This is a genomic window from Nonomuraea sp. NBC_00507 (assembly GCF_036013525.1).
Lineage (GTDB): Bacteria > Actinomycetota > Actinomycetes > Streptosporangiales > Streptosporangiaceae > Nonomuraea.
Window position 1 is genome coordinate 1,342,036 of record NZ_CP107853.1, and the last position, 57,671, is coordinate 1,399,706.

At 68.1% G+C, this 57,671-nt stretch carries 41 protein-coding genes and 2 pseudogenes (1 of these 43 running past the window's edge); 17 read left to right on the forward strand and 26 right to left on the reverse strand.

Annotated elements, in window-relative coordinates:
• A protein-coding gene (locus OHA25_RS06970; protein ID WP_327586765.1) for a hypothetical protein crosses the window boundary here: on the reverse strand, window positions 1-204 show its 5' portion. It extends 186 nt beyond the left edge of the window; the window shows 204 of its 390 coding nt (coding positions 1-204); the start codon lies at window positions 202-204; the stop codon falls past the left edge of the window.
• A 595-nt stretch (window positions 205-799) separates the two neighbouring features.
• Window positions 800-1,348, reverse strand: a complete 549-nt coding sequence (locus OHA25_RS06975; protein WP_327586766.1) for a DUF4956 domain-containing protein — start codon at window positions 1,346-1,348, stop codon at window positions 800-802.
• 586 nt (window positions 1,349-1,934) lie between these two features.
• Here OHA25_RS06975 and OHA25_RS06980 point away from each other — a divergent pair.
• Together OHA25_RS06980 and OHA25_RS06985 are read left to right on the forward strand one after the other, a co-directional pair.
• The gene (locus tag OHA25_RS06980; RefSeq protein ID WP_327586767.1) at window positions 1,935-2,993 is read left to right on the forward strand and encodes an iron ABC transporter substrate-binding protein; all 1,059 of its coding nucleotides are present in this window, start codon (window positions 1,935-1,937) and stop codon (window positions 2,991-2,993) included.
• A 264-nt stretch (window positions 2,994-3,257) separates the two neighbouring features.
• Window positions 3,258-3,659 (forward strand): annotated as a pseudogene (locus OHA25_RS06985) (ABC transporter permease); the annotation flags it as partial.
• Here OHA25_RS06985 and OHA25_RS06990 read toward each other — a convergent pair.
• Entirely contained in the window at window positions 3,647-3,880 is a 234-nt protein-coding gene (locus tag OHA25_RS06990; RefSeq protein ID WP_327591239.1) for a hypothetical protein, read from the reverse strand. The pseudogene OHA25_RS06985 and the gene OHA25_RS06990 sit on opposite strands and share 13 nt — an antisense overlap.
• On the opposite strand from OHA25_RS06990, the gene OHA25_RS06995 reads away from it, so the two are divergent.
• Together OHA25_RS06995 and OHA25_RS07000 are read left to right on the forward strand one after the other, a co-directional pair.
• The gene (locus OHA25_RS06995; RefSeq protein WP_327590937.1) at window positions 3,880-4,536 is read left to right on the forward strand and encodes an ABC transporter permease; all 657 of its coding nucleotides are present in this window, start codon (window positions 3,880-3,882) and stop codon (window positions 4,534-4,536) included. The two genes, OHA25_RS06990 and OHA25_RS06995, sit on opposite strands and share 1 nt — an antisense overlap.
• Window positions 4,533-5,576: an ABC transporter ATP-binding protein gene (locus OHA25_RS07000; RefSeq protein ID WP_327590938.1), complete on the forward strand. Its 1,044-nt coding sequence runs from the start codon at window positions 4,533-4,535 to the stop codon at window positions 5,574-5,576. Before OHA25_RS06995 ends, OHA25_RS07000 begins: the two co-directional genes overlap by 4 nt.
• A 95-nt stretch (window positions 5,577-5,671) precedes the next feature.
• On the opposite strand, the gene OHA25_RS07005 is transcribed toward OHA25_RS07000, so the two are convergent.
• Window positions 5,672-6,052 (reverse strand): transporter associated domain-containing protein, encoded by a 381-nt coding sequence (locus OHA25_RS07005; protein WP_327586768.1) that lies wholly within the window; start codon window positions 6,050-6,052, stop codon window positions 5,672-5,674.
• Between the two features lie 44 nt (window positions 6,053-6,096).
• Between OHA25_RS07005 and OHA25_RS07010 the strand changes: the two genes are divergently transcribed.
• From OHA25_RS07010 to OHA25_RS07020, 3 genes are read left to right on the forward strand one after another with little or no spacing between them, the layout of a single operon-like run.
• Complete coding sequence (locus OHA25_RS07010) at window positions 6,097-6,447, forward strand: transporter associated domain-containing protein (RefSeq protein WP_327586769.1); 351 nt, start codon at window positions 6,097-6,099, stop codon at window positions 6,445-6,447.
• Between the two features lie 15 nt (window positions 6,448-6,462).
• Window positions 6,463-6,615, forward strand: a complete 153-nt coding sequence (locus OHA25_RS07015; protein ID WP_327586770.1) for a CNNM domain-containing protein — start codon at window positions 6,463-6,465, stop codon at window positions 6,613-6,615.
• The gene (locus OHA25_RS07020; RefSeq protein ID WP_327586771.1) at window positions 6,615-7,454 is read left to right on the forward strand and encodes a CNNM domain-containing protein; all 840 of its coding nucleotides are present in this window, start codon (window positions 6,615-6,617) and stop codon (window positions 7,452-7,454) included. Before OHA25_RS07015 ends, OHA25_RS07020 begins: the two co-directional genes overlap by 1 nt.
• A gap of 393 nt (window positions 7,455-7,847) precedes the next feature.
• Here the strand turns inward: OHA25_RS07020 and OHA25_RS07025 are convergent, their stop codons facing one another.
• The gene (locus OHA25_RS07025) at window positions 7,848-8,960 is read right to left on the reverse strand and encodes a sensor histidine kinase (RefSeq protein WP_327586772.1); all 1,113 of its coding nucleotides are present in this window, start codon (window positions 8,958-8,960) and stop codon (window positions 7,848-7,850) included.
• The gene (locus OHA25_RS07030) at window positions 8,960-9,646 is read right to left on the reverse strand and encodes a response regulator transcription factor (protein ID WP_327586773.1); all 687 of its coding nucleotides are present in this window, start codon (window positions 9,644-9,646) and stop codon (window positions 8,960-8,962) included. Before OHA25_RS07030 ends, OHA25_RS07025 begins: the two co-directional genes overlap by 1 nt.
• A gap of 112 nt (window positions 9,647-9,758) precedes the next feature.
• Between OHA25_RS07030 and OHA25_RS07035 the strand changes: the two genes are divergently transcribed.
• Entirely contained in the window at window positions 9,759-11,927 is a 2,169-nt protein-coding gene (locus OHA25_RS07035) for an MMPL family transporter (protein WP_327586774.1), read from the forward strand.
• Between the two features lie 270 nt (window positions 11,928-12,197).
• Window positions 12,198-13,013, forward strand: a complete 816-nt coding sequence (locus tag OHA25_RS07040; protein ID WP_327586775.1) for an aminoglycoside 3'-phosphotransferase — start codon at window positions 12,198-12,200, stop codon at window positions 13,011-13,013.
• A 1,065-nt stretch (window positions 13,014-14,078) separates the two neighbouring features.
• On the opposite strand, the gene OHA25_RS07045 is transcribed toward OHA25_RS07040, so the two are convergent.
• From OHA25_RS07045 to OHA25_RS07085, 9 genes are all read right to left on the reverse strand, one after another.
• Window positions 14,079-14,210, reverse strand: a complete 132-nt coding sequence (locus OHA25_RS07045; protein WP_327586776.1) for a LuxR C-terminal-related transcriptional regulator — start codon at window positions 14,208-14,210, stop codon at window positions 14,079-14,081.
• Between the two features lie 188 nt (window positions 14,211-14,398).
• Window positions 14,399-14,998, reverse strand: coding sequence for a 2OG-Fe(II) oxygenase (locus OHA25_RS07050; RefSeq protein WP_327586777.1), 600 nt, complete (start codon window positions 14,996-14,998; stop codon window positions 14,399-14,401).
• 5 nt (window positions 14,999-15,003) lie between these two features.
• Window positions 15,004-15,591 carry a lysine-specific demethylase gene (locus OHA25_RS07055; RefSeq protein WP_327586778.1) on the reverse strand — a complete coding sequence of 196 codons (588 nt, stop codon included), beginning with the start codon at window positions 15,589-15,591 and terminating at the stop codon, window positions 15,004-15,006.
• Window positions 15,592-15,766: 175 nt separating this feature from the next.
• A complete protein-coding gene (rsgA, locus tag OHA25_RS07060) occupies window positions 15,767-16,585 on the reverse strand; it encodes a ribosome small subunit-dependent GTPase A (protein ID WP_327586779.1) in 819 nt (272 codons plus the stop codon).
• Window positions 16,586-16,796: 211 nt separating this feature from the next.
• Complete coding sequence (locus OHA25_RS07065; protein ID WP_327586780.1) at window positions 16,797-18,083, reverse strand: MFS transporter; 1,287 nt, start codon at window positions 18,081-18,083, stop codon at window positions 16,797-16,799.
• A complete protein-coding gene (locus tag OHA25_RS07070) occupies window positions 18,080-19,303 on the reverse strand; it encodes an arginase family protein (RefSeq protein ID WP_327586781.1) in 1,224 nt (407 codons plus the stop codon). Before OHA25_RS07070 ends, OHA25_RS07065 begins: the two co-directional genes overlap by 4 nt.
• 8 nt (window positions 19,304-19,311) lie before the next feature.
• Window positions 19,312-20,415 (reverse strand): JmjC domain-containing protein, encoded by a 1,104-nt coding sequence (locus tag OHA25_RS07075; protein WP_327586782.1) that lies wholly within the window; start codon window positions 20,413-20,415, stop codon window positions 19,312-19,314.
• Complete coding sequence (locus tag OHA25_RS07080; protein WP_327586783.1) at window positions 20,412-21,404, reverse strand: hypothetical protein; 993 nt, start codon at window positions 21,402-21,404, stop codon at window positions 20,412-20,414. Before OHA25_RS07080 ends, OHA25_RS07075 begins: the two co-directional genes overlap by 4 nt.
• A 390-nt stretch (window positions 21,405-21,794) precedes the next feature.
• The gene (locus OHA25_RS07085) at window positions 21,795-21,929 is read right to left on the reverse strand and encodes a hypothetical protein (protein WP_327586784.1); all 135 of its coding nucleotides are present in this window, start codon (window positions 21,927-21,929) and stop codon (window positions 21,795-21,797) included.
• 397 nt (window positions 21,930-22,326) lie between these two features.
• Between OHA25_RS07085 and OHA25_RS07090 the strand changes: the two genes are divergently transcribed.
• Complete coding sequence (locus OHA25_RS07090) at window positions 22,327-25,203, forward strand: AfsR/SARP family transcriptional regulator (protein ID WP_327586785.1); 2,877 nt, start codon at window positions 22,327-22,329, stop codon at window positions 25,201-25,203.
• A gap of 5 nt (window positions 25,204-25,208) precedes the next feature.
• Here the strand turns inward: OHA25_RS07090 and OHA25_RS07095 are convergent, their stop codons facing one another.
• The 5 genes from OHA25_RS07095 to OHA25_RS07115 all read right to left on the reverse strand — a co-directional run bounded on the left by OHA25_RS07095 (window position 25,209) and on the right by OHA25_RS07115 (window position 41,254).
• Window positions 25,209-25,370 (reverse strand): hypothetical protein, encoded by a 162-nt coding sequence (locus tag OHA25_RS07095; RefSeq protein WP_327586786.1) that lies wholly within the window; start codon window positions 25,368-25,370, stop codon window positions 25,209-25,211.
• Between the two features lie 1,269 nt (window positions 25,371-26,639).
• Window positions 26,640-32,816 carry an RHS repeat-associated core domain-containing protein gene (locus OHA25_RS07100; RefSeq protein ID WP_327586787.1) on the reverse strand — a complete coding sequence of 2,059 codons (6,177 nt, stop codon included), beginning with the start codon at window positions 32,814-32,816 and terminating at the stop codon, window positions 26,640-26,642.
• An 8-nt stretch (window positions 32,817-32,824) separates the two neighbouring features.
• Window positions 32,825-35,500: a LamG domain-containing protein gene (locus OHA25_RS07105; RefSeq protein ID WP_327586788.1), complete on the reverse strand. Its 2,676-nt coding sequence runs from the start codon at window positions 35,498-35,500 to the stop codon at window positions 32,825-32,827.
• A 284-nt stretch (window positions 35,501-35,784) separates the two neighbouring features.
• Entirely contained in the window at window positions 35,785-37,461 is a 1,677-nt protein-coding gene (locus tag OHA25_RS07110) for an AfsR/SARP family transcriptional regulator (protein ID WP_327586789.1), read from the reverse strand.
• A gap of 94 nt (window positions 37,462-37,555) precedes the next feature.
• Window positions 37,556-41,254 carry an nSTAND1 domain-containing NTPase gene (locus tag OHA25_RS07115; protein WP_327586790.1) on the reverse strand — a complete coding sequence of 1,233 codons (3,699 nt, stop codon included), beginning with the start codon at window positions 41,252-41,254 and terminating at the stop codon, window positions 37,556-37,558.
• Here OHA25_RS07115 and OHA25_RS07120 point away from each other — a divergent pair.
• Window positions 41,253-41,591: a hypothetical protein gene (locus OHA25_RS07120; RefSeq protein WP_327586791.1), complete on the forward strand. Its 339-nt coding sequence runs from the start codon at window positions 41,253-41,255 to the stop codon at window positions 41,589-41,591. The genes OHA25_RS07115 and OHA25_RS07120 overlap by 2 nt on opposite strands.
• 6 nt (window positions 41,592-41,597) lie before the next feature.
• Window positions 41,598-42,350: a DUF2637 domain-containing protein gene (locus OHA25_RS07125; protein ID WP_327586792.1), complete on the forward strand. Its 753-nt coding sequence runs from the start codon at window positions 41,598-41,600 to the stop codon at window positions 42,348-42,350.
• A gap of 550 nt (window positions 42,351-42,900) precedes the next feature.
• Here OHA25_RS07125 and OHA25_RS07130 read toward each other — a convergent pair.
• The 4 genes and pseudogenes from OHA25_RS07130 to OHA25_RS07145 all read right to left on the reverse strand — a co-directional run.
• The gene (locus OHA25_RS07130) at window positions 42,901-45,474 is read right to left on the reverse strand and encodes an ATP-binding protein (RefSeq protein ID WP_327586793.1); all 2,574 of its coding nucleotides are present in this window, start codon (window positions 45,472-45,474) and stop codon (window positions 42,901-42,903) included.
• Between the two features lie 103 nt (window positions 45,475-45,577).
• Window positions 45,578-48,433, reverse strand: coding sequence for a serine/threonine-protein kinase (locus OHA25_RS07135; RefSeq protein ID WP_327586794.1), 2,856 nt, complete (start codon window positions 48,431-48,433; stop codon window positions 45,578-45,580).
• Window positions 48,434-48,860: 427 nt separating this feature from the next.
• Entirely contained in the window at window positions 48,861-49,208 is a 348-nt protein-coding gene (locus OHA25_RS07140; RefSeq protein ID WP_327586795.1) for a M48 metallopeptidase family protein, read from the reverse strand.
• A gap of 239 nt (window positions 49,209-49,447) precedes the next feature.
• Window positions 49,448-49,987, reverse strand: a pseudogene (locus OHA25_RS07145) (transposase family protein); the annotation flags it as partial.
• Between the two features lie 293 nt (window positions 49,988-50,280).
• Between OHA25_RS07145 and OHA25_RS07150 the strand changes: the two are divergent.
• The 3 genes from OHA25_RS07150 to OHA25_RS07160 all read left to right on the forward strand — a co-directional run bounded on the left by OHA25_RS07150 (window position 50,281) and on the right by OHA25_RS07160 (window position 53,178).
• A complete protein-coding gene (locus OHA25_RS07150; RefSeq protein WP_327586796.1) occupies window positions 50,281-50,751 on the forward strand; it encodes an ImmA/IrrE family metallo-endopeptidase in 471 nt (156 codons plus the stop codon).
• 306 nt (window positions 50,752-51,057) lie between these two features.
• Window positions 51,058-52,407 carry a tyrosine-type recombinase/integrase gene (locus OHA25_RS07155; RefSeq protein ID WP_327586797.1) on the forward strand — a complete coding sequence of 450 codons (1,350 nt, stop codon included), beginning with the start codon at window positions 51,058-51,060 and terminating at the stop codon, window positions 52,405-52,407.
• Window positions 52,408-52,428: 21 nt separating this feature from the next.
• Complete coding sequence (locus OHA25_RS07160) at window positions 52,429-53,178, forward strand: DUF2637 domain-containing protein (RefSeq protein WP_327586798.1); 750 nt, start codon at window positions 52,429-52,431, stop codon at window positions 53,176-53,178.
• A gap of 390 nt (window positions 53,179-53,568) precedes the next feature.
• Here the strand turns inward: OHA25_RS07160 and OHA25_RS07165 are convergent, their stop codons facing one another.
• On the reverse strand, window positions 53,569-53,715 hold the full coding sequence (locus OHA25_RS07165; protein WP_327586799.1) for a hypothetical protein: 147 nt from the start codon (window positions 53,713-53,715) through the stop codon (window positions 53,569-53,571).
• Between the two features lie 128 nt (window positions 53,716-53,843).
• Entirely contained in the window at window positions 53,844-54,032 is a 189-nt protein-coding gene (locus OHA25_RS07170) for a hypothetical protein (RefSeq protein ID WP_327586800.1), read from the reverse strand.
• A 61-nt stretch (window positions 54,033-54,093) separates the two neighbouring features.
• Here OHA25_RS07170 and OHA25_RS07175 point away from each other — a divergent pair, with 61 nt between their 5' ends.
• Window positions 54,094-54,225, forward strand: a complete 132-nt coding sequence (locus tag OHA25_RS07175) for a hypothetical protein (protein WP_327586801.1) — start codon at window positions 54,094-54,096, stop codon at window positions 54,223-54,225.
• A 417-nt stretch (window positions 54,226-54,642) separates the two neighbouring features.
• A complete protein-coding gene (locus tag OHA25_RS07180; RefSeq protein WP_327586802.1) occupies window positions 54,643-57,543 on the forward strand; it encodes an AfsR/SARP family transcriptional regulator in 2,901 nt (966 codons plus the stop codon).
• Window positions 57,544-57,671 lie beyond the last annotated feature (128 nt).

Below are 57,671 nucleotides of genomic sequence, written 5' to 3' on the forward strand. Positions count from 1 at the left end.
CGCCGGGTGCGTTCTGAACTCGATGCCGGCTCCCTCCAGGGCCGCAGCCGCGCCCGATTCGTCCGACGCGGCAAAGTAGACGATCCCGTGGTCGCCTGAGGTCGCCCCGGCCAACTCGATGTTGACCCCGGCACGACCGAGCACCTCGCACACATGGGCCAGCTCGCCGGGCTGGTTCTTGAGTTCTACGGTGTAGATGTTCATGGCAGCTCTCCCCCGATAGGTGCCTTGACACCATCACCACTTTCATGGTAGGTGCGCCATTGGCTCCGCCAAAACCCCGCCGAACGCCGATGCCATCTAAACCTGGTTAGATCTCATCTCCATGCACCGCTTCACCGTGGCTGGTGGCTATCCTCACCCCAACCTGGGCGGGGGATCCAACGGGCGAACGGACCGGCATCGGGACTGCCCGCGGCGCTGACGCGTCGTGCTCGCCCTCGCCGCCCAGACGGCACCGCTGATGGAGACCGTCTTCCGCGCGTGCGTCGCCGGGGAGCGGGCCAAAGCGCGCACGATCCCGCCTACAACCTGAGCGTGGGCACGATCGCCGCACAGCAGCGGGGCGCCGCCACAATGCTGTTCGCGGAGTCGTGTGCATGATCCGCCTTGTTCAAGGGAACGAAAATCCAAGATCAAGGCGATGACATTGGGTATCTGTTCGGACTGATCCATGTCACCTGGTCGCGGCCGTTCCCACTAACGAATGGCTAACAAACGATCAAAAGGCCGCCACCGCTCATCAGGACGGCCGTCGGATACGTCATCTGTTACAGCGCGCCGCCGAGTCCTACCAGCGTCATGAGACACCGGACGCCGTGGGAGCGCTCACCGGCGAGGTCGAGCCGTACGGGGAGATCCCCAGGGTCTTCGGGTTGATGCCGCCGAGCCTGCTGTCCGGACGGCCGCCCGCCGACGTGGACCTCCAGTCGAGCCTGTTGGATGACATCAGCACGGGGACGAACCGGAGTCGGGCGGGGTGGATCAGGGCGTTGGCCAGCACCTCGTGGACGTACGCCCGCCTGCGGAACCTGCGCGTAGCCGGCCACGTAGCGGACCTCGGCCAGGGTGGTGTCGTTGACCAGGTCGAGCTGCTTGATCGACAGGTTGACGACGCGGCCGTCTCGTCCGAGCGCAGCCTGATGATCGACGGGACCCCGAACAGGCCGAGCCCCAGGCCAAGCCCCACCGTCGAGGAGCTGAGCACCATCGACACCGCGAGCACGCCGACGTTCACGCCCAGAAAGGCGATTACCAGGTCGCGGCGGTGGTGGCGCGGGAAGTAGACGCCGAAGGTCAGCACGGCGACGGCGGCGAGGTCGGTGGCTATGATCATCAGCTGGTTCATGGGATTTCCTTCGTCCGAGGCAGACCGCCGTCTTCGCGGGCTCCGGCGCTGTGCCGGATCAGGGAGGCAGTTTGCTGGCGGTCGGGCCGGATCCCGTCCGGGCGGGCGCAGCCCGATCGTGATCGGCCGCATCCATGACCGGGGGCATCCCTTCGCGGTGGGGTTTGGGGAGGCCGGCCGACGTGGCCGTCACTGTGGTCATGGGCTCAACGATCGACATCGGGCATTGAAGCGATCTTGGGCTTTCGTTAGGCGATGGTGAGAAGCACGCCCTTGATCAGAAGCAGGGCACAAGATCGAAGACAGGCTCCGGCCGCCGACCGATCTCCTGCTGTGTGACGATCGCGCTGTCGCTGGACCACTCCATCCGGGATTCCGCACACCGCGATGGCGTTGTCGCCGCGGCCAGCGCCCGGAGCCAGCACCGCACGCGGGCCCGGCCGGGTCTCTCGGCGCCAGCCTGGGACAAGACCGGCGGCGACTATCAGGCCTGGTCAACTCCGGTCTCATGTCGGACACAGCCGTTGACACTTAGGTTAGGCACACCTAATCATGAGATGCTTGCAGAAGACGAGAGGGACATCTCATGGCCACCATCAACACCCGGCTCGCCGCCCTCGCGGCCGCCACGCTTCTCGCTCCACTCGTGGCCGCCTGCGGCGACCAAGGCAGCCAACAGGCGGACGCCGGTGCCACGGCCACGGCCGCCCCGCAGAGCTCCACGCTCGTCATCTATTCCGGACGCGACGAAGCCTTGATCTCACCACTACTGGAGAAGCTGGAACGATCTACGGGAAGCAAGGTCGAGGTCCGCTACGGCGACAGCGCCGAGCTCGCCGGGCAACTGCTGGAGGAGGGCGACAAGACGCAGGCTGACCTGTTCCTGTCGCAGGACGCGGGCGCGCTCGGCGCCCTCGGCCAGCAGGGCCGCCTGGAGCCGCTGCCACAGCAGTCCCTGGACAAGGTCGGCCAGGCCTACCGCGCCCAGGACGGCACCTGGGTCGGTCTGTCGGGCCGGGCCCGCGTCATCGCCTACAACCCGGACAAGGCCGCCAAGGCTCCCGACAGCGTACGTGACCTCACCAAGCCGGAGTGGAAGGGCAAGGTGGGCTACGCTCCGACGAACGCCTCCTTCCAGGCCTTCGTCACCGGCATGCGCGTCCTGGACGGCGACGAGGCCACCCGCACGTGGCTGCGCGACTTCAAGGCCAACGACCCCAAGGTGTACGAGAAGAACGGCGCCATCCTCGACGCCGTCGACTCCGGCGAGATCTCCCTAGGCCTGATCAACCACTACTACTGGTTCGAGAAGGCCGCCGAGGTCGGCGCCGACAAGATGACCGCCAAGCTGCACTTCCCGGCCAAGGGCGACCCCGGCGCACTCGTCAACGTGGCCGGCGTCGGCGTCATCAAGGGCTCCGACCAGGAGGCCGCGGCCGGCAAGGCGGTCGACTACCTGCTCTCGGCCGAAGCGCAGACCTACTTCGCCGACGAGACCAAGGAATACCCGCTGGCCGCCGGCGTTACCAGCACGGTCGAGGGCCTGCCGCCGCTGGAGTCCATCGACGCGCCGAAGATCGACCTCAGCAAGCTGTCCTCGCTGCAGGAGACGCTGGTGATGCTCCAGGAAGCCGGGATGGTCTGACCCGGCGTGTCCGCACACAGGTCATCCTCCGACGCCGCGCGCAGGCCGCCGCCGCTCTTGGTCGGCTGGGCCTGCGTCGCGGCGGCGCTCGGCCTGCTGCCGCTGATCTACCTGGGCGTGCGGGCGCTCGAACGCGGCCCCGCCCACGCCTGGCAGGTGATCGCCACCGGCCGTACCCTCGAGCTGCTCGCCCGCAGCATCGGGCTCGCCGCCGTGGTTGTCGCCGCCTGCCTGCTGCTGGGCGTCTCGCTGGCCTGGCTGTCCGTGCGGACCGAGCTGCCGGGCGCGCGCGTCTGGTCGGTGCTGGCCACGCTGCCGCTGGCCGTGCCCAGTTACGTCGCGGCGTTCGCGTGGATCTCCGCCGAGCCGGGCCTGGCCGGGTTCTGGGGCGCCGCGCTCGCCCTGACTCTGGTCAGCTACCCGTACGTCTACCTGCCGGTGGCGGCGACGCTCGGCGGGATCGATCCGGCGCAGGAGGAGGCGGCGCGCTCGCTCGGACATGGCCCGCTCGGTGTGTTCCGGCGGGTCACGCTGCCGCAGCTGCGCCCGGCCGCGACCGGCGGGGCCCTGCTGGTCGCGCTGTACGTGCTGTCCGACTTCGGCGCCGTCTCGATCATGAGGTACGAGACCTTCACCCGGGCGATCTTCACCTCCTACCGGGCCAGCTTCGACCGCACCCCGGCCGCCGCGCTCGGCTGCGTGCTGGTGGTGATGACCGTGCTGCTCGTCGCGACCGAGGCGCGTACCCGCGGTCGGGCGGGCCACTCGCGCACCGGCGGCGGCACCGCCCGGCCCGCTCCGCGCGCACGGCTCGGCCGGCTGCGGTGGGCCGCGCTCGGCTGGTGCTCGGCGGTGGCCGCCGCCGCTGTGGTCTTCCCGCTGGCCAATGCTCGGCTACTGGCTGACGGCCGGCCGGTCGGGCGCCTGGGAGCCGGGCAGGCTGCTGGAGGCGGCCGGGACCACGCTGACCGTGGCCGCCCTCGGCGCGGCGCTTACCACGGCCTGCGCCCTTCCCGTCGGCATCCTCGCCGCCCGCCACCGAGGCCGCCTCGTCCACCTGCTGGAGCAGGCCGCATACGCCGGGCACGCCGTGCCCGGCATCACTGTGGCGCTGGCCATGGTGTTCCTGGCGGTGCGCTACGCCTACCCGCTCTACCAGGAACTGCCGCTGCTCGTACTCTGCTATGCGGTGTTGTTCCTGCCCGTGGCGGTGGCCGCCACCCGCGCCGCCGTGCTGCAGTCGCCACCGGTTCTGGAGGACGTGGCCCGCTCGCTCGGCGACCCGCCGCTACGGGTGCTGCGCCGGGTCACCGTGCCGCTCGCCGCACCGGGCATCGCCGCGGGGGCCGCCCTGACGTTCGTGGTGTGCATGAAGGAGTTGCCTGCCACGCTGCTGCTGCGGCCCACCGGCGCGGACACGCTCGCCACCCGGCTGTGGGCCGAGACGACCACCGCCTCCTACGCCGCGGCGGCGCCGTACGCGGCCGTGCTGATCCTGATCGCGGCCATCCCCTCATACCTGCTCGGAAGGCGACGCACGTGACGGACCTGAAGATCAGCGGACTGGTGAAGAGCTACGCGCCGCCGACGCGGGTGCTCGACAACCTTGACCTCGCCGTCCCCGCTGGACTGCTGGCCGCCGTGCTCGGGCCGTCGGGCTGCGGGAAGACGACGTTGCTGCGGGTTGTGGCCGGGTTCCTGCGCGCCGACGCCGGCACCGTGGAACTGGGCGGGCGCGTGGTGTGCGGGCCGGGGACGCATCTGCCGCCAGAGCGGCGCCGTGTCGGCATCGTCCCGCAGGAGGGCGCCCTGTTCCCGCATCTGAGCGTGGCGGCCAACGTGGCGTTCGGCCTCACCGGGACGAGCCGAGCGGAGCGGCGCCGCCGCACCGGTGAGATGCTGGAGCTGGTCGGGCTGCCCGGCTACGAGGAACGCATGCCGCACGAGTTGTCCGGCGGGCAGCAGCAGCGCGTCGCGGTCGCCCGGGCACTGTCGCCCGCCCCCGACCTGGTGCTCCTGGACGAGCCGTTCAACGCGCTCGACAGCGCTCTGCGGGCGGGCGTGCGAGCCGACGTGCGCGCCGCGCTGCTGGCCACGGGCGCCACCGGAGTGCTGGTCACCCACGACCAGCAGGAGGCGCTGTCCACCGCCGATCTGGTCGCCGTACTCAGGGACGGCAGGGTCGCCCAATGCGGCACTCCCGAGGAGGTCTACCGGCGGCCGGCCGATCTGTGGGTGGCGGGGTTCGTCGGCGAGGCGGTGTTCCTGCCCGCCACGGCGGAGGACAGCGTGGCCGACACCCCTCTCGGCCACATCCCGCTGGTGGCTCCGGCGCACGGCGGCGGCGTGATCGTGCTGCGCCCCGAACAGCTCGTGCTGGACGAGACGGGCACGCCCGGCACGGTGGTGGAGGTCCGCTTCTACGGCCACGACGCCATGGTGCGCGTGGCCGTGGACGGCCTGGCCGAACCGGTAGCGGTCCGGGTGCCCGGCCCCGCCGGGGTCCGGCCAGGAGAGGAGGCGGGCGTGTCAGTCACCGGGGTCGCGACCCTGCACCCCGGGCCCTTGGCGGCTTCAGAGTGACGTGCCTTCGCACTTGCATACGACGGCGGGGACGGGAACGGGAACGGTCCCTCCCCGCTCACACCACGGGGCATGCGGCGCGGGCACGGGCGCGTTCAGGCCGGTTGTTCAGAGGCCGAAGGGTGGTCGGGTGTGGTGGCAGAAGCGGCGTGGATGCGGACCTGGGTAACGGCGTGGCGGTCAACGGCTGCGACCTGCAACTGCCAATCGCCTGCGGTGACGCTCTCGCCGGGTGCGGCGGGCACGTGGCCGAGCAGGGCGAGAACGAGACCGGCAATGGTGGTGTAGTCGCCGTCGGGGCGGGTCTCGAGGTGGACGTCGAGGTCTGTCAGGTCGTGGATGGGGAAGCTGCCGGGCAATAGTATGCTGCCGTCGGCTTCTGGCCGGATGTCGATGGTGTCGCGGTCGGTCTCGTCGTAGATCTCGCCGACAACCTCTTCGAGCAGGTCTTCCAGGGTGACGATGCCGCCGGCCACACCATGCTCGTCGATGACGAGGGCGAACTGCTGAGGCGCCGCGTGTGCTGCGGCGCGGCGACGATTGGGAGCTGGACGCTTCCTTGCGTATCGACGAGACCGCCTTGGAGACCGATCTGAACCTGCCGGACGAGGACGAGTACGACACCCTGGCCGGGCTCATCCTGCACCGGCTCGGCCGCTTCGCCGTCCCCGGCGACGTCGTCACCACCGAACTGCCCGCCACCCTCGACTCGAGCGCGGCCACACACGCCCGGATCGAGGTGCTGACGCTGAACCGGCACGTCCCCGAACGCGTCCGCCTCACCCCCTACCGGCCCGACGATCACGACGGCCACGACGGCCACGACGGCCACGACGGTCACGACGGCCGCGAAGGCGAGGAACAGCCGTGAACGTCCATCGGCCTGATGCTGACCCTGGTCCTGCTGGTCGGCAACGGCTTCTTCGTCGCCGCCGAGTTCGCCCTGGTCGCCGCCAAGCGCCACCGGCTGGAAAGGGCTGCACCAGCGGCAGCAGAGCGGCCTCCGCCGCCCTGGCCGGCATCAAGGAACTGTCACTGATGCTGGCCGGCGCCCAGCTCGCCATCACGCTGTGCTCACTCGGCCTGGGCGTGGTCTCCGAACCGCTGATCGCCAGCACGCTCACCCCGCTCTTTCACGCCGTAGGCCTGCCCGAGGCCGCCGCGCACGCGGTGGCGTTCGTCATCGCGCTCGCCGTCGTGACGTTCCTGCACATGGTGCTCGGCGAGATGGCACCGAAATCCTGGGCGATCGCTCACCCCGAACGCTCGGCCACCCTCCTCGCGCTGCCGTTCCGTGCCTTCACCCTGCTGGTACGCCCGCTGATCAGCGCCTTGAACGCGGTCAGCAATGGCCTGCTGCGCTTGGTCAAGGTGCGCCCGCGCGAGGAGGGCGCCAACCCGCGCACGCCGGAGCAGCTGCAGCACCTGGTGGCCGAATCTCGCCGGCTCGGGCTGATCGAGGCCAACGACCACGCCGTGCTCAGTCAGGCCCTGCGCGCCACCCACGCCGACATCACCCCGCTGATCATCCCGCCCGGCCAGATCATCGCGGTGCCCGCTGCCGCCACCGCCCAGCAGGTGATCGACGCCTGCCTGCGCGCGCAGCGCTCCCGCCTGCTGGTCGGCAGCCCTGCCGATCCGGCCGGCGTGGTGCACATCCGCGACGCCTACCTGGCCCGCAAACGCGGCACCGACGTCACGGCCGCCCAGCTCGCCTACCGGATCCCGGCGCTGCCGCCCGGCACCTCCGTCGCCGACGCCGTCGCCCGGCTGCGTGCCGCCCGCAGCCAGATCGCCCTCATCCGCGCCGACGACGGGGCCACTGCGGGCATCGTCAGCCTCGACGACCTGCTGACCACCCTGCTAGTGCCCGCCTGACCCCAGCTGCCTGACCTCGGTTCAGAACGCCAGGAGAAACTCATACACGTTCAGCGCCCACACCAGCAGCCATAACAGCACGGCGGGAAGGCGAATCAGCGCCCGCCCAGGCCCGCCCTCATGCACGTAACCACAACGCTTTCCTCCACGGCGATGGCAACTCCCAGTCTGCATCCCCGCGGCCCGCGCCCGAACGCCGATTCCGCGCAGGCAACAGGCGCCGCCTTTGGATCCCTAATTGGACGATGGCAGGTTCGCGACGATCCTTCGGGCCCGCTACGCGCCCCGGGCCGTTCGGAGGATAACGGTCGCAGCCCCACGCGGGCAGCGTGCTGTTCCACGGGAACGCGATGCGGCAGCGGTGGGTTCCGCTGCCGAGCCCACCCGGCGGGCCTACGGCTCGCGGAGCGGGAGGCGTACGCGGAACGTGGCGCCGGTGCCGGGGCGGGAGTGGGCTGACACCTCACCGCCGTGCGCGGTCACCACGGCCTGGACGATGGACAGGCCGAGACCGGCACCGCCGCGGCGAGTATCGTTCCCGTGCCGGTGGTCCTCCCGGTAGAAGCGCTGGAAGACCAGCGCGGCCTGCTCCTCGTCCAGCCCCGGCCCCTGGTCGGCGACCTCGATCAGCGCGTGGCCGTCCGCTGTGCCGACGCGTAGGGCCGCCGGGGTGCCCGCGGGGGTGTGGTGGAGCACGTTGGCTAGCAGGTTGCCCATCACCTGGCGGAGGTGGGCGGCGTCGCCCGTCACCCAAACCGGCCCGTCGTGATCCAGCGACAGCGGCCGATCGGGATCGACGGCCAGCGTGTCGGCCACCGCGTCGGCGGCCAGCTCGGTCAGCTCGACGGGCGCGCGGTCCAGCGGGCGGCCCTGGTCGAGGCGGGCCAGCAGGAGCATCTCGTCCACCAGGGAGCCCATCCTGGTCGCCTCGGCCTCGATCCTGGCCATCGCCTTCTCCAGGTCGTCCTCGCGCACGGCCGCGCCGCGCCGGAACAGCTCCGCGTAGCCGCGGATGGTGGCGATCGGGGTGCGGAGTTCGTGGGAGGCGTCGGCGACGAAGCGGCGCAGCCGTTCCTCCGACGTCTGCCGCTGGCGGAAGGCGTCCTCGATCTGGCCGAGCATCGCGTTGAGCGCATCGCCGAGCCGCCCGACCTCAGTGCCCGGCTGAGCCGTTTCGACCCGGCGCCCGAAATCCCCTGCGCCGATCGCCGCCGCGGTCTCGACGATGCGGTCCAACGGGCGCAGCCCGCCCCGGATCAAGTGGGCGGCCAGCAGGGTCAGGCAGGCCAGCCCGAACCCGGAAGTTCCGATCAGCACGAACGCCACCCGCTCGGACAGCTCGTCGGTGGCGGCCATGAGCTGCTGCGGGGTGCTCAGGGCGAGCAGGCGGGAGTTGCCGGGGCCGCGCCAGTCCTGGATGGCGCCGAACGTCGCCCCGGCCGCCAGGCCCAGTGCTAGGGCCAACAGGCCGACCACGGTGGCGACCAGGCGGGCTCGCAGCGACATCAGGTCTCCCTGGGCAGGCGCAGGACGTACCCGACGCGGGGCACGGTGTGGATGAGAGGCGGGTCCACGAGGTCCACCTTGCGGCGCAGGTAGCTGATGTAGGTCTGCACCACGCCGTCGTTGCCGCCGAAGTCGTACTCCCAGACGTGGTCCAGGATCTGCCGCTTGGTCACCACCCGGCCGGCGTTGGCCACCAGGAAGCGCAGCAGCTTGAACTCGGTCGGGGTCAGGTCGAGCAGGGCGCCGTCCCGCCGTACCTCGTAGGCGTCCTCGTCGATGACCAGGTCTTGGAAGCTCAGCAGGCTACTGTCCGGCTCCGCCTGCTTGGTACGGCGCAGCACCGCCCGGATCCGGGCGATCAGCTCTTCCAGGCTGAACGGCTTGGTGACGTAGTCGTCGCCCCCCACGGTCAGCCCACCGATCTTGTCCTCGGTCGCGTCCCGCGCGGTGAGGAACACCACCGGGATCTCCACCCCGGCGGCCCGGATCCTGCGGCACACCTCGGTGCCCAGCACGTCCGGCAGCATCACGTCCAGCACGATGAGATCCGGCCGGAGCGAGTCGGTCATGGCGACCGCCGCCGCGCCGGTGGCGGCGATCGCGGTCTCGAATCTTTCGTACCTGAGGGCGGTCGCGACAAGATCGGCGAGATAGGGTTCGTCGTCCACGACAAGGATGCGGCTCACGTGCCCAGTCTCACCCGCCCAGCGAAGAAGATCCCACCTAGCTCGGCGATTCACAGAAGCGTCTAAGAACGGCCCCACAGCGGCTGAAGATCGTTTTGATCCACTGGGCGCCATGGAGAGACTCTCGGCCTTCGTTCTGCGACGCAAGGGACTGGTCGCAATGCTGGCCCTGCTGGCGTTCTTCCTCGGCATGGGCGCCACCCCCATCGCCATCCAACGCCTGTCCGAGGAGTACGCCCACCCGGGCATGCCCGCCTTCGACGCCAACCAGGAGATCGTTCGGATCTACGGCAACGGCGGCTACCAGCGGCCGTTCGTCCCGGTCGTGGTCCTGCCGGAGGGGCAGCGCGCGGACGCGAGCAAGAACGCGATCGGCAGGGCCTTCGGCGCGGTGGCCGCCAAGCTGCCGCAGGCCCGCGTCGTGTCCTTTGCCGACACCGGCGACCCACGACTGGTCGGTGCCGACGGCCGCACCACGTTCGGCCTGGTGTATCCCGGCACCTACTCCGACGGCAGCCCGCCGGGCGGCGGGCTCGGCGAGACGCCCGACGAGAGCCCGATCATCGTCGCGGCGATGATCCCGCACCTGCCGCCCGGCACCCAGGTGCACGTCACCGGGTTGGACACGCTCGCGCCCAGCGTGGACGCGGGCGGCGTGGACGTGTCCGCCAAGATCGGCATCGGCGTGCTCGCTGCGGTGGTCGTGCTGTTCCTGGTGTTCCGCTCGATGCTGGCGCTCGTCCCCATCCTCATCTCGGTTCTGTCGATCTTCGGATCGTTCATCGTGATCCTGCTGCTCACGCTCGTGATGACGGTGCACGACGTGGCGCTGACCACCATGCCGCTGCTCGGCTTCGGCATCGCCGTCGACTACTCACTGCTGCTGGTCGCCCGCTGGCGCGAGGAACAGGCCAACGGCCACCGCGGTGACGAGGCGGTGCACCGGGCCATGGCGGGCGCCGGCCGCGCGGTGCTGTTCAGCGGCGTGGCGGTGGCCATCGGGCTGGTGACCATGGTGGTGCTGCCGGTGCCGTTCCTGCGCAGTCTGGGCATCGCCGGCATGATCATCGCCGCGGTGAGCGTGGCCGCGACGCTGACCGTGCTGCCGGTGCTGCTCGCGCTCACCGGCCAGCGGCTGGATCGCCGGGCCGCGACGGGCCGGCGCTTCGCCCGAGAGGCCGACGCCGGGCGGGCTTGGTCGGCCTGGGCGCGCGGCGTCGTACGGCTGCGCTGGCCTGCGGCGCTGGTCTCCGGCGGCCTGCTGCTGGCCCTGGCGCTGACCGGGCTCGGCGTCAATCTGGGCCTGCCTGAGAGCCGGAACCTGCTGATGACCGGGCCGGGGCACCAGGGCCTGACCGCGCTCACCGGGGCGGGCCTGCCCGCCGGCTCGATCACGCCGATCGATGCCCTGGTCACCGGCGACCCGGCGGCCGCCGTCGAGCGCATCAAGCGAGTCGAGGGCGTGGCCACCGTGCTCGCGCCGCAGACGCCCGCCTGGCGGCGCGACAGCACCGCGGTCATCGCGGTGCTGCCGGCGGCCGAGAACGGCACCGCGGCCGGCGAGGCCGCCATCACCCGTGTCCGCGCCGCCGCCCAGGACGACGTGCGGGTCGGCGGGAATGCAGCGCAGAGCATGGATTTCCAGCAACACACCTACGGAGCCTTCCCGTGGATGCTGGCGCTGATCGCGCTGGTCACGTTCGTGATGCTGGCCCGGGCGTTCCGGTCGCTGCTGCTGCCGCTCAAGGCGATCGCGCTCAATCTGCTCTCGCTCGGCGCGGTGATCGGCGCCATGGTGCTGCTGTGGCAGTTCGGCTGGGGCACCCGGGAGATCCTGGACATCCAGCCCACCGGCTCGATCGGCGAGTTCGTCCCCCTGACGATCTTCGCGTTCCTGTACGGGCTCAGCATGGACTATGAGGTGTTCATCCTGGCCCGGATGCGCGAGGAGTACGACAAGTCCGGCGACACCCGCCAGGCGGTCGTGGAGGGCGTCGGCCGCACCGGGCGGCTGGTGAGCTCGGCCGCGCTGATCCTGTTCATCTCATTCGCCGCCCTGGCCATGACCCCGGAACTGGACGTCAAAGTCTTCGCCAGCGGCCTGGCGCTCGGCATCCTGCTGGACGCCACCCTCATTCGCGGCGTCCTGGTCCCCGCCGTCGTGGCGATGATGGGCCGGTGGAACTGGTGGCTGCCGGGCTTGGCGGCCCGCCTGCTGCGCGTCGATCCCTCGCCGCTGCGAGACGAACACCCCGAGCGGGTCCCCGAGCCCGTCAGCTGATGGACAGCGATACGGCCACCGCCCGTGCGGGCGGTGGCCAGGGTTCGCGGCGCCCGGGGCCGTACCTGCCCCGGCTCGCGATCTCCATCACCGTCGCGGACGGCACCGCCGACCTGAGGGTTATCGGCGCGACGGTCCGGGACACCGCGGTCACCGTCACCGGTTGCTCAACCGGGCCCTCAGCACTAGCTCGTCCGCCGCCGACCGCTGCGACCAGCGCTGGGTAAACCGTTTGGCGGCGGGGCCGTCCCCTGGCAGGGTCATGATCTTATGAGCAGCCGCCCCGCCATCACTGAGGTTCCGTCCGGGCCGGTGCCCGTCCCCGGCATCGTCACGACGCTCGCCGGTGACGCCGCCATCACCCCCGTGTGGCGCAACGAGCTCGGCGGCCTGACCTTCCGCCTGGACGACGGAAGTGACGGCACCAGATACGTCAAGTGGATCGCCACCGGCACCCCTGAGATCGACCTGCCCGGCGAAGCCGAGCGCCTGGCCTGGGCGCAGCGCTGGGTGCGCGTCCCGCCGCTCCTCGACCACGGCACCGACGCCGACGGTGCGTGGCTGCTCACCGCGGCCGTATCCGGCCGGTCGGCGGTGGAGCCCCGGTGGAAGGCCGAGCCCGCCACCGCGGCGGCCGCGATCGGCCGTGGACTGCGTCTGCTCCACAACGCCCTACCGACGGAGGGATGCCCGTTCGACTGGAGCGTCGAGCGGCGGCTCGTCCGCGCCGACGAGCGCATCGCCGACGGCGAGGGACCGGCCGACTGGTCCCCCGAGCACCGGCATCTTGGGCTCGCCGAGGCCCGGGCGCGGCTCGGCGAACCGCCCGCGATCGACCGGCTCGTGGTCTGCCACGGGGACGCCTGCGCCCCCAACACCTTGCTGGACGACGACGGCACCTTCGCCGCGCACGTCGACCTGGGTTCGCTCGGGGTGGCCGACCGGTGGGCGGACCTGGCGGTCGCGACGTGGAGCCTCGGATGGGACTACGGCCCCGGCTTCGAGGGCATCCTGTACGACGCCTACGGGATCGACCCCGACCCAGAGCGCATCGCCTACTACCGCCTGCTCTACGACCTGGCGTGACCGCCCACACCTCTCAGATGACGGTGCGGCCGAGGCCGCCGGCCAGGTCGTCGAGAGCTCGTGGGGTACAGGGCGGAGCGGGGCGAACGAGCCGCCCCCAGTGCCGGGGGCAGGCCGCCGTAGATCGCGTACCACCGGCCGGGCCGCCGAGGGTCCGCCCGGCTGTCCAGATAAGAACGCCCTCGGCTGCCACGCCTTCACCCGCGCCGACACCGGCATCGGGCTGCGTCCCTTCCACGACCGGGCCGTGGCCGGCGAGCGAAACCTTGGGGAGCCACGACGATGAGCACACCGTCGCCCTGACGCAAGTAAGGACACAAGCTGGTCTTTCGGGCATGTCGGGCCCAGCACGGCTTTCCTTCACTCCTACCATGATCACAACTCGCCGCAACACCGCGGCCGTCCTCCTCACCATGATCACCCTTCCCCTGTCGATCACGACGGCCGCCTCGATATCGTCCCCGGGCCGCCGCAGCCTCCTCGCGGTCGGATCCCTGCCCTTGCGGGAACCCGCTTCCTGCGGTGCGCGTACACGGGCGGGTCTCTGACGCTCTCAGTTTCCCTTCGGCTGTTGACGGCGAGTACGTCCGTCTGTGGCCGCTCGCCTTCGCCTCGCTGCTGGACCGGGTACCCGGCATCGAACGTTTCCAGATCGTCCAGACCGCTCCCTCCGCCTTTCGCGTCCGCCTCCTGCCCACCCCGGGAGCCGACCCGAACCCGGCTTTGGAACATGGCCCTCGACGAGATCACCCGCCTGGTCGCGGCCGTTCCCACTAACGAATGGCTAACAAACGATCAAAAGCCGCCTCCCGATCATCCGGGAAACGGCCTCTGAACTGGTCAAATCTGTGGGGCTACCAGGACTTGAGCCTGAGACCTCTTCCTTATCAGCACGATCAACGGCCGTGTCCTACGGCTCCCGCCACGGAATGCGCTGGTGTATCCGGCTGAGTTGATCTGGCTTCGTTCGGGGCCGTTGCCGTCTTCGTTGCCGTCAGGCGTCTCACTTATCGCGCTGGTCGTAGATGGCAAGCGCGACGGCACCAACCATGAACCCGATGCCTATCAGGGCACATGAGATCGCGAATCCTGGCTCTTGGTGATGCTGCCAATGTGCTTGTGCACGGCATTGTCGCTGATCATCAGCTGCTCGGCGATGTCGGCATTGCCCTGATCCTGCGCCATGAGGGTGAGCACTTCGCGCTCTCACTCAGCTCAGCGACACGTTTGGTGAGACGGTCCAGATCGGCGGGATCGGCCCCAACCAGCGACCCGAACTCCACCCCCACAGCAGCCTCCGCCCGGGGGCACCCGGCCGGAGGCGGGACACCGAGCAGGGCGGCCGCGCGGCAATGCCGCCGCCGACGGGCCGTTGCCGCTTCGTGCTACGGAGCCAGGAAACCGGTGATCGAGCGCCGGAGATTGTCCCCAGCACTCGCCTCCACCTTCCTGACCCGGTGAAACGTACCGGCCACCATCACCACGAGCCGGTTCGGCCGCGGCGCTATGGACGTAGCCGGCATGGGCGCGTTCATCAGGTCCTTGGGGATGTCAAGCTCGACACAGGGCACCTCGTCCACCGAGCAGTCGAACAGCTCGAGTTCGCCGCCCCACGTCGCTCGCCACTCGCTCGACAGGTACAGCGTGAACGCCGCGCCGCGGCCGCGCCCGTCGTCGTGCCAGCCTAATCCGGAGCCTCGGCCGTATCTCCAGAACCTGAAATGCTCACAGTCCGCGAGCTTCAGATCCAGGGCTTCAAGCCCCTTCCGAATGGCCGACTTCACCGCTTCGCCATGGTCGTCGCCAACCTTTGCCGAGGCGAAAGAGGAGTCGGCGTGGAATGCCACCCCGTCGAATACCGGGTCGATCGAGCTGAAGGAGGGCCGATGCTTCACCGACCGCTCTTCCTTCGCCCATGCGTCGAAGGCGTCCTGATGCAGCGCATTGTCGATCACGACGAATCGTCGCCCAAGCGCGGTGGCCACGCTGCTCATCCTTGTCCCTTCCGCTGTCCGGACGCTTGCGCGGCGGCCAATCGCACGCGTCTCGTGATCTCGCGCCACGTCTCGTTTTTGGTTCTCGCCAGCGTCGCCTGCACCGTGTGGATGTTGGCGGCGTTGACGAAGTTTCCCGTGATGGAGATGGTGTCTCCGATGTTGGCGACCTCGTGCGCCCATCCCCCGGGAACGAACAGCAGATCTCCGGGCTGCTGGGTGCACGTGTACTCGAAATCTCCGACGTCCGGCAGCGTCTCCGCCACGGCTTCGCTGAGCAGGCCGGCTTGCACCGAACGCTGGGGTGACATGATGCGCCACTCCTTGACACCGCTCATGAGCGCGTTCCAGGCCGAGCTGCCCATCGTGTCCAGGTGGAGTGACGTACCGGTCCCAGAAGGACCGACGAATATCCAGGTCCACGCGGGACGGACGGAGTCGGGCAGCCAGTCGTACCAGGATTCGAATGCGAGGGGCAGCTCGCCGACCAGTTCATCGCGGTTGTCGTGAACGTTCCAGCAGATGTACCACGGATCGGCTTTGTCGCAGCCGCTGTTGAGCTCGATGGCCTCCCCGAGAGTCATCGACCGGTCCTCGCTGCCCTTACGCGTGGCACCTACCACTTGCGCCTGAAAGCGTGTGAAGAATTCGCCGCTGCGGACCGATCTCGTCAGCGGCCATTCCCTGGCTTCCTGCCTGACAACCAGCGGTTCCCGTCCCCCGGCCTCCGCGCGCTCGGGCAAGGGGTATGTGAGTGATTCAGCCACGCTCACGTCTCCTGATTCCCTTGGACACTGCCTTCCACTTCGCCTTCTCGGCCGCCCGTGCGATCGGATCGTTCTTTCGTGCCTCATGCGCCATCTGCCGCTGAATGGCATCCCACGCGTCCAGCCGGCGCTTCGGCATCTGACCGCTTCCCACCGCATGCCGTACGGCGCAGCCCGGCTCGTGCTCGTGGGTGCAATCCGAGAAACGACATCCCTCGGCCAGTTCGGCGATCTCAGTGAAGACATCGGTGATCGCTTCTTGGCTGGCGGACAGGTCCAGCGCACGGATACCGGGCAGATCGATCAGGACGCCGCCGCCCGTCACGGGATGCAGCCGCCGCGTGGTCGTGGTGTGGCGGCCTTCCCCATCTCGCGCGACGGCGGCGACACGTTCGTCGTGATCGCCGAGGAGGTTCAGCAACGACGTCTTCCCTACGCCGCTGGCGCCGAGCAGAGTCGATGTCGTCCCAGGGCCCATGAGCTCTCGCAGGCGTTCCACCCCCTCGCCCGTGACCGAGCTGGTGGCCACAACCTCCACCCCCGGCACCAGGGGCCGCGCCTGGGTGATCGTTTCCGGCACATCGACGCATGCGTCGCACTTGGTGAGGGCCAATACGGGCACAGCGCCGCTGTCCCAGGCCATGACCGTCAGCCGCTCGGCCATCTTCTGGTTGAGTCCTCGATCGACCGGCACCGTCACCACGACGGTGTCCACGTTCGCGGCAAGGATCTGCACGCCTCGTGCGCTCCGGCTGGGGCGCGTCAGCAACGTACGGCGCGGCAGGACCTCCACGACCTCCTCGCCCAGCATCGTGATCCAGTCTCCGGTGACCGGGGTGACGTCGAGCGTGCCACTGAGCCTGACGCCGGCATGACGAACCCAGCCGGCCTCGCTGCCCGGGTCGACGACGCAGGCCTCCGTGACGCTTCCGTGCACGACGGCGATCCGCGCCGGTACCGTGTCCCGGCGCGGCCAAGCGACTCCGGCCGGCCAGCCGAGCGCCGCGAGCCCGTACGTCCAGTCAGGCATTGTGGCCTGCCAGGTCCCCGGCGGAGTCCTCGACGTACGGATCGCGCAGTCCCGAACGCGCGATTGCCCAGACGAGCACCGCACCGGCGGTGGCTACGATGACGCCCGCCAGCCCGACCAGGTACGCCGTTCGCCCCACCAGATTCGCCAGCGGTAGCGCGATCGCGAAACCCAGCGGGACCATCGCGGTGGTCATCGTGGTCTCGAATGACCCCACCCGCGAGAGCATCGATTTGGGGACCGTAAGCTGCACCAGGGTGTCGAAGACCACGCCGGCGACTCCCGATGCGAGGTTCGTCAGGAACATCGCTACCGCGATCACCATGATGTCCTGCCCGTACGCCAGGGCGATCAACTGCACCGGCATCGACACGACCAGCAGGGTGACGATGAGCAGCCCGCGCCATTCGACGCGCACATGCCCGCTCACCAGCGCTCCCAGCAGCCCGCCTGCGGCCAGGAACGTCACGATGACACCCCACTGCTCGATGCTTCCGAACCTGTCTTGCACGGTTATCGGCCCGAGCACGCTCACTGAAGCCAAGCCGATCTGGGTCGGAACCCAGACGAGGATCGCGCCCAGGATCAGCGGTAGGCGCGGCATGAGGCGCACCGCGTCAAGGAAGCGCACGCGTTCCCTCCTGGCGCCCTTGGCGGCTCCGGCCTTCGGTTCATGCCGGCGCGGGCTCAGCCGCCACAGCCAAGCCAGCGAGATCAAGGAGATGACGAAGGTGGCGGCGTCGAAGAAGAGCGCGAGCGGGACACCTCCGACCACCACCAGCAGCGACGCGAGCGCGGGCCCGGCCAGCCTTCCGGTGTTGCCGGCGACGTCGAGCCAGGAGTTGGCCTTTTGAAGCTGGGTGGAGTCGACCAGGTCAGGCAGCAGCCCGACCGCGCCCGGCATGAAGAAGGCGGTCGCCGCGCCGTAGACCGCCGCGGATGCCACTAGGTGCCATAGCTGCGCGTGCCCGAGGGCAAAGGTGAGCGCCGGAAATATCTGGGCGGCGAGGCGGACGACATCCGCCCCGAACATGACGGGCAGCCGCCCGATGCGATCGGGCAGGCTGCCTCCATGGGCGATGAAGACGAACCTCGACAGCCACAGGGCCAGCAGCACCATCGGAATGCCCCGGCCGTCAGGCGCGACGGCGAGGGCGGCGAATGCGAAGGTGACCGAGACGACGCCATCCCCCAGCCGCGAGACCGCCTGCCCCGCCAGGTAGACCCTGTACAGCGGCGAGGACAGGGGCGAAGCGGATACGGCGTGGGCGTCAGTCATGCGCGTCCTCCAGCGAGGTCGTTCATCATCGAGTTCTGCCTCGGCTCTTCGTCATGGTCGGCCAGGGTTCGCCCGGCCTCCGCCAGCTGAACGGCCACCACCAGGTCAGCCAGGCGTCTGGCCGCCAGGTGACGGCCGGTCTGCGAGGGGCACGCCTCCACTATGTCGGCCGCGACCAGCCGGCCAGAGCCGACGACGCTCCGTACCAGAGCCGTCAGAGTGGCCGGGTCAAGACCTCCGTAGGAGGGGTAGACCACGTCCGGAGCGTACGTCGGATCCAGCACGTCGATATCGACCGTGAGGTAAACCGGCCGCCCATCACAGAACTGCGCGATCTTCTCGGCCGCGTCCGGCGCGCAGGCCTCGTCGGCCGTCAGGTAGGAGACCTGTTCCTCTTGAGGGCTGGCGGCCATGTCGACGTGGGGATCGACTCCGCGAACCCCGACGGTGAGCCACTCCAGCTGGGGGTGCTCGGACAGCACCCAGCTGACGAAGCTCCCGCAGTCGGCCGTGGCCGCATCCCCGATCGGGCGCCGGTCGGCGTGCGCGTCGAAGTGAACGACACGGAGCGCCGGGTACGTGCCGGCGACCGCGCTGATGGCGGGATAGCTGACCGAGTGGTCTCCGCCCATCACCAGGGGCCGGTGACCTTGTGCCAGGACGGTGCAGACCAGGGCTCGCAGCCGCTCATGGGCTATCACCCCCGTGTCGGTCTGAGGATTGACCAGGAGGTCGCCATGATCTGCGACACCGGGCAATCCCTCGCCCGGCCTGGCGCGTAGCGTCCATGACCAAGCCGTCGGCTGGTCGAGAAGCCGCAACCGGCGTGAGAGAGCGTCACGGACCACGGGGACGGCGTCCTTGGGCCGAGGTCCGGGAGGACCTCCCAGGTCCAGTGGCGCTCCGATCAATCCCCATACGGCCGCGCCAGCCTTGGCACCCGAGGGCAGGGACAACGTGGTCTTGGCTGCCCGCGCGAGCCCGTCGATCGCCGCCGCCGACGCGCCCGGCGGCACGATCAGCCGGACTTTGCGCAGAGCCTCCTCGGCCTGCTGCGTCAGGTGGACCGCCGGGGCGGCATCACGACGTTCCCACAACTCCCGCAGGGGCGCAGTCAAGGTGAGCCGGGTGCCTTCAGCCTGATTGACCAGCTCGCTGCCCTGGACCCGAAACGCTGGGTTGAGCACCCACGGCGCCTCGGCCAGCCTCTCGCTCGTCATGGTATGACTCACGCCACCTGTTCGACCAGGAGCAGCCCGGCTCGGACCAACGAGTCGAGAGCCGAGTCGAGCTCGGCGTTGGTCAGAGGGATGCCCTTCGTGTCCTCGCGCAGAGTCGCGCGCCCTGCCGACCACTCCTTCACCCACGGACCGAGACGGCCATCGATGTTGAGCCGGACACCGAGACTCTCGATCGTGATCGCCTCGTCCCGGAACTCGACCAGCGGAGGGAATCGCGCCGCCCACCTCAGACTGGTGCCCGCGTAGGAAACGCTCTGCACCGACCAGGGAAGCGACAGGCCCTCACGCCTTTCGAGCGACTGCGCGGAACGCACTTCCCGCGCTCGATGCACATCCGCGGCCAGAGCGGTCATGAGGGAGTCGAGCGCGACACCGTCATCGCCCGTCCGGTCGGTGCCGGTCCTGTTGCTCCACGCATCCAGCGCGGTCCTCGTGAGGTCCTCGGGAGTGGATACGTGCACGCCGAACGTCCAGTGGAGGCTCGGCCCGATGCCGGTGGCCTCGTGATCCCATCCCCGCGGGACATGCCACACGTCTCCGGGGTGCATGTCCGCCTCTTCGATCAGTTTCGCGTCGGGTCCCGTGCCTTCCCAGATCCGCCAGCGCTTGCTGCCTTCGGCCTGGAAAATCACCGTAGGGTGACCGTCCGAGTGGCGGCCGAACGCTGATTTCGTGCTCCAGCAGGCGTAGCAGTTCACCCATGCCGGGTCGTCGGCGAAGTACTCGAACTGCTCCCGGATGCGGGCCGGGCCCACGTGTATCCGGTCGGCTCTGTTGGCGACGAGAGTCGCACCCGAGCGGAGGTACTCGATCATGGGGCCGTATCGCCAATTGCGGTGGACGATGTCTCCGCCGTCGATTCGCGTACTGATGTAGCTGCCCGGATAGGCGATCGGGTCGGAAGACAACCGGATCATCAACGGTTCGATCGTGGTCGTCTTCATGATTTGGTCGATGACGCCCCACCCGAGCGACGCCCGCCAGGCGGATTCCTGCGAGATCCGGCCGGTCAGGAATTCATGGCCGAACGACTTGCGCCAGACAGCCTCCCCGCCCAGCGCGTCGACGATGGTGTCCCAGGACAATGTCATGATGGTGTCCCAATGCTCTGAAGGACGCCCACGCGGATCAATGCCTGCACAGCGGCTTGCAGCTTTGGCGTGGTGGCCGCATCTCGAAGCTCGTCGGCGCCGACGAGGGCCCCGGGCTTCAGCAGATCAGCCAACCCACCCAGATCGAGGGAGAGTTCTTTCCCCAAGGCGAAGACGCTCTGGCCTGCCATGACGATCGGTAGGCGTGTGACTATGTAAGGTGGACGTTGATCTGTGGATCTGCTGGGGAAGCGCGGCGGTGAGCCGTACCCGCTGGAACGAAGCAGCATCGCTTGCCGCTTCACGGCCAGTTCGACGCTGTCGTCTTTGAGAACATCGCGGAAAGCGTCTATCGCGCTTACGCCCGGCCCCCGTCGACGGCGCATTTGGTGAAGCAACGCGTCCGTCGCGGTCTGCTCAGGGTCTTCTGGATATATCGTAAGCCCCAAGAACATCGATGGGCCGTCATTGCGGAAGATGTGATACATCCCCGCAGGAATCAGTAAGAAATCGCCGGGCGCAAGGCAGACACTGTCTGCCGCCGGTAGCAGGGGCGCTGAATCGAGCGTCCTTGGGCGCCCGTGGCTGAGCACCGACAGACTCGATTGGGGCCAGGTCCAAGCCGTCTTCGTCGCCGGGCCGAGGTTGAAAATAAAGGAAGGTTCCGCGTCGGTGTGCACCCCGAACGGAGTGGTGCCGCTGCTGGCCACGAAGCAATACCAGTCGACGCCCCTTGTCAGGGGAACACCTGCCGCTTCGAGCGGAACGATGAAGCGGGTGTAAAGGAGCTCGGCGAGTTCGACATGCCATGACTCCACCCCATTGACCGCCAGGCAGATGTCGTCCTTACCGCCGCACTCCGAAAGCCAGGCATGGATATCAGATCGTCCGGAAAACGCTCCCGACATCAGCTTTTCGGTGGCGTCGTAGTCAAGGCACGCCCCTCGAAACGCTCTCATTGTGGGCAGATCTGTATCGTTGTCGTCCACTCTGGTGGTAGCGGCCCGAATAGCCTCCAAGAGGAGATCTGCGATGACGTCCGGCCCGCTGATCAGGCCAGGGATGTGCACGCGCTCAATGAATCCTGGCCCACCCTGCTCGCAGAGCTCCCGCCACGTCCCTTCGTCTAGCACGTCTCAGACCTCCGGAAGTCTACGTGGCCGGTAGGCGCAAGACCTTATTCCTTCACGGCAGACGGAAGAAGATCTTGCGCCATCGGCGCCGAACACCTCGAAAGGCGTCCTTCACTGATCTTGAATGATGTCCCTGCCGGACATCGGTTCTCCGGTTAGGACGCGACAAGCACGGCTGCTATTTCCGGAAGCCTGAGTTCTCCATCTGGCTTCCGGCCAGGCCGTAGACTTGTCATGGCACACAAATCAGTGGCCGACATCCTGTTCCGGCCGCATCCAAAGCTGCCGGCCCTGCGAGGCGGAAACCGACTCCTCGGACACGATGATGTCCGAGATGTCGACCAGAACCTCACTCGAATCGTTACGTGATGGCGTTTCCATGATGCTCCTCTCTTGTTGTCGTGGGAGGCTCGGCAATCGCCCACTTCGACCTCCGCAAACCAGTGGGACAAGAGCGCGATCACCCGGGTCGCTGATCAGCTGGGATCAACCGCTGCGGCAAACGTAGCTTTCGTCGCTATCGATTCGCTTTACGGGCGCTTTTGAGTGCCTGACGCAGCAGGGAATCTCGCCGAAGGACGATGGCCGCGTCCACATCCGCGTGGGCCGGGTCGTACGAATCGCATCAGCGACCTCACCGCCGTCGATGAAATCAGATTGCCGACGTACGGGCTGATCTGACCTGATCGCCCCCGCCGACGTGGCTCGTGCCGGGTGGCAGATCGACATTAAGCGGTCTGCAATCCCGCCCTGGCAGGATCCGAGGGCGGAGGCGATCATGCAATTCAAGATTCTCGGACCGCTGAGTGTGGAACGCGACGGGATCGAGCTTCACCTCGGAGGCAGCCTTCAGCGTGTCGTCATGGCCATGTTGCTGCTCGACGCCGGCCGGGCCGTCCCCATTGACCGGCTGATCGAGGCGGCTTGGGGCGAGACGCCGCCGGAGACCGCCCGCAACCAGATCCAGATCCGGGTGTCCCAGCTGCGCCGTACGCTCGGCGACGTCGCGCAGCCCTACAACCTCCTCATCACCAAACCACCCGGATACCTGATCAGGGTCGGGCAAGGACAGCTCGACCTCGCCGACTTCGATGAGCTGACCGACAGGGCGCAGCGGGAGGAGCCCGAGCAGGGCGCCAGGACCCTGCGCGAGGCGCTGGCCCTATGGCGCGGCCCCGCGCTGTCCAACGTGCGCAGCGATCTCGTCCAGACGATCACGTACGGCCTGCAGGAACGCCGCTTGCTCGCCCACGAGCAGTGCATCCAGCTCGAACTCGCCGCGGGGCGCCACCAGCTGCTGGTCGCCGAGTTGCGTGGTCTGGTGCGGGACAATCCGCTGCGCGAGCGGCTGCACGGCCTTCTCATGCTCGCGCTCTACCGCTCAGGGCGACAGGCCGAGGCGCTCGACGTCTTCCGCGCCTACCGGGAGATGCTGCTCGACACGCTTGGTCTGGAGCCTGGCGATGAGCTCCGGCGGGTCGAGCTGGCCATCCTCAATCAGGACGCCGAACTCGAGAGTCCTCCCACGACGACACGACAGACGCCGATCCCCAGGCAGTTGCCTCCGGTGATCTCACGCCTGGCGGGGCGCGACGTCGAGCTGCGTCGCATCGGCTCGCTGCTCGACGAGAAGCGAGCCGGGGCCACGTTACCCATCGCCGCTGTCGTCGGCAGAGCGGGCGTGGGCAAGACGGAGCTGGCGCTGCAGGCGGCCCACCGGCTGGCATCGGCGTACACGGACGGCCAGCTCTACATCGACCTGCAAGGCGGTGAGCTCCAGTCCACCGACGTCCTGAGCCGGTTCCTCCGCGCCTTAGGCGTCACCACGGTGCCGCATCTGACGGAGGAACGAGGCGCCCTGTTCCGCTCCACGATCGCGGGTCGCCGGGTGCTGATCCTGCTCGACAACGCGGGCTCCTTCGAGCAGGTCTGGCCGCTGCTGCCGGGCGGCGCGCCCTGCGCCGTCCTGGTCACCAGCCGCCATCGCCCCATCGGGCTGCCCGAGCAGCAGGTCATCCGCCTCGATGTCCTTGACGGGCAAGGCGCGGTCGAGCTGCTCATCCACGACATCGGCGCGCATCGCGCAGCTCTGGAGCCCTCATCGATCAGAACGCTCGCCGAGCAGTGCGGCGGGTTGCCCCTTGCGCTGCGCATCGCGGGGGCGCGTCTGGCCGTACGGCCTCAATGGGCCGTTCAGACGCTGGTGGACCTGCTCGGCGACTCCCGCCACATGCTGGACGTGCTCAGCCACGGCGCCCTCGACGTACAGGCTAGCCTCGACGTGCGGGCCAGCCTCGACGTCAGCTACCGCGGCCTGTCGCTCAAGGCCCAGATGCTGTTCCGGCGGCTCGGGCAATTCGGCAGTCCGCAGAGTGCCTCTTGGCTCGGCGCCAGGTTGCTCGGCGGCGACGACGCTGACGGCGCGTTCGACGAACTGGTCGACGCGTCACTGCTGACCCGCAGGGGCGACAGGTTCTTCATGCATGACCTAGTACGGGTCTACGCGGGCGAGCGCGCGATGACCGACGAAAGCCCGGGGCAACGCCGGGCCGCGGTCGAGCGCGCTTGCACCGGCTTCCTTGCCCTGACAGATCAGGCGCACCAGCGCTACTACGGCGGCCACTTCACGCTTCTCCGGGGCAAGGCGGTCGAGGCTTCCCAAGACGCTGCTCTGGCCGACGCGCTCTTCGGGAACGACCCACTCGGGTGGCTGGACGACGAGCGGCCGACGCTCCTGGCGAGCGTACGGCAAGCAGCGACGCACGATCTCGACGAGCTCTGCTGGAACATCGCGATGACGGCCATCACCCTCTTCGAGACCCACGGGTACTACGACGAGTGGCGTACCGTGACCGAGATCGCCCTCAAGGCATGCCGACGAGCAGGCAACCGACGTGGCGAGGGAGCGATGATGTACTCGCTGAGCACGCTCGCCAACTTCCAGCAGCACTACAGCGAGGCGCAACCTCTGCTGCTCCAGGCGATCGACGTCTTCGAGGAGATCGGCGAGGTGCACGGCACGGCTCTGTCGCTGCGCAACCTGGCCTTGTCCTTACGGGTCAGGGGCGATCTCGCCGCCGCGCTCGAAAGGTACAGACAGGCGCTCCCCCTACTTGGAGAGGTGGGAGACAGGGCCGCGGAAGGCCATGTCCTGGTGAGCATCGCGGCCATCCACCTCGAAGAAGATCGACTGGGGGAGGCCGAGCCTCTGCTCGATCAGGCATTGGAGATCTTCAGAGGGGAAGGCGTGCAGCGGGGCGAGGCTCAAGCACTCAACCGCCTCGCCGAACTCTCCCTGCGACGTGGCGACCCGCAGCGAGCGCTGGCGGCATTCGAAGGAGCTCTGACCATTGCGCAAGCCATGCGCGACCGGATCGGCGAGGCATATGTCCTGCACGGGATCGGTGAGGCGAAGGCGGCCATAGGCCAGGCCAGTCCTGCCCGGGTGGCACTGTCACGGGTCCTGAAGTTGGCACAGGAACTGGGTGAGCGCCACATCGAGGGACGGGCCAGGCTCTCTCTCGGTCTGCTGCTCGGGCAGCAGAAGGATCCGGCGGCCGTGGCCCACCTGCAGGAGGCGCACGCCTTGTTCACCGCCATGAAGGCGGAACGATGGCGGGCGAAGACCGCGGAGGCCCTCGCCCGCCATCGCTGACCGGCTCAGTCCTCCGCCGGAGGCGGATCGCCCGTCCAGCTCATGTCGCACTCGCTGGGAGGAGAGTCTGGATCGCATTTGATCGGGTCACGTACGGCGAAGGCCGGGGTGACGGATCCCACCGCGATCACAGCCACGAGGCCAATGGTGACCAGGATCTTTCGCATGATTCCCCCATAGTCGTTCGTCTTGCCGGATCACCCCGAAGGGCGCGTCCCATTCGCTGCTCCGCCGCCCATCCAGGTCCAGGACAATCCCGTCCCCGTAGCCGCCGGGCACACAGTCGGGGTCGATGTCATCGGCGTAGCTCGGCGAGAGAACCAGCCACGGTCATCACGCCAACGCCAGGCTGATCAGGAGCTTCGCCACTCACACCTCCTGCTCGGGGCCAGACGCAAGACAACCCTAAACAAAGGCGCTTTAGATCCGCTTTCGAGAATGGTGTTCTACCTCTCCAACGCCCGGTGGCGCATTCCCTCAGCTGATTCGTCGTCACCGACGAGGCGTTGCCCGCCAGCGTCGTCGTCAGTGACCCGCCTCTGATCGGATGCGGGCCAGCCGCTCCGCGTAGCGGCGAATTCGTTGCCGATCCTGCGGGAACAACCTTCCCAATCGTGACTCAAGGGAACCCACGCCGCAGGCTGACTGCTCTCCCCGGCAACCGGAAGCATGCGGTCGATGATGGTTCCATAGCCCAGGCCAAGCGTTGGCGTCCAGCTCTGACGGTAGGAGCGCACGGTCACCGCCTCCGGGACGTCCACAAGATCGGCGCTGATGCCGGTCGCGTCGGCAGATGGATCTTGCCATGACCGCACGCTGGCTCGGCGCTTCGAAGACCCTGGTCCGTTACCGCGCCAACGCCACTAGTGTCAAGCGACAACACAGGGGCTGCATCGCAGGTTGACGAATATCTTCGGACGGGGCCCGACGCCGAGAGAGCCGCGTCTCAACGTTCAACTCGACATCGGCCGGTCTCGTTCGAAGGTTCGGGTGCTGTCGTTGTGATTTGACCTCTGTCACTTGGTGACAAGCGATCTTGGTGGCAAATTGATGGCAAACGATCAAAAAGCCGTCTCCCGATCTCCAGGAAACGGCCTCTGAGCTGGTCAGACTCTGTGGGGCTACCAGGACTTGAACCTGGGACCTCTTCCTCATCAGCCCTTTACCAAGCGTTCAACCCTCCGTAGTCAAACGACTACTAGCTCCGCAATATCGCAGGCAGCGCAGCGATTGAGTGCCATCGAATGTCATCGGGAACCATCCCGTGCCGCACGGTCCTGATGGCAACAGATTGATCACATGCCCCTCGATCGCATGCCTGTTGTCGGCTTTGAGGGGCGGGTGCGGCTGCCAAGCTTCCTGGTCGGAATCGGGTCTGGGAGAAACGCGGCAGCCGCCGGAGACATCTCCGGCGGCTGCCCATCAGGCGATTACGCCTACCACCAGTTGCTGGAGATTCTTGAGATGAGGTCTCGTTGGTCGCCCACCCCTGGTTGGTTCTCTTCCTGCTTCGGCTCCAAGCGAATGACGTCGACCTCCATCTTGTATGAGGAGTTGACGTAGGCCCCGGCTACGTATTCGGCCTTCTTGACATCGTATACGCGGGCGAAATAGTCAGTTCGCTTCCAACGCACGGCCATCACTGGGGCGAGATAGGCGACGTTGGCATCTGGATCGCGGGGAGCAGCCGGTATGATGGCGGTACCTGAGGTGTTTGTCTTGATAGTTCCCGAGCTTCCAACATATGCGATGTCAAACCACGGCGCCTTCCCGCGAACCTCGATAGCGTTCTGAATCATCTTGGCATCGGATTCGCTGATGTTCGCGTTGTACGTAACCGTGGTCGCCGCGCCGAGACCGACCGGATTGATCGCGGTTCCCGTATCCTCTCCGGCTTCTTCCCAAGCACTGGTGTACTCCACGGAGACATAGGGGTCCATACAGGCGAAGGCAGCCGCGACCTCCCCCATGCACTCTTTCTGATATTGCCCTGCCTTCGCCTCCCTTTCGGTGAGCGCTGCTTTGGACAGCTCCATGCGCTTCCGCGCGCAGACGGAGTTACACCGGTTCAGGCCGGCCTTGTCCGCGTATCTGTCCGCTGACCCCACCACGGGAGACGCCGGTTTGGCGACTGTGCTGCCGCCTCCTCCTCCCCCGCTGCAGTTGTCCTCGGCGCAGAACCGCAGGCCGGTCGGGTCGGTCATGGTGGCGGGGCTGTTGTTGCTGTAGGCGTACCCGTGCATCTGCTGCGGGTCGTTGACGTCGATGATCGGGTCGACGCTGATGAACGCGCCGATCAGCGGGTCGTACTCGCGGGCCCCGATGTGGGTCAGGCCGCTGGGGTCGTTGGTGCCGTTGACGAAGCCCTTGTCGCCCGCCCAGGAGCCGGGGGCCGTGCCGCGCAGGCCGCCGAAGGGGAGGGTACGGCGGCGCGAGACGCTCAGGTCGGTGGACTTGATGGTGGCTTCGCCGGTGTCGTGGTGGTCCTGGACGGTCCAGGACAGGGTGCCCGACGCGCGGACCGCGACCGTTTTGCCCAGGTGGGTGTAGTAGCGGGTGCCGGTCACCGTGGTGCCGGTTCTGCGCAATTCCAGGCCGCCGGGCAGGTAGAGCGTCGTTCCGGCGGGGTCGCGGCGGACCAGCCGGCTGCCTCCCGCGTCGTACAGGTAGGTCGTGCTCTGACCGCCCTGCGCGGAGGCGCCGAGGTTGCCCTCCTTGTCCCAGGTCATCGTGGTCGTGACGCCGTTGGTGGTGCGGCTGGTGGTGTTACCGGCCGCGTCGTAGGCGAAGGAGTCGGACCCGGTGGCCGCGCCGGACTTGTCGACGCGGGTGACCGTGTGCGGCTTGCTTCCCGCGGCCCCGCCCTGCGCGGGCTGGACGTAGTCGCGGCCGGTGTCCGGCGTCCCGTGCCAGGTCTCGGTGTCCCGGCTGCCGGTGGACGTGTAGGTGTAGGAGTGCCAGTACTTCGCGGGGCCGCCCAGCCCGGCCAAGGACCGTGCGGCGGCGCAGTCTCCGGTGGACGGGGTCCACGCCTCGACCATCCGGCGCAGGTAGTCCGTCGTGTAGCACTGGTAGTCGGCGGCCTGACCTCCGTTTGGGGTGTCGGCGATCCGGGTCAGGTTGCCCATGTCGTCGTAGCGGTAGCCGAAGTCGGCCACCTCGTTCTTGAGTTCGGGCACCACCGAGACGTTGGTGGTGCGCCCGGTGGGCTCGTCGATGGTGAAGGTCTGCCAGACGCGCTTGCCCTCCACGCCGAGGATGCGCTGGATCGGCTTGCCGAGCTGGTTGTAGATGACGTCGTTGACGTACATCTGGGAGCCGCTCAGGTAGCTGGGCGCGCCGACCGCGTTGTAGCCGAAGCTGAGCGTCTCGGCGGGCAGGCCGCCCACCGCCGGTGTGGCGGTGCTGGAGATCTGGCCGTCCTGCTTGTACGCGGTGGTGAAGGCGTAGGTCCCGGCCAGCGTGCCTTCGGCGGCGGGGACGGTGACCTTCGTGTCGGTCGCGCGGCCGCCCTTGTCGTAGGCGGTCACCTCGGTGACGTACTGGCTGGTGCCGTCGTGGCGGGTGGACTTCGCGGGCTTGCCGACGCCGCCCGTGGCCGTGTCGTAGGTCCACTCGGCGCGCGGCGTGCCGGTCACCGAACCGTCCCGCAGACTGGTCTTACGACCCAGGGCGTCGTAGGTGTACGCCAGGATGACGCCCCGGGCGTCCTTGGCAGTGACGAGCTGACCGGCGGCGTCGTAGGTGGACTCGCTGACGCCCTTGTCCGGGTCTGCCGTCTTGATCATCCGGCGGCGCTGGTCGTAGGTGTGCTGCCACTTGTTGCCGGCGGCGTCGGTCACGGTGGCCAGGTCACCGGCGTCGGTGTAGGTGTAGCTGGTGGTGTCGTAGGCCGTCGCCGAGCTGTACTGGCGCAGTTGGACGGTGCGTCCGCGGGCGTCGGTAATGGACTGGGTCCTGGTGCCGCCGGCCGGGGGCACGACGGTGGTCCGGTCGCCGCCGTACGTGGTGACGCTCTTCCACTTGGGCGCCCCGTTGGCCACCAGGGTGGTCTCGGTGATCCGGCCGGCGCCGTCGTACCGGTTCTGCGTGACCGAGGGGATCGTCACGGTCGGGCTGACCAGCGTCGTCCCGGGGAGGCTCCCGTCGTGGTAGTACGGCGCGGAGGTCCAGGCCACCAGGCCGCGGGTGTCATGGACGGAGTCGGCGATCAACCGGCCGCCGCCGATCGTCTGGGTCTGGGTCTGCCGCTCACGGAGCAGGCCGTCGTAGAGGGTGATCGAGGTCAGGTACTTGTCGGTGCCGGTCGGCAGCAGCTTCCTGCTGGTGACGGCGGTGGGGGCGTTGGCGCGGAGCAGGTAGGAGAAGGTCAGATTCGCGCCCAGGGCGCGGTCGCGGCCGGGGAGCCAGGCGGCGGTGAGGCGGCCGATGCCGTCGTAGACAAGGTCGGTCCTGACGTCGTTGGGCGCCACCAGGGTCTTCGGCTGGTTCCAGGCGATCTCCATGGTCGTGGTGGTGGCGTGCCCGGCCGGGTTGGTCGTACGGACCGAGGTGACCGGGCCCGCCTTCGCGGGGGTGTAGGCGGTCGTGGTGGTCCGGCCGAGCGCGTCGGAGCTGGAGACCGTGCGGCCGTTGGCGTCGTAGCCGGTGGTCCCGGTCACCACCCACTGCGGGGTGATGCCCGACCAGGAGCCGACCTCATCCGTCTTCACCACCAGGCCCCGGACGGGCGCGGTGCCGAAGGGTTTGGCGGGGTCGTCGAAGTAACTGCGGGTCATGGACAGCACGTCGCCGGGCACCGCGGGAGTGGCCGTGCAGGCGACCCCGTAGGTGTCGACGGCGGACACCCTGTCGCGCATCCAGAGGCCGTCGTTGACCAGGTAGGTGCTCTTGGTGCACTGGTCGTCCGCCGCGGTGGCCTCGTCGCCGAGGTCGTTCACCTCGACCGGCAGGTTGTCGGCGTTGACCTTGGTCTCGGTACGGGTCCACCGGGTCGTGTCGTTCCAGGTCAGGTGATTGCGGCCGAACGTGGTCGCGTCATGCGTCCGGTACGCCTTGAGCGGCCCGCCCTGGGCGTTGACGCCGGTCTGGGTGAACGCGGGCTCGACCAGGGACCCGCTCAGCCAGATGCCGTCCGGCCCGTCATAGGTGATCTGCTCGCGGAGCTTGCCGGACAGCGCCTCGTGGTCCTCGATCGCCTTGGAGTGCGGGTCGCCGGTGCCGTCCAGCGAGTCCTTCACCCAGACGTCGCGGGTGCCGGTCAGCTGCTTGTCGCCGTCCATACCACGGAAGTAGCGGTACTCGGTGGCCGACTGCGGCCCGCTCTCCAACCCGGTGCGCACCCGCACCCGGCCGTAACCCCGCCACTGGCCCCAGGTGCGCTTCTTCTCCTCGGTCAGCTCCGAGTCGTCGTAGTGCCAGGCGGGGGCGTCAAGGTAGTCGTAGTTGGTCTGCTCGTGGGTAAAGCCTCCGGTGTTGTCGTAGACGTCCACGCGGTCGACGACGTACTTGTGGAACCAGTCGAGGGTCGGTTTGGTGTCGTCGGGGGAGTAGTACTGCGGCATGCAGCGCTTACCGTTGGTGTGCGGGGTCGGCAGGCTCGACCGGGTGCAGTCTCCGGGGAGGTAGGTGACGGCGATCTGGGCGCCCGACTCGGTGGTGATCGAGACGATCCGGAACCGGTTGAGCGCGGTGCGCCCGTCGGCGGGGCCGTCCACCCGGTTGGGGAAGGGGTCGGCGCCGGGCGAGAACACGATCTCCGGGTAGGTCTCGGTGGCTCCGCCCTTGATACCCGAACCGGACCGGGTGATCCCTTCCAGCCACATCGGCACGCCTTCGCCCTGGCTGGATCCGGCGTTGAGGTAGGAGTGGCGGAGCGTCCAGGTCTCGACCGTGCGGTACTGCCCGGCGTCCCACACCTGAGCCCGGATCGCGCTCAGCCGCTTCTGGGTCCAGAAGGTGGGCGTGAGCTGCTCGGTGCACCGCGCGCCCGACTGGCAGTACTGGTCCCACGGGGTGTCCGGCCAGGACGCGGGGACCGCCTTCTGGGCCGTGTCGAAGCAGGTCGCCCCGGGCAGGCAGCGGTCGGCCACGTCGAAGAGGACCTGGGCGGCGGGCTGGGCCTGGTCGGTGCGGGAGCCGTACTCGATCTTGGAGAGCCAGCCGCCGCGGTCGTAGGCGGTGCGCTTGTCCGGGTCGTTCTCGCGGCCGTACGCGCCGGGCTCCCGCCCGTACGACAGAGTCATCGTGTTGCCGTGCGGGTCCACCACCTTGTCGAGGTTCCACCGCCACGCCTGGGTGCGCCGGGAACCGGCGAAGTCACCGGAGGCGTAGCCGGGCTCGCCCGGGTGGTTGCCATACACCTGGGTGGTCCAGGCGGACTGGGCGGACGCGCGGTTGCCGAAGAAGTACTGGACGCCGTCGATCGTGGTCACCTTCCAGTACTCGCCGTCCTGGTCGCCGTTGCCGACGGAGGTGTCCTTGATCACCTCGATCTTGGAGCCGTCGTCGGAGACGCCCTTCCAGCGCCCGCCGCCGACGTCGATCAGCTCGGTGCCGCGGCCGTTCAGCGACATGGTCGCGTTCGACTTCCACCAGCACTGGTCACCGGTCTTGTTCCCGGCGTTGTTGGGGTTCTTCCCGTTGACCTCCTCGGTGTCCTTGGCGCAGGACTTGTACGTGCGCTCGATGAACCCAGGCCACAGATCCCACCCGTCGCCGAGCCACGAGCCCTGCGTGTTGGTCCCCCCGGTCCGGCCGTCCACCGCCTGCGAGGAGTACGCCAGCCCCAGCGACGGCACCGGCCCGCCCACGCCGGGCGGCATGCGCAGCGGGTAGGACCAGGCGAAGCCGCCGGTCTGCTGCGACACCTGCCAGGTGGCGGCGGGCGACAGCGAGGTGGCCGTGTAGTCGCCGTTGCCGCCGGCGGCAGCGGCGGTCGCGGCCAGCAGCATCGGCTCCCCGCCGGCGGGGAGAGCGACGTCGGCGGCGAGGGAGCGCGCGGCCGACTCGTTCCTGGAGTTCACCGGTTTGGCGGCGTCCAGGCCGCAGCCCTTGGTGCCAGGCGCGGTCAGCGCGCAGGGCGGCAGCTCGACCAGACGGAGCCGGGAGGCCCAGTCGCCTCCATAGGCGGAGGCGAAGCCCGAGTAGTCGACGGAGACGGAGACGGTATCCGACCCGGTATCCGTGCCGGTGCTCGCGACGGTGTCCGCCGCGCCTCCGTCGGCCCGCGACACGGTGAGGAGCACCCCGGAGACGCCGGCCTTCGCCGTCGCCGCACGGTCGTGCACCCGCACCCCGACCTTGCTCACCCGGGCGGCGGCCACCCCCGGAGCGACCCGCACCGGCGAGGCGGCTGCCCGGACCGGCTTCCGCCCGGTGGGCGCCAGGTCCACCACGGTGGTGGTGGGTGCGGGCCAGGACACGTCCGGATTGCCCACCCGGGGCGGTTCGGCGATCTTCGGGGCGGTGCCGCCCTTCAGCTCCCTGACCGGGATGCTCAGCACGTCTTCGGGGACGGGAGGACTCCACTGGGGCGCGGCGGCCAGCGACTCCCCGCCCGTGAGCGGGAGTGCGACCAGTAAGGCAGTGGTTATCGTCAGAATTCGTTTCATGCGAGCTCCTACGCCTGTGATCCGTCGGAGTTGATCTCGCCCTGGGTGAGGGCGCGCTGGTAGGCGGCCACGCGGTCGATCGCGCCTGGCCAGAACTGCGCCGGGGCGCCAGACTGCTTCGCCCGGCCGACCGCCCAGCCCTGGTTCGCCGACCAGCCGCCGGTGTACGACGCCAGGTCGGTGCCGTCGAAGTAGTTGCCGTTCAGGTAGAGGCGGATCTTGCCGCCGGCCTGATCGTGGACCCCGGCGAGGTGCACCCAGCCGGTGCCGACAGACTCGGTAGAGCAGGCCCTGCTCTCAGTGCCCCCGTCCCCGGCCGTCATCGTGAAGCACCAGGCGGGGTCGGGGACCGCGTCGCCGTTCTGGTCCAGGTCGGTGCGGTACTGGAGGCGGAACCCCGAGCCGGTGGGGCCGTCGGCCGACACGGCGGTGACCGGGCCGGACACCGTCGTGCTCGTCAGCTTCACCCAGGCGGTCACGGTGAAGGCGTTCTTCGTGTCGAGCACCGGAGTGGTCGTGTTCCACGCGGTGCCGCCGTTCAGCGCGACCGCGTTGGTGCCGGCCCGCCCGGCCGTCCGGGCCGCCGTCCCGGCGACGGTGAGCGGGCGGTCGGCCGGGACCGAGGCCGCCGTGCCGCCGCCGGCCTCGTCGAAGCCCCAGGCCCAGGATTTGGTGACGGCCGGTCGCACCAGGAACTCGTAGCCGGCCGCGCTCGCGGTCGTGTTCCCCGCCGCGTCGGCGACCTTCACGGTCAGGACGTTCGGCCCTTCCCGGTCGGGCGTCAGGGTGCCGGTCCAGGAGCCGCCGGGCGCGTCGAACCAGCCCTTGTTCACGCCGTTGAGAGTGAACTCGACCTTCGACGCGCCGGACGCGCCGGCGGTGAACTCTCCCGCTTGGCCCACCCCGCCGCTCCAGATGCCGGAAGACTTGGGCGGGTACGCGGTCGAGGACACCCTCAGATCGGTCGGCGGCGACTTGTCCACCGTGAAGTCGAACCACGCGGAGTAGGCGCCGCAGAGGAAGGCGTCACAGCCGCGCACCCGCCACGAATAGGCGCCTTCGGGCAGGTCGGTCGGCACCTGCCAGGACACGGCCTGGTCGACGGCCCTGTTGGTGACCGTGGTGCCCGACGCCGCCTTCTGGACGGCGCGGGTGGCCTGGTCGTACACCTCGAACTCGACCCTGCTGAGGATGCCCCCGTTGGGGTCGTCGGGGGTGGCCTGCAGCGTCGGCTGCCCCGACCGGACCTGCGCGCCGGAGGCGGTGCATGAGAAGCCGCAGTCGCCGGCGATCTGCGGCGCGGTGGGCGCGGTCGGGGTGTGGTTGTAGGTCACGACCAGGGCCGCGCTGCTCGGCACGAAATACGACCAGCCGTATTCGTCGGTCTCGTTGTTCGACCTCAGGCCCAGCGTCAGCGAGTCGCTGTTGCTGGTGGCCAGCGCCTGGAGCTTGGCGTCCAGGACCGTGCCGGCCTCGTCGAAGATCTTCTGCTGGTTGGGGCTCGGGCAGCTGGCCTCGTTGGACTTGAAGGTCTGCGTTTCGATGGACCCCAGGTAGTCGTCGGCGGCCGTGTTCCAGGTGTAGGAGTTGAAGTGGCTGATGTGCCGCGTCTGCCACAGTTGCGTCTTGTAGCCGGCGCAGGCGGCCACGTGGTTGGCCGTCACCTTGAAGAGCGCGCTGTGGATCTTCGCGCCGTTCATCTGGCCGATGTCGAACTGCATGAACGACCGCCAGACGCAGCTCTCGTTCCACTTCTTCCCGACGCGCATGTCCGACCGGTACTGCGTGAAGTACGAGCCGGTCTTGTCGCAGCTCGTCACGTGCGTCCAGTAGGTCGGCGACGGCTTGCTGAAGGTCGGGTCGATGTACAGAGGGAACTTCACGTCCTTGGCGCGGAGCATCTCCGCGACCGGGGTAACCGTGAGCTCGGTGGCGTCGGCCGTCGTCTCCATCTTCTCGACGCGGTGCCGCACGGCGTTCGCGCCGGTCATGTCGGCGCCGGTCGAGGCCGCGCCGGAGTCCCACATCAGAGCGGAGCCGGACTGGAACAGCTGCTTGCCCGCCGAGTCCACCACCTCCAGCACGCCGTCGCGCTTGCGGACCGTGCCGTTCTCCGCATCCACCCCGAACCGGAGCCGGGCCAGCGCGGGATTGGCCGCCGCCTGGGCGTTCTTGACCACCAGCAGCTGCGAGAATCCATCCCGCTCGGCGCGTAGCTGGAGATCCACGCCCGGCAGTACCTCCGGGTAGGTGGCGGTGTCGCCACTCAGGACCGGCTTGGGCAGCAGCCAGGGCGACTTCAGCCGGACCCGGGTGTCACGTTCGCCGAGCGTGACCAGCGGCGCAGAACCCCCTCCGGAGAACCGCACGTGCGCCGTGATCGCCCCCGGGATCACGCCGCCGTCGGCGTCGAAGCGAAGCGAGGTGTCGATCGGCTGCCAGCCGCCGGCCGTTCTGGCCCGTACGGGGATGATCGTCTGAACCGAGGTCAGCGTGCCGTCCGGGTTGGCGAAGACCTGTCCCGTCTCCGTCCGGAGCGACAGGTCCTCGATTCTGACGCCGCAACGGGTGGCCTCCGCCACGGCCAGCGCACCGGTGACCGCCTCCGGCGCGCATGAGGGCTCAGCCCGTACAGCGGCTTCGGCGGGCGTCGCCGTCAATCCGGTCAGAAGTAAGCCGAGCACAACACCGACGCGAGTCGGCAGTCTCATCTGGGGCATCGACAACTCCGTGTTCGAGAGCGAAAGTGCGACAGACAATGGCCGCACCCGCGGCAACTATCACAAATCCGCGTTATATCTCCGTATATCCGGCGTACATGGGCGCGGATACAAAACGGATATCCATCCGATGCGCCCCGCCCTGTACCTTCGAGAAAGCCACACCGTCGGGAATTGGAGCATTTCAATGCGGAATCTCAGACCGATCGGAGCGCTCCCCCCCGATCCGCCCAGAAGCATCAAAATCCCTAACCTCTACGGAAGATATTTCGCTGTCTGTGTGAACAACCGGAACAGCGGTGCCGGGGCGATCCAGAACAGCTGACCTCGGGCTGCCGAGTCCGGGCGGCGAGCGTCTTCCCCGGCCTGGCGGTCAGCCCCGGGTCCTCGCGGAGGATCGCCGACTGCAGTTTCCGCAGGACCGGGCTCGGGTCGAGCCCGGTCCGCTCGACGAGCCGGGCCCGCACGGCCGCGTAGGCGTCCAGCGCGTCGTGCCGCCGCCCCGCCAGGCACAACGCCTTCATCCACAACTCGACCAGCCGCTCCCGGAGCGGATGCTCACCGACCAGCTCACCCAGCTCGGCGCTGACCTCGGAGTAGCGCCCCAGGGTGAGCTCCAGCTCCAGGCACCGCTCGCGGCACCGCAGCCGCTCCTCGTCGAGCCGTTGCGCGGCGGCCGTCAGCAGCGGCGACCGCAGCCCGCCGAACGCCGGGCCCCGCCACAGGGCGAGCGCCTGGCGGAGCAGGCGCACCGCCTCGGCCGTCCGGCCCTGGCCGGCCAGCGAGAAGCCCTGCTCCGACCACCGCCGGAACTCCCACAGGTCCAGCTCGACCCCGGCGGTGTCCGCCTTGAACCCGGCCTCGAGGCGCGGTCCTATCGCCCCGGTCACTGGCTCCAGATTCCGGCGCAACCTGCTCATCACGGTGCGCACCTGCGCCCGGGCCGTCGCGGGCGGATCCTCCTCCCACAACGCCCGGGTCAGCTGCGCCACCGTCACCACGCTGTCGGGCCGCGCCAGCAGCGCCGCCAGCCCCTTGCGCTCCCGTGGCCCTCCAACGGGTACGGCCTGGCCGCCGCACCACACCTCGACCGGCCCGAGGATGCCGAATCTCACCTCATGGACAGTCGTGCGGCCCGCGTCACGAACCGGATGGGACAGCCGCACCGGCGCACCCGCCCTCAGCCCGTCGTCGGCGGCGTCCTCGCGGAGGATCGACTCGTGCAGCGCCCTGAGCTCGGGCCCCGGCTCCAGGCCCAGCTCACGCACGAGGCTCCGGCGGCCCTCCCGGTAGACCCCCAGGGCGTCGGCCCGGCGGCCGGACCGGTGCAGCGCGAGCATCAGGTGGGTGCGCAGCCGCTCCCGCAGCGGGTGGATGGCGACCAGGGCGGTGAGCTCGGCGACGAGGTCGGCGTGACGGCCCAGCCCCAGGTCGGCCGTGATGCGCTGCTCGGTGGCCCACAGCCGGGCCGCGTCCAGGCGGAGCACGCTCTGCCGCACGAGGGGCAGTTCCGCCAAGTCGCCGTAGGCGGGGCCGCGCCACAGCACCAGCGCCCTGCCGTACGCCGCGCTGGCCTCGGCCAGCCGTCCGTCGGCCAGATCGAGGTCCGCCTCGCGGACGAGGCCGTCGAACTCCTCGACGTCCACCTCGCCCGGCCGCACAACCAGGCGGTAGCCGGCGGGCTCGCGGATGATGCGGTCACGATCGCCGAGAGCGCGGCGCAGGTAGTAGAGGTACAACCGCAGGTTCTCGCCCGCCGACACCGGCGGTGAATCCCACAGCGTCTCCATCAGATGCCGGCCGGACACGCTCCGGCCGGAATTGGCCGCCAGCGTGGCGAGCAGCATGCGCTGCTTGGCCGAGCGAAGCGGAACCCCCTCGCCTTCGACACTCAGGGCGAGTGGACCGAGAACTCCCAGTCGCATCAGACGCACCTCCCGCTGCACACCCGGATACGAGGAAAGTCTCCGAGGTGAGCGAGTTGTCCGGCAGAGCGCTGAGATCAGACAATCAACTCGGTCAATCGCAGATCGCCTGGTACGCCATGGAGCCCAGGTAGTCCGCCCACTCGGCCGGGCTGAGCCCGCGCCCGACCTCACGGCAGATCCGCGCCGCGGCCCGCTCTGGATCGAGCGCCCACCGGATGATCCGGCTGTCGTTCCCCCCGGACACCAGGTCGCCGTCGGCGGTGAACGTCAGCCCCTGCACCGGCGCCCCGTGTCCGCTCAGCACCGCCACCGGCTCCCGGGTCCGGAGATCCCTGACGATGATCGTGCGGTCGGACCCGGCCGACGCCAGCCACCGCCCGTCCCGGCTGAACGCCACCACCTCGACCGTCCCCGCATGTCCGGGCAGCGTGTCAAGGGCCGTGCCGGTCGTCGCGTCCCACAACTTCACCGTGCGGTCGGCGCCTCCGGTCGCGATCACCTTCCCGTCCGGGCTGTAGGCCACGTCCAGGATCGAGATCTGGCCGGTCTTGATCCGGTAGCGGGGCGTCTCGGTGGCCAGTTCCGACCCGGTCAGGTCCCACCCGGTCAGGTATCCGGAGCCGCTCGTCGCCACCACCATGCGCCCGTCCGGCGCGTACGCCACCCCGGTGGCGACCAAGGGGAGGAACGGCGACTCCGCGCCCGTCCCGGCGGGGTCGATCGTGAACCGGTGCCAGCCCAGGGCGGCGGCCACCAGGCTTCCGCCGTCCGGATGGTAGGCGACGTCGGTGGAGGCGCCCATCCCGTCGTAGGTCAGGGTGACGAGCTTCTTACGGGTGGTCAGGTCCCAGAGCACCACGTGGTGGTCGCGGGTCACGGCGGCGAGCCTGCGCCCGTCCTGGCTGAAGGCGATGGCTTCCACATGGTCGGGATGGCCGTCCAGCCGGTCGAGCTGATTGCCCGCGTTGTCCCAGAGCCTGATGGTCTTGTCACTGCCCGCCGAGGCGATGAGCGTGCCGTCCGGGCTGGTCTCGACCGCGTTGACGGCGGCGCTGTGGCCGCTGAACGGCGGCAGAGCCGGCTCGCGTACCACGATCACGCCGCCGAGTCCGGCCGAGACGAGCCGCCGCCCGTCCCTGCTCAGGCTCAGCGAGAGCGTCTCGGCCCTGGTCCTGTCCTGGTAGGTCGCGAGCAGCTCGTTCTTCGCGTGGTCCCAGATCGTGATCGAGCCGTTCTCGTCGGCCAGCGCGATCCGGTCGCCCCCCGGCGCGGAGATGTCCCACGCCCACGGCGAGAGCTTGGGCAGCGCGTTGACCTCCACGACCTCCACGTTCCGGTCCAGGTCCCACAGGTGCACGCCGAGGCGGTCGGAGGCGGTGACCAGCAGGTGGCCGTTCCCGAACACCACCCGGTGCACGGACGTCGCCGGGATCGTCCCCCGCTTGTCCCCGGTGGCGACGTCCCAGACGATCGGCCTTTGCTCCCCGCCGGAGGTGGACACCAGCAACCTGCCGTCCTGGCTGAACGCGAGCCCGCCGACCGGGTCCCGGTGTCCGGTGAGCACCTGATGGGTGCCGTCCCTCAGGTTCCACATCTCGATCCTGCCGTCGCGGGTGCCGAAGGCCAGCCGGACGCCATCGGGGCTGATCGCCATCGCGTTGGTCATCTGGTCCCTGGACAACCGGAACACCTCACGGCCGGTGCTCGGCTCCCGTACCACCACCAGGCCCGTCTGCGCCGGGCCCTGCTCGCGGCCGAACGAGGCGAGCAGGCCGCCGTCGCCGCTGTAGGCGACGCGACGGGCGAGGATGGCCTTACCCGGCTGGAGGTGCTCGGTGAAGGTCCGGACGCGGGCGCGCCGGGCGGGGTCCCAGAGGGTCACCACACCGTCGGCTCCGGCCGCGGCCAGCAGCGTGCCGCTCGGGTCCAGCGCCACGTCGTAGACGCCCGGGCCCCCGACGTTCAGCTCGATCCGCCGCCGGGCGGCCGCGGCCGCGCTGATCACGCCGCCGCTGGTCTCGGCGTCCGGATTCAGCCGGTACGCGACGACGGCCAGCAGCCCGGCCAGGTCGGCATCGGTGTCCAGCAGCTCGAGGGCCTTCAGCGAGACCTGGTGCGAGACGGCGATGCGCTGCTGGCGCCCGGCCTCGCGCCCCTGCTGGAATGCCGTCCCGCCCGCCGCCAGCGCGGCCACCAGCAGCACGGCCATCACCCCTGCCACCCTGGTCAGCAGCCGCGCCCTGCGCCGTTCCAGACTTCGGCTGGCTTGCAGGAAGGCCGATTCGAGCGGGTTCAGTTCGGCGGGGTTCTCCTCCGCCCAGGCCCTGGCCACGGCCAGCTGCGCGCCCCGGTAGAGCGCGCCGGAGTCGCGGCGCAGGTCCTGCCACCGGTGCGCGGCGTCGGTGAGCCTGCGGTGGGTGAGCAGGTTGGCCCGGTCGTCGGTGAGCCAGCGGTGCAGCCGGGGCCAGGCCCGGATCAGCGCCTCGTGTGCCACCTCCGCCGACTCCTCGCCGACCACCACCAGCCGCGCGGCGGCCAGCCGGTCGAGCACGTCCTGGTCGCCCACGCCCTCCAGCTCGGCCAGGGCGACCGGGCGGCGGGTGTCCTCGGTGCCCTCCCCCAGCGCGGTCAGCCGCACGAAGATCCGCCGCACGAACTGCTGCCCCGGCCCGTCCATCTCCGCGTACACCCGCTCGGCGGTCTGCGCGATCGCCCCGCGCACCCCGCCGATCTTCTGGTACGCGGCGAGCGACAGCCGGTCCCCCACCCGATGGCGCCAGGTCTCCTGAAGCGCGTGCGAGAGCAGGGGCAGCGCGCCCGGCTCGGTGGCGGTGTCGGCCAGCACGGTGGCCAGCAGGTCGGGGTCGACGGTGAGACCGGCCCTGGCGGCCGGGCGCAGCACGATCTCGCGCAGCTCGGTGGCGGCGGGCGGCCCGACGAGCAGCTGCGCCTCCCCGCCCAGCGCCGCGATCAGGCGCGGATCCAGGTGCCCGATGAAGTCGGCCCGCACGCCGATCACCACGGTGGTCCGCCGTCCCGGCCCGATGGCCAGGTCGAGCAGAGCGTCCACGAACCGGCGGCGCTCCTGCTCGTCAGGGCAGAGCGTGAACGCCTCCTCGAACTGGTCCACCACCAGCAGCGCCCGAGTGTCCTCCGGGGCTCCCGCCAGCGCGCCGCGCACGGCGATGTCCAGCGCGGCTGGGTCCTCCCTGAGCTGCTGGACATCCTTTCCGGACAACTTCGCGACTTGGCCGGACAACGCGTCCAGCGGGTGCGCGGTAGGGGTGGTGAGCATGGTCCGCCACCGGGCATCCCCAACCAGCGCGCCCAGCAGGCCCGCCCGCAGCAACGACGACTTGCCGCTCCCTGAGCCGCCGAAGACGCCGACCACCGGCAGCCGCCCGGTCAGCTCACGCAGGCGCGCGGCCGGCTGGTCCCGGCCGAAGAACCACTCGCCGTGCTCCGGCTCGAAGGCCATCAGCCCTTGGTAGGGGCACGGCGTCTCCGGCGGCCAGCCCGGGTGGTCCTCGCTCTCGGCCGCCGCCTGCCAGCGGGCCCGCCACTCGGCCTCGTCCCCGCCGAGCGCCCGCGCGTAGGCGAGGGTCACCTCCAGGGACGGCAGCCGGTCGCCCTTGGCGGCGTCCGACAGCGTGCTCGCCGAGTAGTGGGCCAGCTGGGCGAGCTGCCGGTAGCTCATGCGCCCTGTCCTGTCGCGCAGCTGACGCAGGTGCCAGGCGAGGGCTTGTACCGGCCCCGCCTCCGGGTCGAGCGGCCGTTCCGGCCTGCCCATGACCGCCTCCGCTGTGATCCCGATCTCGCCGACGCGCGAGACCCAACCATACCCTGCGGTAATTCGTCCAGCGGCGGACACACTTAATACGAAATATCCAGCGAAAGTACACGGAGTCGTATCCGTCCACATTGTCCGGGCGCCGACGGCGATGATCCGGATCCTCATCGGCCGCCGTGACGAGCTGCGTGGCCGGCTGGTGCCGAGGACGCCGCGTTACAACCCCGACATGACGAAAGCCCCGCTGATGCAGGGCTTTATCTGTGTCCGAGGGGGAGTCGAACCAATTGCACACGGCTTCACGCTGACCACGCGGTTCCTGCTGGGGCAGGGGTGATCGGCTATGACGTGCCCTTCGGTAGATCGGTGGATCCGGTACACGACTCTGGCGGGTGTGCTGCTGGTCGCTCTGGTGGCGGCCGTTGTGTCGTTCCGTCACATGCACGAGCTCTGTCTGCGCCATGGAGAGGACCCTTTGGCGGCGGTGCTGATCCCGCTCGCCGTCGACGGCACGATCGTCGTCGCCTCGATGTCCATCCTCCTGGCCAATCGGTACGGCTCCCGCGGCGGCATGCTGGCCTGGACCCTTCTTGTGGTCGGCAGCCTTGCCAGCCTCGGTGCCAACATCGGGGTCGCCGAGCCCAGCCTGATCGGTAGGATCATCGCCCCTTGGCCGAGCGCTGCTCTGATCGGCAGCTACGAGCTGTTGATGTCCCAGGTTCGCCGGCTCTCAGCAAACTCCAACTCCAGCGAGGGACGCGAAGCCAGGCCACCTATTGAAGCGCCTGAGGTGCCCGAACCCGGATCGGACAACGTTGGCGATGTCGGTCTGCCTCCGAAAGACACTCGACGTCGAGACACCGATATCGCGGCTTTTCACCGCGTCGTCTGGCAGTGGGCTCAAGAGAATCGATGTCCCGATGGAGCCTGCCGTCTGGAAAGGTCATTGCTGAGCGGTTCTCGCGAAGTCCTCGTTGGGGACGTTGGATCAAGCGCGCGGGTCTCGGAGGCGAACTGGGCTGAGTTCTGCCAGCGGCTGATGTTACGTGCCGATCGCGGGTCGACCCTACAAGCTGCCTGTCAGGGAGGTCGGTAGGAAGCAGCCCAGCGACAGGACGGCGAGCAGAGCATAGAAGATCACTCGGCGATCGCGCCAGCAGCCGCGTATTCGGTGCCCGGGAGCGCGATGACGCGGCCGCCCGCCGCAGCGCCGCTGGACGAGCGGCTAGACCCGCAGATCGAGCAGTCGCCGCAGCGACCGCCCAACTGGCCCAGGCCCTGACCGAGCGTAACCGGCAGCGGAGACGTCAGCCACGCAATCGGGACGATCGTCGGCCTCCCGGTCATACTGACCGAACCGGTCATGTTCGAGGTGCGTCGGCGAGGTCATGATGACGACGGCCCCGTTCGACGCCGCGTGCGCTAAGCGCTCGCCCACGAAGGCGTGGCGTTCGCGAACGCGTGTAGCGCCGCTGCTGGCACCCAGCGCGGGCAGGATCGGCTGTAATCGACGGTATCGTCGTGCGCTGACCTGGCCCGCAGCCATACCGCGAGGAGCTTGCTCCGCGCTGGCGCGGTGCATCCTGCGCGATCGCGTGGACGGGGCAAGTAGTGGCATTCGGATACGGCGACGTACAAGCGTAGGGTCACCAGCCTCGATACGAGAACCGCCGGACCGCGAGGGCTCTTTGCCTGCGCGAGAGGGCTGCGGCTGGCGATTGGTCGTAATCTTGTGGAGGCTGGAGCGCTCCCGCTCCCGACGATGTGGAGCAGGCGAGCGACAGTGCGAGTAGATCGTTGTGGACCGCTGCTTCACCGGAGCGATTGCCCAGGCTTCGGTACAGTTCCAAGGCCTTGAAGAGGGCGTCCGTGGCGGCTTGAGGGTCTCCAGTCAATCGGCATACGACGCCGAGAGTAGTGAGCGCCTCGGCCTCGCCCGCCCGGTTGCCAAGGGCTCGATACAGTTCGAGCGCACGTGTGAGGCTGGTGGCGGCCGCGAGCAGATCTCCGATGGCCTGCTGGGCGGCTCCCAGGTCATTAAGCGCGTGGGCCTGCCCGAGGGGATCGCCAAGGACCTGGTAGACCTCAAGGGCCCATACGAGATTGGCGATCCCTGGCAAGTGCTCCCCGGTCGCCTGCTGCACGCAGCCGAGATTGTGTGCGGCGCTGGCTTCCCGAAGCCGGTTGCCGATAGCACGGTGCAGCTCGCGAGCGTGCACGAGGCCGGCGATCCCGGCCCGGTGATCCCCGGTCAGGTGCTGGACGATGCCCAGGTTGTTGAGCGTGTTGGCCTGCCCGATCCGGTTGCCGGTGGCCCGATGCAGCTCAAGGGCCCGGGTAAGACTGGCCATCGCCATCACGAGATCGTCTGCGCGGCCTTGAAGGGAGCCGAGGTATGTGAGCGCGTTGGCCTCGCCGAGCAGGTTGCCGGAGGCCCGGTACAGGTCCCTCGCCCGAGACAAGGTCTCGGTGGCCTCTCGATGGTCACCGGCCCAGCTCTGAAGGACACCCAGGTCGTTGAGCACGTTGGCCTCGGCGAGGGGATCGCTGACGTTGCGTGCTGTCTCCAGGGCGACCCGATGAAGGTGCAGGGCCTGGTGCCAGTGGCCGTGGACGCGGAGGAAGCCGAGCATCGCGGCGGGAATGGCAACCGCGTGTTCAAACCAGCGGTGCGACACGGCGTGGTCGACGACGGCATGGAGATTGAGCCGTTCGGTTTCCATCCAGGTGACGGCTCGCTCCCAGGTCGACAGGTCCGGCAGCCACGCTGGCCGAACGGCGCTCACTTCCGGCACGCCGGCGGGAACTCCTTGCGTCGTATGACGATCCGCGTCGCGGGCGGCGTGAAGGTAGTAGTCCAGCAGCCGTTTCCCGGCCGCGTTCCGCACCTCCTCGCCCTCCTCCGCCAGGGCGCGAGCACGGGCGTTCCAACGGATCAGATCGTGAAAGCGATAGCGGCCCCGAACCGGCTCGTTGACTAGGTGGTAGGCGAACAGATCGTCCAGTTGCCGGCGGGCCGTGGCCAGATCAATGTCGCCCAGGGCGGCCGCGGCGTAGACATCGATGTCCGGTCCGGGGTGGAGACCGAGTCGGCGAAACAAACGCCGCTGGTCTTCCTGCAGATTTCGGTACGACACGTCGAAGGCGGCGGTGACCGAGACATTCTCGGCCTGCAGAGAACTCGGGCGATCCGCCGCCGAAGCGAGGTCGGCCACCAGGTTGGCGACGGTCCACGCCGGATGATGCTTGAGCTGCCCGCCCGCCAAGCTGATGGCTAGAGGCAGGAATCCACACAATGCGACAACCTGAGCGACCTCAGGATCGCCGAGGAACAGGCCGGGACGGTCGGCCACCAGGACGAGTAACTGCGCGGCTTCCCGGGGTGGCAGCACGTCCAGGGTGATGGCCTTCGCACCCGACAAGGCGGTGAGCCGCCGACGGCTGGTGACCAGAACCAACGTCCCGGAGGCGCCGGGCAACAACGGCTGGACCTGCTCACTGCCGCTGGCATCGTCCAGCACCACGAGCGCCTTCTTGCCTGACATTCGATCCCGCCACAACCCCGCGCGGGCCTCCGTGTCTGCAGGGATGTGCTGCGGTGCGACGCCGACCCATAACAGCAACGTGGACAGGACGTCAGCAGGGTCCACCGGGAGTTGGCCGGGAGTATGGCCATGAAGGCGCACGAATAACTGCCCGTCAGGGAACCGTGGAGCGAGCCGGTGGGCGGCGTGCACGGCGAAAGCGGTCTTGCCCACCCCGGCCATCCCATCGATCGCACTAATCCCCACCACGCCGGGACGTGTGCCGTTCGGCAATGACTTGAGCACCTGATCTATCTCGACGTGGCGCCCGGTGAACGAGGCGACATCGGGAGGCAAGGTGTGCGCCGCAGTGGGCATGGCGCCGACGTCCACCTCGCCGTGAAGCCCATGGAGGTGCTCCCCGCCGTGCGGGAGCGCCTGTCCTTCATCTGCGGGACGACGGAACAGTGCGACCACCGAGACCGTTAGCCCTGCCGCACCGATGAACATGCTGATCACACTGGCCCGCTGATCCAGCACTGACAGCAGAGGCAGAGGTAGATGCAACGGATCGGTCAGCAGCCCGACCAGGCCTACCGTCAGGAGCCCTGCCAGTAGCACGATGGAGGCGATGAGCGTCGCCCGACTCCGGCGTCGGAGAGGAGCGTCCGATGGCTTCGACGTCGACACAGACATGCTTTAACAGTGCCGTTCGCGTTCGTCGCACGGCATCTGAAGTGATGGAGGCATCACCTGCCGTCACAGCGCATCCCCTACCTCCCCTGCTATCGCCGGGCTTTCAGGGATCGGACATAGAGGCTCGCGGTGGCCGGACAGCGCGCCGGATACGCTCGTCGACGCGGCTGTTATCGCCGAGTTCCGCGAAGTGCTGAACAGCGTCAGGGTGGTCTCTGAGCGCACCAGCAACGACTGCAGCTGCATCGCCTCTGAGTGTGATCATCCAGGCTTTGATCGTCGGCTGCGGTGTCCATTGGTCCCAATAGGCGTCCCAGGCAAGGACCGCGTCGGCTCCGACCTGCAGCACGTCCAGGTCGGAGGCGTGGGCTGCCCAGACCTCGATCCAGTGCAGCCAGATAATGACGTGGGCGGCGTCGTCGAAGGTCAGCTGGCTCGCGTGGCGCAGGTGGTTGTTCATCGCACGGACGACCTCTATCGCCTGCGAGCGGTCCGCGGCCACTGCCGCGTACACGGCGTCTCGGTCGAGCCGAGCCAGGACGTCGGTATACAGGGTGAGGTCGGCTGGGTTGCGCATGGCCACACCGAACAGTTCTTCGGCGGCCGCGCTGTCACCGTCGTTGGCGGCGGCAAGCAGTCGTGCGGTGGGGTCGCCGGTGTCAGGTTGGTCGTAGTCCAGTTCGTGGCGGATGACGTCGAGGAGGTCGTCGACGGTGGCGGGCCGGCGTGCCGAGTCGAATTGGGTGGCCTTCCAGACCACGTGGCGCCACGGGCCGTCCGTCGGCAGCAGTGGGGTATTGGCTTGCGGCCAGTCCCCCCGCAGGACCCATCCGATGATCTGCCCGATGCTGTAGATGTCGGCCTCGGGGCCGGCCTGGTGGGCGTCGATGGACAGCTCAGGCGCCGCAAAGCCCTCGGTCCCCAGCATGGCTCCCACCCGCGTGCGGTCGGGATTGGTGGTCTGCCCGTGAGGGCGGCGCGTTAAGCCCCAGTCGCCCACGGTCCAGACGCCGTCCCAGTTGAGCAGATTCGCGGGCTTCAGATCCCGGTGGATCCAACCGTGGGCATGCGCCGGACGGAGCGCCTCACAGATCGCGGTAACGAGGTCGCGTAGCGCCGGCGGTTGGGCCAAGTCCGACCGGTGAGTTGCGGCGGTGTGCTGCGCCAGCGGCATGACGAACCATTCATACCGGTCGCTGTAGTCCAGAACGGGCATGATGTGCGGGTTGTCACCCAGGGCACGCGCGACTTCAATTTCTCGCCTCATCCTGGCCACCGCATTGGGGTTCGGGGAGCGCAGCCGTTTGAAGGCGACAAGCGCGCCCGAGGGCTTGTGCCTGGCTCGGAAGACCTCAGCCTGTCCGCCAGTATCGATCGGCCGCGGCTCCAGGGCGTACTGCCCGCGATCGCCGCGCGCCGCCAGTCGCACCGCGTTGTACGGATCCGCAGCCGGATCGGGCCGCTCCACAACCGAGGTCGAACCGGCAGGCTGCAGCGCTGTCTCGACACCCTGCGCGCCGGCAGCGTCACCCGCCTGGGCTCCCGACCGTTCATGCCCGGGAGGGCGTAGTCCGGGAAGACGGATCAGCACCGGCCAGGGATCGCGGGGGCCGCGCCGCGCGCCGTACACATCGCCCAACAGGTAGCCGGTGCCGTCGGCTGCCACACACAGACCACAGACCGCGTTGAGGACCAGATCGCCCAACTGTTCGCTCACCCCGGTGACGACGTCGGTGCGCCACAGGGTCACGCCCACCCCAGTGGCGTTGCCTGCAGCAATCGCCACGCGATGAGGGTCGAGGACCTGCAGATAGGCGCGGTAGCCGTGGGGCGAGACAATCCAGTCCTCTTCCATGACGCGCGAGCGCCGGTTGAGGTCGACAACCGCGCTGTGCCCCGCCGCGGCGAGGAAGAACCGGCGCCGCTCCAGCCAGCCTGCGGCGTCCACGTCGGCGTCAAAGTGAACGTCGAAGCGATGCTGGTCGCCCACCCGTTCACCGATTCGCGTTAGCGACAGCGTTGCCTGATCAGTGCCGTACGTTGGGCCGGCCCCGCTGAGAACCCATGGCTCCCGGTCCGGGCCGGCCAGCAGGCGCACATCGCCGGAAAAGCCACCCGCAACAGGCTCGAGTTGGCCGTTGTTCACCCGCACGACGGCGTTGTTGCACACCGCGAGAACGGACCCGTCCGGTAGCACCATAGGTTCGGCCGCGCAGCCAGACAGTTGCATGATCCACGAGGTCGCACCGTTCTGGTTGTTCAACTCGATCAGTCCGCCACCGGTGACGACGACCAACCGTTCGAGGTCCAGTGCGGCGATTCCGGACGGCTGATGCCATCCGTCCTCGCCGACCAGTGTCACCTGCGCCGGCATACCGGCGTGCGATTCGTCGAGCACTGGCCATGGTGTTGGCCGCCGATCCGGAGTAAACATTCGGGGAAGGGGCACGTCATCTGCGTCGGCCAGCAGCCTTGTCAGCGTGACGTACGGCGCGGCTTCGAAGAAGGCGATACGCTCTCCAACTGCGAGAAGATCCGTCACTGCTGCCAGCCCGCACAGAGCGGACTCTAGGTGCATGCGGTCCCACAGCAGTGTCCGGGGGGAGACAGCGTGGAGCGTCGAGCCGGGGGTCTGTGGCTCGAAGCCAGGCATCGACAACAAGATCACCGTCGCGTCGCCGGAGTCGGCATGTAGAGTACGCACCACTTCGACCACATCTGCTGCACCGACCGGCTCACCGGACCACGACAGAGCCATCAGGAACGGCCGCTCGTTGTGGCGGAAGACGATGACGGGCAAGTCCTCGCCCCGAAGCGCCGCTTCCATGCCGGACGCGTTAAGAAGATCCACGATGAGGAGGCCGAGACGTTGAGCGCGTCCAGATGAGGCCTCCTCGAGGCATATCTCCCGATAGGCTGCGATCAGCGGGAGGACATCAATATCGAAGACCGGTTCCACGCCCGTCCATCCCGTTGCCTGCACAGCCAAGCCCTATTGCCGACCGCGCCATTGTGTCACTGTCGAGAACGCTCTGGAGCTGACCTGGACAAGGCTAGCGACGGTGGTCGACTCAGGCCGAAATCGGCCGTCTGGTAGGGGTCGCCCGGGCCAAGATCAGTGAAGCGATCAATGCGGGCCAGCAAGCCGCTATCGACGCCAAACCCACAGGTGACGAAGGCGGCCTGGTCCACAATCTACGCCGTCTCCGGGAGAAGCCCTTGAAGGCGGCCAAACTCACCACGGTCCGTGTCCGCCGGGGGTTTCGGAACCTGCGCACGAAGACGCCACCGATTGCCCGTGCGCTCAAAGCCTCCGGCCCTGGCCACGGGCATCACTGCCAAGTTTCAAATTCTCTCACCCGGGCCCGGGGCAACTGCTGAGGTCCTCATTCTGGGAGCCACAGGTCAGGGCCCAACTGTTTGAGCCGGTTGCGTCGAGCCGTGTAGTCGGGCATCGCGAGCCGGACCCGCTTCCAGAACGGCTCAGCATGGTTCCGGACGTGAAGGTGAGCCAGTTCGTGGACGAGGACGTAGTCGATCAGGTCGGGAGGCAGTTGCATCGTCGCCCAATGGATATTCAGGCGCCCGCCTATGGAGCAGGAGCCCCAGCGATATCCCAGGGACATGATCTTGAGATCGCTGTAGCTCGCTTCACGCGTCGCCGATTGTTGATCTTCGTCCTGGACGTTCTTGACCTTCGGTGCCCTCAGATCGGAAGACCCACGATTGTCCAAGGTCCCCACCGGAAGGGTGGGCTGCCTCGCAATCAAGACGGTCGTGGGAGATTGGCAACACCGCGTCGAGAGGATGCGCCCAAAGTAGGGCGGTTTGCCAGCTTGGGGTGAGGCAAAGTTCCATGTGAACGACCTGAGCCGATCGCCCGTGGCTACGGTCGACGGCCTCAACCAACGAGCAGACCACAGGCGTGGTCGTCGTGGACGTCGCCCCCGGCACACAGCACACTGAACACATTTCATCCTCGCGCGGCTTGGGCGATGCGGTGGTTTTGAAGGACGGCGATGGCCTTACAGAGGCGGCCGGCCTTGGAGGGGCTGTAGCATAGCTTGTGGAGGATCTTCCAGCTCTTCAGTTGGGCGTTCGCGCGTTCGCCGGGCCCGCGAAGGCGGGCGTGGGAGCGATTGGCCCGCTTCTGGGACTCGGGCTTGTCCTTGCCCTGTACGGGGTGACGTGCCCCTTGATAGGCCTTGCCAGCGAGGGTGATGATCCCGGCCTGCTCCGGGGCGCGCAGGACGCCCCAGATTCGGGCGGCACTCAGATCATGGGTCTTGCCGGGTAGCGCTCCGGAGGTCCACAGGATGGTTCCGTCCGGTGTAGCGATGACCTGGACGTTCATCCCGTGCACGCGATGCTTGCCGAAGTAGGGCCGGTCGGCCTTGATCCTGTCGGTGCGGATCAGCGTGCCGTCCAGCACCAGGTAGTGCAGCCCGTCTCGCTTGGCCTTGCGCAGTGCCTGGCGGAGTTTGGGCGAGCGTGCCGACAGCAGCGTCACCGTCGTCTTCGACGTACATCTTCGCCCCAGCCGATGAGTCGTTCGAGGAACTCCGTCACGGCGAGTGCGGCAGCAAAGGTGGTAAACGCGACCATGGCCGGTGCTGGCTGATCAAGTCCGGGGACGTAGCCTTCGCAGCACGTTGTGTCCGTTCTGCCGCCTCCATCTCTTGGGCGCTTACCATGAGCAGGTCGATGTCCTCCGTACAGAAGAGACACGCGATTCCGGGAGCCACGACGGTAAGCCGAGCCCGACCACCCAGCGCGTCAGCGTTGACAGTGTCGACAATGACACCGGTGTCGGCGATCACCGTTCGCACGCCGAACGGTTTGGTCATCATCAACAACCCACAGCACAGCGCTGGTCGTCAGAACAGCAACATCATCCACGAGTTGGCGTACCTCATCCTGAAACACAGGCCAGGCGCTAACCAGACGATCTACGGATCCATGCTGCGCGGCTTCGACGAAGTGCAAGAAGCCGAGGCCGCCCTTCTTGGAGAGGCCCTCCTCGTGCCACGCATCTCGCTCCAATGGACCGCGCGTCGGCAGATTGATCTTGCCATGACCGCACGCTGGCTCGGCGCTTCGGAAGACCTGGTCGATACCGCGCCAACGCCACTGGCGTCAAGCGACAGTACAGGGGCTGCATCGCAGGTTGACGAATATCTTCGCACGAGGCCCAAGGCCGAGAGAGGCGCGTCTCAACGTTCAACTCGACATCGGACGGTCTCGTTCGAAGGTTCGCCTGCTGTCGTTGTGGTTTGATCTCTGTCACCTGGTGACAGGCGATCTTGGTGGCAAATTGATGGCAAACGATCAAAAGCCTGTCCCCTGATCTCCGGGAAACGACCTCTGAGCTGGGCACACTCTGTGGGGCTACCAGGACTTGAACCTGGGACCTCTTCCTTATCAGCGATTCCAAAGCGTTCAATCATTGTGGCGATACACGGGACTCGTCCTTAAACTAGCAGGTAGATGCGATGATTCGATGACATCGAGTTTCATGAGATGTCAGTCGATGCCGCCAAGTCTGCTAACAAGCTACTAACAAACGATCATGGGAGGAGAGGAGTGGGCTATTCCTTCAAGCGAATGGGCCGCAATGGCAAGCCTCGCTACACGGCCTGTTACCAAGATCTCAAAGGCAACATTATCTCGGCCGGGACCTTCTCCAATAAGAAGGAAGCCGACAAGGCATGGCAGAAGGCCGAAGCAGAAGTCGCCAAGGGCCGCCACTGGGACGCGAAGCGTGGACGGCAGACCTTCCGGACCTATGTCGAGAATGTCTGGCTGCCCAATCATGAGATGGAAGCAACGACCCGTGAGAGCTACACCTACGCAATCAGGAAGCACCTAATCCCGGAGTTCGGGTCGATGCGAATGATCGACATCATGCCCGAGCACGTGCGCGCGTGGATCGCCAAGATGAAGAAGGCCGGCGTCAAGCCCCCGACGATCCAGAAGGCAAAGATCATTCTCAGTGCCATCTTCACCACCGCGCTGAACGACCAGGTCACCTTCCTCCACCCGTGCAAAGGTGTGAAGTCACCTCCAGTGCCTGCAAAGCCGCGGACGATCATCTCTCCCGAGCAGTTCGACAAGCTGTACGACGCCTTGCCCGACAGCGACGCACAACTCCTCGCGGAGACCGACATCGAGACCGGGCTGCGCTGGGGAGAGCTCACAGAACTGCGGGTGAAGGATCTCAACCGCGATTCCCGGATCCTCACCATCTCTCGTGCCGTCGTCGAACTGACGCCGGAGCACCATCCGGAAGGCGCACGCTTCCTCGTCAAGGAGTATCCCAAGGACGGGGAATTCAGGCGCTTTAAACTAACCGCGCAGCTCATGGCCAAACTGAACGCCCACATTGGCGCCAAGGGGCTCGATCAGGAAGATCTCCTCTTCACGTGGAACGTCGATGCCCCGCGAGCGAAGCGTCGCGTGCTTCCCGAGCCCAGCGAGCTGGGACTGACGGAGCCTAACACCAAGGGCAGGCGCTACCGGCACGGCACTCTCATGGGCTACAACATCGGCAAGTGCCGCTGCGACCACTGCCGCGCCGCGCTCGCCGCCTACCGGGCAGAGCGCCGCGCCGCGCAGGGGAAGGACAGCCCTCGCAAGCCCCGTCGTGTGCGTGACACGGACGGTCACATCCCTGCCGAGGCGTTCCGCAACCAGATTTGGAAGCCTGCCCTAGCCGCCGCAGATCTCAAGGTGCACGTACGCATTCACGATCTCCGTCACGCACATGCCTCGTGGCTGCTGTCCGGGGGCGCCGATCTTCAGGTCGTGAAGGAGCGCCTCGGTCACGCCTCCATCGCCACCACGGAGAAGTACCTGCACACCCTGGACGACGCGGATGAGACCGCACTCGACGCCTTCACCAAGATCCGAAACCGCAGGAGGAAGGCGTCCTGACGCCAGAACGGGCTTGTCCGCGTGCTGGAACACCCGGACAAGCCCTTGAACCTGGACCCTGATAAGGAGGGCCAAGGCTCCATGAAGAACAGTACGCGGTGCACCTGCGTAACCCATCGTCAGCGATCAGATCGGACGGTCCGCTGGCTCACCACCATCACCGTGGTCCTGCTCGCGGTCATCGCCGCCGCGGTCAGCTACCGCCATCTCCACATGCTGGCCGTACAGCACGGCGAGACCACCTGGTCAGCCTCTCTCCTGCCCCTGTCCGTAGACGGCATGATCCTCGCCGCTTCTCTTTCCCTGCTCGCCGACTCCCGACGCGGCAAGCGTGGAGGGTTACTGCCGTGGCTGCTCCTCATCCTTGGCAGCCTCGCGAGCGTGGCCGCCAACATCGCCGTCGCCCATCCATCAGCGATCGGTCGCGTTGTCGCCGCGTGGCCAGCCATCGCCCTGATCGGCGGCCTGGAGATGATCTTTAGGCAGATACGCCAAGCCGCCTCTCGCTCAGTCGGAGACGTGTCCGAGCATGGCGGTCCTCCACAGCCTGTGGATGACGAAGGCTCGGTCACGTCGATTCCGCGAAAGCAGACCCGCAGAGGCCGAGCACTCCAGCAAGAAGCCTGGCAGTGGGCTCTGACGCACTGCCAGGCCGATGGCTCTCTCCCACACTCGGCCGACCTCGCCCGACGGTTCCAGCGCAGCACCCGATGGGCACGCCTGGTCAAGGAGCACGGGACGAAGGGAGCGTACGCCGCCGAACCATCCTGAACCTCAACCGCACCCACGGCTACCCGCCTCGGCCTGATCAGCACAGGCGTTCGCGGCTGGTGCGTCCGCCGGAGTTGCACGGCCCGACCGGCAGCAAGTTGACGCTCTGCTCGGGAGCGACGGGGCAGGACGGCATCGGAGCGAAACGGCACGCCGTCCTTGCGCAGCCGCTCGACGTGCTCCATCGAGGCCACCGGCTCCAGCGGGGTCACGGTCCAAACGGTGACAGGGCGTTCCGCCGGTTCGCCCCCTACTCGCCGGAAATGGTCCGGCCCGGCATCGTCCTGTTCGACGCGTGGGACCAATCACCTGCGGTACAGGGACTCCTGCACGAGTGCTGGCCGTGCTACTCCCCAGCACCCAGAAGTCCAATCGCACTGACATGAGGCGCTACCTTACGTCGTAGCTGCCGTCAGCAGCTCGGCGGCGGACGAAGTACTCGCCGTCTTCGGCGCACAGGACGAACTCCTCGTAGCAGGAGGTTTCGATCACCCACAACAGCGGGCCGCTGGGGATGTAGGGCTGCCAGTGGCGCATGTCGGATCACCTTTGGGGCGCGGCGGCGAGCCGCGTGGGATTGGGGGTTCACCGCCGCGCCTGTCACGGTTCCCGAGGGGTTCAGGGGTCGCGCCTGCGCCCTTCCGGGAGGTCCTTGGAGAGCTGTCCTAGAGGGCCACGCCGCGCTTGCGAAGCGCGGTGCCGGGCAGGCGCAGGGTGCCGGCGTCGAGGTTACTGCGGTCACGCACGGCGAACGCGTCCTCGGCGTCGTCGATCGGCGTCGCGCTGTGCCGCTTCACGCCGGGCAGCACCAAGTACGGCGAGCGCTTCCCCGCCTCCAAGCCCCTGCGGAACACCTACCGTAAGGTCGGCAGCCGCAAGGCCCAGTACCGGGTATGGGCCGGCGAGTGCTTCGACATGAAGACCCAGAAGCGCTACAAGAAGTTCACCCAGCGCGAGTGGTACCTGCCCCAGTCCAAGATCCTCATCGCCGACGGCTGGAGCATCCCCGGCCTGGAGAAGATCATCGCCAGCGCCTCCTGGAAGTAACACCGACGAGTCGCCGCGGGACCACCGGTGGGCCGGGTCGTTCGGCTTCACCGACACGCCCGCCACCATCGGCGGGCGTACATACATCCCCAAGGGGCCAGCGACAGCGCGCACATCCCGGCACAGGCCAGTCAAGCCATCGCCGTCCAGGGCCGATCAGGCCAGACCGGAATCAGCGGCGAAACGCGCCAGGTCAGAGTCCACCGGATCCCACTGATCAGTCGGTAGGCTGGTGCTTTCATGCTCGTCAGCCCCCGTCGCTAAAGTGCGGCCGGAAGCGGGGTGTCACTTGAAGTGACAAGCTCGGCGAAGCCACCGAAACCCGTGAATCATCGAGGCCAGTTCGAGGATCGGGTTTCGATGTGGTCGCGGCCATTTTGGTGGCGAGGGCAGAGGACGTGCGATAAACCTGATGTCGTGGACATTGGCAGGGGTCTGCGGTTCAGTGTTCTGGGGCCGCTGCGGGTGGTCGACACCGACGGGCCCATTGCGATTACCGCGGGGAAACAACGGGTGGTTTTGGCTACCCTTCTCCTCCACGCCGGACAAGAGATCTCCTACGACCAGCTGACGGATCGCGTCTGGCATCACGACGCTCCCGCCGACGCGCGTGGCGCGCTGTACACACACGTGACGCGGTTACGCCGGGTGATGGGCGACCAGGGACAGGGGCCCCAGCTGGTTCGTACGCATGAGCATGGCTACGTCATCGACGTCGAACACGACTGTTTGGATCTGAGCCGGTTTCGTCGGCTCGTCCAGGATGCCGAACGGGCAGCCAGAGAAAGCGATCTTCCCGGGGAGGCGGACCTGCTCGGGCGGGCGCTGAAGCTGTGGCAGGACCCAGTTCTAGCCAACGTGCCTTCGGAGGTGGTGCACCGCGACGACGTCCCGCGGCTGGCTGAGGAGCGGGAGCGCACGCTGGAGCGCTGGTTCGACGTCAATCTGATGCTTGGCCGCCACGGTGAGATCATCGGAGATCTGCTGGTGGCGGCGGACACGCACCCCCTGCGCGAAGGATTGCGGGCCCAGCTGATGCTGGCGCTGTACCGGTCCGGCCGGCAGGCCGAAGCCCTCAAGACCTACCACAACATGGTGACGCTCCTGCGCGAGGAGCTTGGCGTGGATCCGGGCAAAGAGCTGCGGGCGTTGCAGCACGCCATCCTGAACGACGACCCTGACCTAGCCGCACCCGAACCGGGAACCAGCCCAGGGGTGGACTCGGGGGAACTGCGCCAGGGCATGCTTGCGGCGGACCCGGCGCTCACTGTTTCTGTGGCAAACGCGCGGGTGGTTCCCCGGCAGTTGCCCGCTCCACCCGCGCTGTTTGTCGGGCGTCGGGACGAACTGGCACTACTGGACGACATCAGTGCCGAGAGCGGCCCTGTGGTGATCTCGGCCATCGCCGGCAGCGGCGGCATGGGCAAGACCTGGCTGGCGCTGCACTGGGCACACCGGAACATTGACCGGTTCCCGGACGGACAGCTGTTCGTGGATCTGCGCGGGTTCAGCCCGGAGGGGGCACCGATGGACCCGGAGGTCGCGGTGCGGGGATTCCTCGACGCGCTCGGTGTCGCTCGCGACCGGGTGCCGGATCAGCCGCACGCCCAGGCGTCGCTGTTTCGTAGTCTGGTGGCGAACAAGCAGATGCTGATGGTGCTGGACAACGCCGTGGACGCCGCCCAGGTCGAGCCACTACTGCCAGGAAGTGGGACGTGCGCGGTCGTGATGACGAGCCGTAGGTGGCTCTCCGGCGTGACGACCCGGTACGGCGCCCGCCATCTCGCACTCGACATACTCTCCGACGACGAGGCACGCACGCTGCTGACCCGCAGGATTGGCGCCGAGCGGGTGGCCGCCGAGAGCGAGGCCACGGAAGAATTGATCGCGCTGTGCAAGGGTTTTCCACTCGCGTTGAGCATCATCAGCGCTCGAGCGGCAACCCAATCGCACCGTTCATTGATGGGGCTGGTCGCCGAATTGCACGATGAAGGACTCGACGCGCTCGACGACAGCGACCCCTCGGCCAGCTTGCCGGCCGTCCTGTCATGGTCGCTGCGGGCGCTCAGCGCCGAGCAGGTGAAGGTGCTGACCTTGCTGTCGATCGCGCCCGGCCCTGACATCAGCCAGCACGCCGCCGCCAGCCTCACTGGGCTGGAACTCGGAAGAGTCCGGACAGCCCTACGCTATCTTGAACACGCATCACTGCTCAGCCAGGATGGGCACGGCCGGTACCGGATGCACGATCTGATCCGCCGCTACGCCGCCTTGAACGCGCCGGCGGACACCACGGCGTTGCGACGAGTAGTCGGCTTCTACCTGCACATGGCAAGGGCGGCCGACAAGCTGATCGATCCGAACGGCCCAGTCATCGGGCTCGACCCACCCGCGCCTGGCACTTATATCGCTCCGCTCCACGACGTCGCGGCGGCGTTGTCGTGGTTCGAGACCGATTACCTCTGCCTGCTCGCCGCCCAGCACGCAGCCGCGGAACACGGTATGCACGGCTCCGTGTGGGGAATTGCCTGGTGTTTGAACACCTACCAGGAGAGGCGTGGACATCTCCACGACCAGCTCGCAGTCCTGCGGACCGGCCTGGCCGCAGCCATTCACCAGGGGGACCCGGAGGCCGAAACCAGCATGGGGAGACTCCTCGGGAACGTGTCCGCCAAGCTGGGCCTGCACGCCCAGGCGATCGACCACCTGCACCATGCGCTGGCGCTGACCGGCAAGACCGGCAACCGCCTCGACGAGGCTCGCACCCACCGCGCGATCGCGGTGGCCTGGATGCGCCAGGAGAATTACGAGTTGGCGCTCGATCACGTCACCCGAGCACAACAGATCTACCGTGCCCTCGACGAGCCGGTCTGGGAGGGCCATGCACTCAACGACATGTCGTGGTACGCCGCGAAACTCGGTCGCTACGACGTGGCCCGTGAGACCGTCGAGGCCGCGCTGCTGTTGGCCCGCCGCACAAGGGACCGTCCCAGCGAGGCGAACGTGCTTGACACTCTGGGATACGTCCACCACCTCAGGGGCAACCATACCCAGGCGGTTCAGTGCTACCGCGATGCACTGGAGCTCCTCACCGAAATCGGCAGCCACTACTTCGCTGCCAACACGCTGGAGCGGCTCGGAGACACGTATGCCACCCTCGGCAGCCACGGCGAGGCCCGAGCGGCGTGGCAGCGGGCGATCGCGATGTACCAGACCCAGAGCCGCGCGGAGGACGCCGCCCGCGTCCAGAAACGGTTCGAGGAATCGAGTCCGGCCGCACCTGGGGATTCGGACGCGATCGCGGAACTCCCGCGGTCATGACGAAACGATCACGGCGGGTGCCGGCCATTTCGGTGCCGTCGATGCCCATGGTCGCGGTGGCCGGAATGCTACGCGTCGGACTTGCGTCTGCCGCGCCTGCATGGTCGGGACACTTTCCGAACGAGACG

Excerpts from the sequence above, each read along its gene's own strand:
- OHA25_RS07035 (WP_327586774.1), top strand. The coding sequence starts at position 9,759 with ATGGAGAGACTCTCGGCCTTCGTTCTGCGACGCAAGGGACTGGTCGCA.
- OHA25_RS07015 (WP_327586770.1), top strand. The coding sequence starts at position 6,463 with ATGCTGACCCTGGTCCTGCTGGTCGGCAACGGCTTCTTCGTCGCCGCC.
- OHA25_RS07020 (WP_327586771.1), top strand. The coding sequence starts at position 6,615 with ATGCTGGCCGGCGCCCAGCTCGCCATCACGCTGTGCTCACTCGGCCTG.
- OHA25_RS07095 (WP_327586786.1), bottom strand. The coding sequence starts at position 25,370 with ATGCGAAAGATCCTGGTCACCATTGGCCTCGTGGCTGTGATCGCGGTG.
- OHA25_RS07110 (WP_327586789.1), bottom strand. The coding sequence starts at position 37,461 with ATGCGACTGGGAGTTCTCGGTCCACTCGCCCTGAGTGTCGAAGGCGAG.
- OHA25_RS07040 (WP_327586775.1), top strand. The coding sequence starts at position 12,198 with ATGAGCAGCCGCCCCGCCATCACTGAGGTTCCGTCCGGGCCGGTGCCC.
- rsgA (WP_327586779.1), bottom strand. The coding sequence starts at position 16,585 with ATGCTGGGCGAGGAGGTCGTGGAGGTCCTGCCGCGCCGTACGTTGCTG.
- OHA25_RS07120 (WP_327586791.1), top strand. The coding sequence starts at position 41,253 with ATGACCGCCTCCGCTGTGATCCCGATCTCGCCGACGCGCGAGACCCAA.
- OHA25_RS07165 (WP_327586799.1), bottom strand. The coding sequence starts at position 53,715 with ATGCGCCACTGGCAGCCCTACATCCCCAGCGGCCCGCTGTTGTGGGTG.
- OHA25_RS07100 (WP_327586787.1), bottom strand. The coding sequence starts at position 32,816 with ATGAAACGAATTCTGACGATAACCACTGCCTTACTGGTCGCACTCCCG.
- OHA25_RS07025 (WP_327586772.1), bottom strand. The coding sequence starts at position 8,960 with ATGTCGCTGCGAGCCCGCCTGGTCGCCACCGTGGTCGGCCTGTTGGCC.
- OHA25_RS07090 (WP_327586785.1), top strand. The coding sequence starts at position 22,327 with ATGCAATTCAAGATTCTCGGACCGCTGAGTGTGGAACGCGACGGGATC.
- OHA25_RS06995 (WP_327590937.1), top strand. The coding sequence starts at position 3,880 with ATGCTCGGCTACTGGCTGACGGCCGGCCGGTCGGGCGCCTGGGAGCCG.
- OHA25_RS07075 (WP_327586782.1), bottom strand. The coding sequence starts at position 20,415 with ATGACATTGTCCTGGGACACCATCGTCGACGCGCTGGGCGGGGAGGCT.
- OHA25_RS07125 (WP_327586792.1), top strand. The coding sequence starts at position 41,598 with ATGACGTGCCCTTCGGTAGATCGGTGGATCCGGTACACGACTCTGGCG.
- OHA25_RS07070 (WP_327586781.1), bottom strand. The coding sequence starts at position 19,303 with ATGACGAGCGAGAGGCTGGCCGAGGCGCCGTGGGTGCTCAACCCAGCG.
- OHA25_RS07065 (WP_327586780.1), bottom strand. The coding sequence starts at position 18,083 with ATGACTGACGCCCACGCCGTATCCGCTTCGCCCCTGTCCTCGCCGCTG.
- OHA25_RS07055 (WP_327586778.1), bottom strand. The coding sequence starts at position 15,591 with ATGACTCTCGGGGAGGCCATCGAGCTCAACAGCGGCTGCGACAAAGCC.
- OHA25_RS07085 (WP_327586784.1), bottom strand. The coding sequence starts at position 21,929 with ATGGAAACGCCATCACGTAACGATTCGAGTGAGGTTCTGGTCGACATC.
- OHA25_RS07130 (WP_327586793.1), bottom strand. The coding sequence starts at position 45,474 with ATGTCTGTGTCGACGTCGAAGCCATCGGACGCTCCTCTCCGACGCCGG.
- OHA25_RS06980 (WP_327586767.1), top strand. The coding sequence starts at position 1,935 with ATGGCCACCATCAACACCCGGCTCGCCGCCCTCGCGGCCGCCACGCTT.
- OHA25_RS07115 (WP_327586790.1), bottom strand. The coding sequence starts at position 41,254 with ATGGGCAGGCCGGAACGGCCGCTCGACCCGGAGGCGGGGCCGGTACAA.
- OHA25_RS07175 (WP_327586801.1), top strand. The coding sequence starts at position 54,094 with ATGAAGACCCAGAAGCGCTACAAGAAGTTCACCCAGCGCGAGTGGTAC.
- OHA25_RS06975 (WP_327586766.1), bottom strand. The coding sequence starts at position 1,348 with ATGAACCAGCTGATGATCATAGCCACCGACCTCGCCGCCGTCGCCGTG.